The organism is Leisingera coralii, assembly GCF_049056525.1.
In the GTDB taxonomy this organism is placed as follows: Bacteria; Pseudomonadota; Alphaproteobacteria; order Rhodobacterales; family Rhodobacteraceae; genus Leisingera; species Leisingera coralii.
The window spans coordinates 1-56,183 of record NZ_JBHUPT010000011.1 but is presented as its reverse complement, the minus strand read 5'-3'; the positions used below and the strand labels follow the sequence as shown (position 1 = coordinate 56,183).

Annotated in this window: 52 protein-coding genes and 2 pseudogenes (1 of these 54 running past the window's edge); 14 read left to right on the top strand and 40 right to left on the bottom strand. The window is 64.2% G+C overall.

The window, feature by feature from the left end:
• Both ACFMBG_RS04320 and ACFMBG_RS04315 read left to right on the top strand, forming a co-directional pair.
• Window positions 1-679 carry the 3' end of a DEAD/DEAH box helicase gene (locus ACFMBG_RS04320; RefSeq protein ID WP_421053496.1) on the top strand. Its footprint begins 710 nt before the window's first position, so only the last 679 of its 1,389 coding nucleotides appear in the window; its start codon lies off the left edge, out of view; it ends in the stop codon at window positions 677-679.
• 217 nt (window positions 680-896) lie between these two features.
• Entirely contained in the window at window positions 897-1,076 is a 180-nt protein-coding gene (locus tag ACFMBG_RS04315) for an RSP_7527 family protein (RefSeq protein ID WP_421053495.1), read from the top strand.
• A 214-nt stretch (window positions 1,077-1,290) separates the two neighbouring features.
• Here ACFMBG_RS04315 and ACFMBG_RS04310 read toward each other — a convergent pair whose 3' ends face one another.
• The 29 genes from ACFMBG_RS04310 to ACFMBG_RS04170 all read right to left on the bottom strand — a co-directional run bounded on the left by ACFMBG_RS04310 (window position 1,291) and on the right by ACFMBG_RS04170 (window position 29,705).
• Window positions 1,291-2,958 carry a ribonuclease J gene (locus ACFMBG_RS04310; RefSeq protein ID WP_421053494.1) on the bottom strand — a complete coding sequence of 556 codons (1,668 nt, stop codon included), beginning with the start codon at window positions 2,956-2,958 and terminating at the stop codon, window positions 1,291-1,293.
• A complete protein-coding gene (locus ACFMBG_RS04305) occupies window positions 2,955-3,737 on the bottom strand; it encodes a type III pantothenate kinase (protein ID WP_421053493.1) in 783 nt (260 codons plus the stop codon). The genes ACFMBG_RS04310 and ACFMBG_RS04305 overlap by 4 nt, the downstream gene beginning before the upstream one ends.
• 12 nt (window positions 3,738-3,749) lie before the next feature.
• On the bottom strand, window positions 3,750-4,496 hold the full coding sequence (locus ACFMBG_RS04300) for a biotin--[acetyl-CoA-carboxylase] ligase (protein WP_421053492.1): 747 nt from the start codon (window positions 4,494-4,496) through the stop codon (window positions 3,750-3,752).
• 70 nt (window positions 4,497-4,566) lie between these two features.
• Window positions 4,567-6,006: an NADH-quinone oxidoreductase subunit NuoN gene (gene nuoN, locus ACFMBG_RS04295; RefSeq protein ID WP_421053491.1), complete on the bottom strand. Its 1,440-nt coding sequence runs from the start codon at window positions 6,004-6,006 to the stop codon at window positions 4,567-4,569.
• A 15-nt stretch (window positions 6,007-6,021) separates the two neighbouring features.
• Entirely contained in the window at window positions 6,022-7,569 is a 1,548-nt protein-coding gene (locus ACFMBG_RS04290) for an NADH-quinone oxidoreductase subunit M (protein ID WP_421053490.1), read from the bottom strand.
• Window positions 7,569-9,689 carry an NADH-quinone oxidoreductase subunit L gene (gene nuoL / locus ACFMBG_RS04285; protein WP_421053489.1) on the bottom strand — a complete coding sequence of 707 codons (2,121 nt, stop codon included), beginning with the start codon at window positions 9,687-9,689 and terminating at the stop codon, window positions 7,569-7,571. Before nuoL ends, ACFMBG_RS04290 begins: the two co-directional genes overlap by 1 nt.
• 6 nt (window positions 9,690-9,695) lie before the next feature.
• Window positions 9,696-10,001 (bottom strand): NADH-quinone oxidoreductase subunit NuoK, encoded by a 306-nt coding sequence (gene nuoK / locus ACFMBG_RS04280; RefSeq protein ID WP_222502136.1) that lies wholly within the window; start codon window positions 9,999-10,001, stop codon window positions 9,696-9,698.
• Window positions 10,002-10,005: 4 nt separating this feature from the next.
• Window positions 10,006-10,608: an NADH-quinone oxidoreductase subunit J gene (locus tag ACFMBG_RS04275; protein WP_421053488.1), complete on the bottom strand. Its 603-nt coding sequence runs from the start codon at window positions 10,606-10,608 to the stop codon at window positions 10,006-10,008.
• Window positions 10,605-11,006, bottom strand: coding sequence for a carboxymuconolactone decarboxylase family protein (locus ACFMBG_RS04270; RefSeq protein ID WP_421053545.1), 402 nt, complete (start codon window positions 11,004-11,006; stop codon window positions 10,605-10,607). The genes ACFMBG_RS04275 and ACFMBG_RS04270 overlap by 4 nt, the downstream gene beginning before the upstream one ends.
• Window positions 11,007-11,112: 106 nt before the next feature.
• Window positions 11,113-11,607: an NADH-quinone oxidoreductase subunit NuoI gene (gene nuoI / locus ACFMBG_RS04265; RefSeq protein ID WP_421053487.1), complete on the bottom strand. Its 495-nt coding sequence runs from the start codon at window positions 11,605-11,607 to the stop codon at window positions 11,113-11,115.
• Window positions 11,608-11,609: 2 nt separating this feature from the next.
• A complete protein-coding gene (locus tag ACFMBG_RS04260; RefSeq protein ID WP_421053486.1) occupies window positions 11,610-12,257 on the bottom strand; it encodes a hypothetical protein in 648 nt (215 codons plus the stop codon).
• 3 nt (window positions 12,258-12,260) lie between these two features.
• Window positions 12,261-13,298 (bottom strand): NADH-quinone oxidoreductase subunit NuoH, encoded by a 1,038-nt coding sequence (gene nuoH / locus ACFMBG_RS04255; RefSeq protein WP_027237100.1) that lies wholly within the window; start codon window positions 13,296-13,298, stop codon window positions 12,261-12,263.
• A 6-nt stretch (window positions 13,299-13,304) separates the two neighbouring features.
• Window positions 13,305-13,691: a hypothetical protein gene (locus ACFMBG_RS04250; protein ID WP_421053485.1), complete on the bottom strand. Its 387-nt coding sequence runs from the start codon at window positions 13,689-13,691 to the stop codon at window positions 13,305-13,307.
• Window positions 13,688-15,706: an NADH-quinone oxidoreductase subunit NuoG gene (gene nuoG / locus ACFMBG_RS04245; RefSeq protein WP_421053484.1), complete on the bottom strand. Its 2,019-nt coding sequence runs from the start codon at window positions 15,704-15,706 to the stop codon at window positions 13,688-13,690. The genes ACFMBG_RS04250 and nuoG overlap by 4 nt, the downstream gene beginning before the upstream one ends.
• A gap of 3 nt (window positions 15,707-15,709) precedes the next feature.
• Window positions 15,710-16,114 carry a DUF5333 domain-containing protein gene (locus ACFMBG_RS04240; RefSeq protein ID WP_421053483.1) on the bottom strand — a complete coding sequence of 135 codons (405 nt, stop codon included), beginning with the start codon at window positions 16,112-16,114 and terminating at the stop codon, window positions 15,710-15,712.
• A gap of 101 nt (window positions 16,115-16,215) precedes the next feature.
• A complete protein-coding gene (locus ACFMBG_RS04235) occupies window positions 16,216-16,545 on the bottom strand; it encodes a hypothetical protein (protein ID WP_421053482.1) in 330 nt (109 codons plus the stop codon).
• Window positions 16,546-16,577: 32 nt separating this feature from the next.
• Entirely contained in the window at window positions 16,578-16,994 is a 417-nt protein-coding gene (locus ACFMBG_RS04230) for an MAPEG family protein (RefSeq protein ID WP_421053481.1), read from the bottom strand.
• A 6-nt stretch (window positions 16,995-17,000) separates the two neighbouring features.
• Entirely contained in the window at window positions 17,001-18,299 is a 1,299-nt protein-coding gene (gene nuoF / locus ACFMBG_RS04225) for an NADH-quinone oxidoreductase subunit NuoF (RefSeq protein WP_259970396.1), read from the bottom strand.
• A 6-nt stretch (window positions 18,300-18,305) separates the two neighbouring features.
• Window positions 18,306-18,533, bottom strand: coding sequence for a DUF5337 domain-containing protein (locus ACFMBG_RS04220; RefSeq protein WP_421053480.1), 228 nt, complete (start codon window positions 18,531-18,533; stop codon window positions 18,306-18,308).
• A gap of 45 nt (window positions 18,534-18,578) precedes the next feature.
• Window positions 18,579-19,748, bottom strand: coding sequence for an NADH-quinone oxidoreductase subunit E (locus ACFMBG_RS04215; protein WP_421053479.1), 1,170 nt, complete (start codon window positions 19,746-19,748; stop codon window positions 18,579-18,581).
• The gene (locus ACFMBG_RS04210; RefSeq protein WP_421053478.1) at window positions 19,748-20,983 is read right to left on the bottom strand and encodes an NADH-quinone oxidoreductase subunit D; all 1,236 of its coding nucleotides are present in this window, start codon (window positions 20,981-20,983) and stop codon (window positions 19,748-19,750) included. The genes ACFMBG_RS04215 and ACFMBG_RS04210 overlap by 1 nt, the downstream gene beginning before the upstream one ends.
• A complete protein-coding gene (locus ACFMBG_RS04205) occupies window positions 20,983-21,588 on the bottom strand; it encodes an NADH-quinone oxidoreductase subunit C (protein ID WP_421053477.1) in 606 nt (201 codons plus the stop codon). The genes ACFMBG_RS04210 and ACFMBG_RS04205 overlap by 1 nt, the downstream gene beginning before the upstream one ends.
• A gap of 17 nt (window positions 21,589-21,605) precedes the next feature.
• The gene (locus ACFMBG_RS04200; protein WP_421053476.1) at window positions 21,606-22,139 is read right to left on the bottom strand and encodes a NuoB/complex I 20 kDa subunit family protein; all 534 of its coding nucleotides are present in this window, start codon (window positions 22,137-22,139) and stop codon (window positions 21,606-21,608) included.
• Entirely contained in the window at window positions 22,130-22,495 is a 366-nt protein-coding gene (locus ACFMBG_RS04195; protein WP_024090668.1) for an NADH-quinone oxidoreductase subunit A, read from the bottom strand. The genes ACFMBG_RS04200 and ACFMBG_RS04195 overlap by 10 nt, the downstream gene beginning before the upstream one ends.
• Before the next feature lie 234 nt (window positions 22,496-22,729).
• The gene (locus ACFMBG_RS04190; protein WP_421053475.1) at window positions 22,730-23,512 is read right to left on the bottom strand and encodes a crotonase/enoyl-CoA hydratase family protein; all 783 of its coding nucleotides are present in this window, start codon (window positions 23,510-23,512) and stop codon (window positions 22,730-22,732) included.
• Between the two features lie 20 nt (window positions 23,513-23,532).
• Window positions 23,533-24,390 (bottom strand): hydroxymethylglutaryl-CoA lyase, encoded by an 858-nt coding sequence (locus ACFMBG_RS04185; protein ID WP_421053474.1) that lies wholly within the window; start codon window positions 24,388-24,390, stop codon window positions 23,533-23,535.
• An 81-nt stretch (window positions 24,391-24,471) separates the two neighbouring features.
• A complete protein-coding gene (locus ACFMBG_RS04180) occupies window positions 24,472-26,409 on the bottom strand; it encodes an ATP-binding protein (RefSeq protein ID WP_421053473.1) in 1,938 nt (645 codons plus the stop codon).
• Window positions 26,410-26,497: 88 nt separating this feature from the next.
• Complete coding sequence (locus ACFMBG_RS04175; RefSeq protein ID WP_421053472.1) at window positions 26,498-28,102, bottom strand: carboxyl transferase domain-containing protein; 1,605 nt, start codon at window positions 28,100-28,102, stop codon at window positions 26,498-26,500.
• Window positions 28,103-28,178: 76 nt separating this feature from the next.
• Window positions 28,179-29,705: an AMP-binding protein gene (locus ACFMBG_RS04170; RefSeq protein ID WP_421053471.1), complete on the bottom strand. Its 1,527-nt coding sequence runs from the start codon at window positions 29,703-29,705 to the stop codon at window positions 28,179-28,181.
• A gap of 149 nt (window positions 29,706-29,854) precedes the next feature.
• Here ACFMBG_RS04170 and ACFMBG_RS04165 point away from each other — a divergent pair.
• Window positions 29,855-30,457, top strand: a pseudogene (locus tag ACFMBG_RS04165) (OmpW/AlkL family protein).
• Between the two features lie 96 nt (window positions 30,458-30,553).
• On the opposite strand, the gene ACFMBG_RS04160 reads toward ACFMBG_RS04165, so the two are convergent.
• Together ACFMBG_RS04160 and ACFMBG_RS04155 are read right to left on the bottom strand one after the other, a co-directional pair.
• Entirely contained in the window at window positions 30,554-31,714 is a 1,161-nt protein-coding gene (locus ACFMBG_RS04160; protein WP_421053470.1) for an isovaleryl-CoA dehydrogenase, read from the bottom strand.
• Window positions 31,715-31,874: 160 nt separating this feature from the next.
• Complete coding sequence (locus ACFMBG_RS04155; RefSeq protein WP_421053469.1) at window positions 31,875-32,534, bottom strand: DUF1236 domain-containing protein; 660 nt, start codon at window positions 32,532-32,534, stop codon at window positions 31,875-31,877.
• A gap of 168 nt (window positions 32,535-32,702) precedes the next feature.
• Here ACFMBG_RS04155 and ACFMBG_RS04150 point away from each other — a divergent pair, with 168 nt between their 5' ends.
• Window positions 32,703-33,161: a CreA family protein gene (locus ACFMBG_RS04150; RefSeq protein ID WP_421053468.1), complete on the top strand. Its 459-nt coding sequence runs from the start codon at window positions 32,703-32,705 to the stop codon at window positions 33,159-33,161.
• Here the strand turns inward: ACFMBG_RS04150 and ACFMBG_RS04145 are convergent.
• Together ACFMBG_RS04145 and ACFMBG_RS04140 are read right to left on the bottom strand one after the other, a co-directional pair.
• Window positions 33,149-34,342, bottom strand: a complete 1,194-nt coding sequence (locus ACFMBG_RS04145; RefSeq protein ID WP_421053467.1) for a DegT/DnrJ/EryC1/StrS family aminotransferase — start codon at window positions 34,340-34,342, stop codon at window positions 33,149-33,151. The two genes, ACFMBG_RS04150 and ACFMBG_RS04145, sit on opposite strands and share 13 nt — an antisense overlap.
• A gap of 79 nt (window positions 34,343-34,421) precedes the next feature.
• Window positions 34,422-35,084, bottom strand: a complete 663-nt coding sequence (locus ACFMBG_RS04140; protein ID WP_421053466.1) for an HAD-IA family hydrolase — start codon at window positions 35,082-35,084, stop codon at window positions 34,422-34,424.
• Between the two features lie 131 nt (window positions 35,085-35,215).
• Here ACFMBG_RS04140 and glmU point away from each other — a divergent pair, with 131 nt between their 5' ends.
• From glmU to ACFMBG_RS04125, 3 genes are read left to right on the top strand one after another with little or no spacing between them, the layout of a single operon-like run.
• Window positions 35,216-36,571, top strand: coding sequence for a bifunctional UDP-N-acetylglucosamine diphosphorylase/glucosamine-1-phosphate N-acetyltransferase GlmU (gene glmU / locus ACFMBG_RS04135; protein WP_421053465.1), 1,356 nt, complete (start codon window positions 35,216-35,218; stop codon window positions 36,569-36,571).
• Window positions 36,571-38,394, top strand: coding sequence for a glutamine--fructose-6-phosphate transaminase (isomerizing) (glmS, locus tag ACFMBG_RS04130; protein ID WP_421053464.1), 1,824 nt, complete (start codon window positions 36,571-36,573; stop codon window positions 38,392-38,394). Before glmU ends, glmS begins: the two co-directional genes overlap by 1 nt.
• Window positions 38,395-38,399: 5 nt before the next feature.
• A complete protein-coding gene (locus tag ACFMBG_RS04125; protein WP_421053544.1) occupies window positions 38,400-39,083 on the top strand; it encodes a DNA alkylation repair protein in 684 nt (227 codons plus the stop codon).
• A gap of 90 nt (window positions 39,084-39,173) precedes the next feature.
• On the opposite strand, the gene ACFMBG_RS04120 is transcribed toward ACFMBG_RS04125, so the two are convergent.
• Window positions 39,174-39,614, bottom strand: coding sequence for a hypothetical protein (locus ACFMBG_RS04120; RefSeq protein ID WP_421053463.1), 441 nt, complete (start codon window positions 39,612-39,614; stop codon window positions 39,174-39,176).
• 90 nt (window positions 39,615-39,704) lie between these two features.
• Here ACFMBG_RS04120 and moaA point away from each other — a divergent pair, with 90 nt between their 5' ends.
• The 3 genes from moaA to ACFMBG_RS04105 are packed head-to-tail and all read left to right on the top strand — an operon-like array spanning window position 39,705 to window position 43,086.
• Window positions 39,705-40,715, top strand: coding sequence for a GTP 3',8-cyclase MoaA (moaA, locus tag ACFMBG_RS04115; RefSeq protein WP_421053462.1), 1,011 nt, complete (start codon window positions 39,705-39,707; stop codon window positions 40,713-40,715).
• A gap of 2 nt (window positions 40,716-40,717) precedes the next feature.
• Window positions 40,718-42,028 (top strand): 3-deoxy-D-manno-octulosonic acid transferase, encoded by a 1,311-nt coding sequence (locus ACFMBG_RS04110; protein WP_421053461.1) that lies wholly within the window; start codon window positions 40,718-40,720, stop codon window positions 42,026-42,028.
• On the top strand, window positions 42,028-43,086 hold the full coding sequence (locus tag ACFMBG_RS04105; RefSeq protein ID WP_421053460.1) for a glycosyltransferase family 4 protein: 1,059 nt from the start codon (window positions 42,028-42,030) through the stop codon (window positions 43,084-43,086). Before ACFMBG_RS04110 ends, ACFMBG_RS04105 begins: the two co-directional genes overlap by 1 nt.
• A gap of 114 nt (window positions 43,087-43,200) precedes the next feature.
• Here the strand turns inward: ACFMBG_RS04105 and ACFMBG_RS04100 are convergent, their stop codons facing one another.
• From ACFMBG_RS04100 to ACFMBG_RS04085, 4 genes are all read right to left on the bottom strand, one after another.
• Window positions 43,201-44,364, bottom strand: coding sequence for a M20 aminoacylase family protein (locus ACFMBG_RS04100; protein WP_421053459.1), 1,164 nt, complete (start codon window positions 44,362-44,364; stop codon window positions 43,201-43,203).
• A 34-nt stretch (window positions 44,365-44,398) separates the two neighbouring features.
• Window positions 44,399-45,565, bottom strand: coding sequence for a M20 aminoacylase family protein (locus ACFMBG_RS04095; protein WP_421053458.1), 1,167 nt, complete (start codon window positions 45,563-45,565; stop codon window positions 44,399-44,401).
• A gap of 221 nt (window positions 45,566-45,786) precedes the next feature.
• A complete protein-coding gene (gene argE, locus ACFMBG_RS04090; RefSeq protein ID WP_421053457.1) occupies window positions 45,787-46,953 on the bottom strand; it encodes an acetylornithine deacetylase in 1,167 nt (388 codons plus the stop codon).
• Between the two features lie 2 nt (window positions 46,954-46,955).
• Complete coding sequence (locus ACFMBG_RS04085; protein WP_421053456.1) at window positions 46,956-48,776, bottom strand: ABC transporter ATP-binding protein; 1,821 nt, start codon at window positions 48,774-48,776, stop codon at window positions 46,956-46,958.
• A 342-nt stretch (window positions 48,777-49,118) separates the two neighbouring features.
• Here ACFMBG_RS04085 and ACFMBG_RS04080 point away from each other — a divergent pair, with 342 nt between their 5' ends.
• From ACFMBG_RS04080 to ACFMBG_RS04065, 4 genes are all read left to right on the top strand, one after another.
• Window positions 49,119-50,822 (top strand): peptide ABC transporter substrate-binding protein, encoded by a 1,704-nt coding sequence (locus tag ACFMBG_RS04080; RefSeq protein WP_421053455.1) that lies wholly within the window; start codon window positions 49,119-49,121, stop codon window positions 50,820-50,822.
• A gap of 149 nt (window positions 50,823-50,971) precedes the next feature.
• Complete coding sequence (locus tag ACFMBG_RS04075; RefSeq protein WP_008556597.1) at window positions 50,972-51,979, top strand: ABC transporter permease; 1,008 nt, start codon at window positions 50,972-50,974, stop codon at window positions 51,977-51,979.
• Complete coding sequence (locus ACFMBG_RS04070; RefSeq protein ID WP_421053454.1) at window positions 51,972-52,943, top strand: ABC transporter permease; 972 nt, start codon at window positions 51,972-51,974, stop codon at window positions 52,941-52,943. Before ACFMBG_RS04075 ends, ACFMBG_RS04070 begins: the two co-directional genes overlap by 8 nt.
• A 232-nt stretch (window positions 52,944-53,175) precedes the next feature.
• Entirely contained in the window at window positions 53,176-54,249 is a 1,074-nt protein-coding gene (locus ACFMBG_RS04065; protein ID WP_421053453.1) for a YeeE/YedE family protein, read from the top strand.
• Here the strand turns inward: ACFMBG_RS04065 and ACFMBG_RS04060 are convergent.
• Window positions 54,185-55,464: pseudogene (locus tag ACFMBG_RS04060) on the bottom strand (DUF3422 family protein). The gene ACFMBG_RS04065 and the pseudogene ACFMBG_RS04060 overlap by 65 nt on opposite strands.
• Window positions 55,465-55,690: 226 nt before the next feature.
• The coding region (locus tag ACFMBG_RS04055) for an NAD(P)(+) transhydrogenase (Re/Si-specific) subunit beta (RefSeq protein WP_421053452.1) at window positions 55,691-56,183 on the bottom strand (493 nt) is incomplete at its 5' end.

Genomic DNA, 56,183 nt, shown 5'->3' with positions numbered 1-56,183 from the left:
GCGCACGGTGCTGCGGGCGCTGATCGACGCCGAGGGCGACAAGCTCACCAACGGCATCATCTTCTGCAACCGCAAGACGGATGTGGATATCGTTGCCAAATCGCTCAAGAAATACGGCTATGACGCGGCACCGATCCATGGCGACCTGGACCAGTCGCAGAGGACCAGGACGCTGGACGGCTTCCGCGAGGGGTCCTTGCGCATCCTGGTGGCCTCGGATGTGGCTGCGCGCGGCCTGGACGTGCCCAGCGTCAGCCATGTGTTCAATTTCGACGTGCCGGGCCATGCCGAAGACTATGTTCACCGGATCGGCCGCACCGGACGCGCCGGCCGCCAGGGCAAGGCGATCACCATCTGCACGCAGCGCGACGAAAAGGCGCTGGATGCGGTGGAGAAGCTGATCCAGAAGGAAATCACCCGCCTGGAGAACCCGGTCAAGCCGGAGCCCAAACGGGAGAAGCCTTCCCGCTCCGCCAAGCCGGAGGCTGAGAAGCCGGAGACCGCCAAGGCAGACACCGAGGCCCGCGCGCCCCGCAAGGAGGACAAGGCTGCACAAAAGCCCGAGCGCTCCTCCTCGCGCGGGAAGTACGGCAAGCGCGACGAGAAAGTGGTCGTCGGCATGGGCGACCACCTGCCGAGCTTCATCGCGCTCAGCTTTGCCGAACGCCGCGCCAGCTAAGCAGCGCAGCAGAAACGTTTCAGGGGCCGCTCTTCGGAGCGGCCTTTTTCTATGCGGCTTTCCCTGCGGCAGCGCGGGAGGCCGGCCATGCAGGTGCAGCATGGCGACCTTTGCAATTGCAGCATAACGGGTTTTCGAACTTGGCCGGTGTCAGCCCGCGGCAACGGGCGTATAGCTTTCGCAACACAGAAACGCGCCATTGATGATGGGCCAAGCCATGAATACCAACGACACGAAAACCCTGAGCATCTCCCAGTTCCAAGCCATCGAAGCCCGTGCCCACGAGCTGCGCGCCGAGGCCTTTGCCAGCATGATGCGCAGCCTGTTCCGCGCCCTGTTCCGCGCCCCGCGCAAGATGGTCTCCTGCCCCAGCTGCGCCCGCCCGCTGCACGGCTGAGGCTTCTGCCGGGTTCCGGCAGCAGCATGGTTTCGAAAACGCCGCGTGCCCCCAGGGGCCGCGGCGTTTCCTTTTGCACAGCTGCCGCCAGACGCAACAGCGCCGCGGCCCGTCAGTGCACGCGGCGCCTGGCCCAACGGGGCCTGCTGCATCTTTGATGCGGCTCGGGCCGGGCGGGAGCACCGCCCTGCCCTGCGAAGCCGGGTCCGGCGGGTCAGCGCATGCGGCTGACCACCACCGTCACCTCGGGCTTCTTGCCGATCTCGCTAAAGGCGCTCTGGCGGGCGATGCGGCGCAGTTCCTGCTCCAGCTTGTCGTCATCGCGCAGGGTCTTGGCGCCGGCCCGCATCAGGAACTGGTTCAGGTCTTCCTCCATCACCTCCACCAGCGCGGCCTTGGAGGTGCCGGTCTCCGGCAGGCCCTTGACGTCGCACCAGGGTTCGCCCAGCGGCTCGTCGTCCTCATCGAGGATCACCGTCACCACCACATGGCCGTTCAGCGCCATCCGGATACGATCACGGACGATGCCGTCCAGCGCGCCGTATTTGACCGTACCGTCCAGATAGGTGCGGCCGGTTTCGATCCATTCGGTCACCTTCGGCGCATCACCGGTCAGGTCCATCATCATACCGTTCACGACGACCGCGCTGGCGATGCCCTTTTCCTCGCCCAGGCGGGCGTGCTGGCGCAGGTGGCGGTGCTCGCCGTGCATCGGGATCAGCATCTTGGGCTTCAGCAGCTTGTGCACCTGTTCCAGGTCCGGGCGGTTGGCGTGGCCCGACACGTGGTAGAGGCCGGAGCTGTCATCAACCACATCCACCCCCATTTCGGAGAACTGGTTGATGATGCGGATCACGCCCTTCTCATTGCCCGGGATGGTCTTGGAGGAGAACAGGAACAGATCGCCCTCCTTCAGCTCCAGCCCGCGGTACTTGCCGCGCGCCAGCTGCGCGGTGGCGGCGCGGCGTTCGCCCTGGCTGCCGGTGGTGATCAGCATCAGGTTATCGCGCGGCACGTTGGCGGCGTCCTCGGGGCTGATCGTCTTGGGGAAATCTGTCAGCACGCCGGTTTCCACCGCCGCCTCGATCATCCGGCGCATGGCACGGCCTAGCAGGACGACCGAGCGCCCGGACCGCACCCCGGCCTCGGCCAGGGTTTTCACCCGTGCCACGTTGGAGGCAAATGTGGTGGCGGCAACCAGGCCCTTGGCCTCGGAAAACAGCTTGGTGATCTCCTCCGGCAGCTCCGCTTCCGAGCGGCCCGGGTGGGTGGAGAACACATTGGTGGAATCGCAGACCAGCGCCTGGATGCCGTCACCCGCAATTTCCGCCCACATCTCCGGGTCAAAGGGTTCGCCCACCAGCGGGTTGGGGTCGAGCTTGAAGTCGCCGGTATGCACCACCCGCCCTGCCGGGCTGTCGATCACCAGACCGCCGCTCTCGGGGATCGAGTGGCTCATCGGGGCGACGCCGATGGTGAAGGGGCCGAGCTTGGTGGTTTCCGGCCAGGCCTGCACGGTGTGCACATTGGCCGGGTCGAGACCGGCCTCCTCCATCTTGCGGCGCGCCAGATTGGCGGTGAAGGCGCGGGCGTAGATCGGCACGTTCAGATGGGCGTACATATGCGCGATGGCGCCAATGTGGTCTTCATGCCCGTGGGTGATGAAGATCCCCTCCAGCCGGTCGGCGCGGTCCTTGAGCCAGGTCATGTCCGGCATAATCAGGTCGACACCCGGTGTGGTGTCCATGTCGGGGAAGGTCACGCCCAGGTCGACCAGGACCAGGCGTTCCTTGTCCTGCGGCCCGTAGCCGTAGACATAGGCGTTCATGCCAATTTCACCCGCCCCTCCGAGGGGCAGGTAGATCAGTCTTTCACTGCTCATGCGTCAGTACCGTTTTCCTTGTTGTATTTATGGATGATCTGCAGACCGTGCATGGTGAGGTCGTCCTCAAATGCGTCGAACAGATCCGCGGATTGCTGGAACAAAGGCGCCAGCCCGCCTGTTGAGATGACCTTCATCGGCACGGCCCGCTCTGCCTTGATGCGGGTGCAGATCTCGCGCACGAGGCCGACATAGCCCCAGAACACGCCGGATTGCATACAGGCGACCGTGTTGGTGCCGATGACGTTTTCAGGTTTGGAGATATCCACGTGGGGCAGCGCGGCGGCGGCCTGGTGCAGCGCCTCAAGGCTGAGGTTCACGCCGGGCGCGATGACGCCGCCGACATAGGCGCCGTCCTCGGCCACCACGTCAAAAGTGGTGGCGGTGCCGAAATCGACCACGATCAGATTGCCGCCGTGGGTGTCAAAGCCGGAAACCGTGTTGACCAGGCGGTCGGGGCCGACCTGGGTGCCCTCGTCCACCCGTACCGCGACCGGCAGCAGGCAATCGGGCTTGCCCACCACCAGGGGACGGGTGTTGAAATAGCGGTCCGCCAGTACCCGCAGGTTAAACACCACCCGCGGCACGGTGGAGGAGATGATCATGTCGGTGATATCCGCCTCGATCCCCTGCAGCCGCATCAGCGTGTTGAGCCAGACATAATACTGGTCGGCAGTACGCTGCCAATCGGTGGCAGTGCGCCACATGCCGATGAATTTCTCGCCGTCATAGATCGAGAAGACGGTATTGGTGTTGCCGCAATCAACTGCCAGAAGCATTGCTGCCCCTTCCTAGAAATAGATGTCGGCCGCGGGAATGCTGACGCGGCCCTTGGCGGTGTTTAGGACAAGGTTGCCGCTGGCGTCCACCGTTTCAAAGGTGCCCTCGGTCTCTGACGACGCGGTGCGGGCAGTGATCACCTCGCCCAGCTTGGCGGCACGCGCCAGCCATTCGGTGCGGATCGGCTCGAACCCGTAGGTCGAGAACTGCGCCTCGTAGCGGGCAAAGGCACTGGCGACGGCTTCCAGGAATTCCTCGGGCGAGACCTGCACCCCGGTCTCTGACAGCAGCGACACCGGGTAAACGGCGCCGGGCTCCAGCCATTCCTTCATCGGGGTTTCCACCAGATTGACACCGATGCCGACAAACAGGTGATTGACCCCCGGGCCGTTGCCGGCGCTTTCCAGCAGGATGCCCGCCAGCTTGCCGCCCTTCAGCAGCACGTCGTTCGGCCATTTCAGCGACAGGCCCTCGCTGCGGCCCGTCACCGCGACGCAGGCATCATAGACCGCCAGCGCGGCGACAAAGCTGCGCAGCGCGGCCTGATCCGGGGCGCCCTCGGGGCGCATCACCAGGGTGGCCGCAAAGTTGCCCTTGGGGTCTTTCCAGTCGCGCCCGCGGCGGCCGCGCCCCTGGGTCTGGCGCAGCGCCAGGATCCACTCCGGGCCCGCCAGTTCCCCGGCGATGCGGGCGGCCTCGTTCAGGGTGCTGTCGACCTCGGCAAGTACCCGTTTCCCATATCCTGCTGGCCAGCTCATATGCGCTCCTCGAAAGTGCGAAAAGGCCCGGTCGCGTGACCGGGCCTTCTCAGCCTGCCTGAAAAGCAGATCAATTTACAAGGGTTGCTGCGGCGGCTGCCGCCGCAGTGTCGATACCGAACTGGTACACCAGACCGACCAGCATCATCGCGGCAGAGGCCATCAGCGCGACGGTCAGGACCGGCGAACCCTTCGCCTCCACATCGTCTTCGCCGGTGCCGAAGTACATGTAGAAGACGATCCGGATGTAATAGAATGCACCGATGACCGAGGCGATGGCGGAGGCCACGACCAGGCCCATCAGGCCCGCGTCGACGCCCGCCTGCCACACGCCCAGCTTGGCAAAGAAGCCCAGCATCGGCGGCACGCCTGCCAGCGAGAACATCAGGATCAGCACCGCCAGCGCCTTGCCCGGCTCGCGCGCGGCGAACTGGTTCAGGGCCAGGATGTCGGTGACCGGCTTGCCGTCCTTTTCCAGCATCAGGATGAAGGAGAAGGTGCCGATGTTCATGGTGACGTAGATCGCCAGGTAGACCAGCATCGCGGTGATGCCCGCCTCGGTGCCCGCGGCCAGGCCGATCATCGCATAGCCCATGTGGGCGATCGAGGAGAAGGCCATCAGGCGTTTGATGTCGCGCTGGCCGATCGCCGCGATAGCGCCCAGGAACATCGACAGCACCGACAGCACCACGATGATCTGCTGCCAGTCGGCAATGGCGCCGCCGAAGGCGTCATGCAGCACGCGGGCGAACAGGCCCATCGCCGCAACCTTGGGCGCGGTGGCAAAGAAGGCGGTGACCGGGGTCGGCGAGCCTTCGTAGACATCCGGGGTCCACATGTGGAAAGGCACTGCCGAAACCTTGAACGCCATGCCGGAGATCATGAACACCAGGCCGAACAGCATGCCGATGGACATATGCCCCTGCTCTGCCACCTGGATGATGCCCGCGAACTGGGTGGTGCCGGCAAAGCCGTAGACCAGCGAGGCGCCATAGAGCAGCAGGCCGGAGGACAGCGCGCCCAGCACGAAGTACTTGAGGCCTGCCTCGGTCGACTTGACGCTGTCGCGGCGCATCGCGGCAACGACGTAGAGCGACAGCGACTGCAGCTCCAGCCCCATGTAAAGCGCCATCAGGTCGCCTGCGGAGACCATCATCATCATGCCGACGGCGGCCAGCGCCACCAGGATCGGGTATTCGAACTTCAGCATGCCGCGGCGCGCCATGTAGTCCTGGCCGACCAGCAGCACCGCCGAGGCGCCCAGAAGCAGCGCCACCTTGGCGAAACGCGAGAAACCGTCGTCGATGAACATGCCGCCGAAGGCGGTCCGGGTGACCGCCGGGCTGCTGGCAATCCAGAACGCCAGCACGGCCAGCAGCGCCGCAGTGCTCCAGACCAGCGGGGTCGTCAGCCTGTCCTTGCCGGTGTAGACCGCGCCGATCAGCGCAGCCATGGCATACAGTGCCAGAACGATCTCTGGCAGGATTACAGTAAGATCAGCTTGGATCATCTGCCTGATGCTCCCTTAGTGCGAAGCAATCTGGGTGGCTGCCGAGGTGTCGGCCGCCGCCAGAGACTGGTTGAAGTTTGCAATCAGCGCCTCGGTCGAAGGCGCGATCACGTCGGTGACCAGGGACGGGTAGACACCCAGCAGCAGGGTCATGGCGACCAGCGGCGCGAAGACGAAACGCTCGCGCGCGGACATGTCGCGGATGCCCATCAGGCTGCCCTTGATCAGGTCGCCAAAGACCACGCGGCGGTAGAGCCACAGCGCATAAGCCGCCGAGAAGATCACACCGGTTGCTGCCACAGCAGTTACCCAGGTGTTCTTCTGGAAGGCGCCCATCAGGGTCAGGAATTCGCCGACAAAGCCGGAGGTGCCCGGCAGGCCGACGTTGCCCATGGTGAAGAACATGAAGACCAGCGCGTATGCAGGCATCCGGATCACCAGGCCGCCATAGGCGTCGATGTCGCGGGTGTGCATCCGGTCATAGATCACGCCGACGCAAAGGAAGAGCGCGGCGGAGATGAAGCCGTGCGACAGCATCTGGAAGATGGCACCGTCGATACCCTGCTGGTTGGCGGCAAAAATGCCCATGGTGACAAAGCCCATGTGCGCAACAGAGGAGTACGCAATCAGCTTTTTCATGTCCTCCTGCACCATCGCCACCAGCGAGGTATAGACCACGGCGATCGCGGACATCCACAGGACCACATCGGTCATCACATCCGCGCCCACCGGGAACATTGGCAGGGAGAAGCGCAGGAAGCCGTAGCCGCCCATTTTCAGAAGGATCGCCGCCAGCACCACGGACCCCGCGGTCGGCGCCTGCACGTGCGCGTCCGGCAGCCAGGTGTGCACCGGCCACATCGGCATCTTCACCGCGAAGGAGGCGAAGAAGGCCAGGAACATCAGCGTCTGCGCGCCGCCCACGATGTGAACGCCCAGCACGTCAAAGGACGCCGCCGAGAAGCTGTGGGTCAAGAGGGTCTCGATATCGGTGGTGCCGGCATCCACATACATGAACACCATCGCCACCAGCATCAGAACCGAGCCGAAGAAGGTGTAGAGGAAGAACTTGAAGGAGGCGTAGATGCGCTCCTTGCCGCCCCAGATGCCGATGATCAGGAACATCGGAATGAGGCCTGCCTCGAAGAACAGGTAGAACAGCACCAGGTCCAGCGCCATGAAGACACCCAGCATCAGGGTCTCCAGCAGCAGGAAGGCCACCATGTATTCCTTGACCCGCGTCGTCACGTTCCAGCTGGCCAGGATGGTCAGCGGCATGATGAAGGTGGTCAGCATCACGAACAGCACCGAGATGCCGTCGACGCCCATCTTGTACTTGAACCCGAAGATCCACTCGGCTTCCTCCAGGAACTGGAAGCCGGTGTTGGCCGGGTCGAACTGGGCGTAGATGCCCAGGCTCACCAGGAAAGTGATCGTGGTGGCAAAGAGCGCAACAAACTTGGCGTTGCGCTGCGCCGCCTTATCCTCGCCGCGCAGGAACAGGGCCAGGATGGCCGCCGCGAGCGCCGGGATGAAGGTGACAATAGAAAGGAGATTGTCCATCAGTGCGCTCCTCCGCCGATCGACATCCAGGTGACCAGGGCTGCAATGCCCAGCACCATCCAGAAGGCATAAGTGAAGATGTACCCGGACTGTGCGCGCCCGGCGAGACGGGTGAAGAAGGGAACAACGCCCATGGCCAGGCCATTCAGGAAGCCGTCGATGGTGTTGCCATCGCCGCGTTTCCAGAAGAAGCGGCCCAGGGCCACGGCCGGTTTGACAAAGATCACGTCGTAGATTTCGTCAAAATACCATTTGTTGAGCAGGAACAGGTACAGCGGGCGCTGCTGCCGTGCCAGGCGCGCGGGCAGCGACGGGTTCCAGATGTAGAACCACAGCGCCAGAACCAGGCCGCCCGCCATCGCCATGAACGGGGACAGTTTCACCCATTTCGGCGCCGCGTGGGCATCCTCCAGGATGTGGTTGTCCGGCGCGATGTAGAGCGCGCCCTCGCCCGGCTGGCCGGCAAACACATAGTGATGCTCGCCTTCACCGCCGTGGGCGGCTTCTTCGCCGTGCGCGGCTTCCTCGCCGTGGGTGGCGGTTTCACCATGCGCGGCCTCTTCGCCATGATCCGCAGCGGAGGCTTCCGCCATCGGGATGCCATAGAACTTCCCGACCTGGTCGGCGTGGCCAAAGAAGCTGCCGTACCAGATCATGCCCGCAGTGATTGAGCCCACTGCCAGCACGCCCAGCGGCACCAGCATGGTCCAGGGGCTTTCATGGGCGTGGTCGTGGGTGTGCTTGTTCCCGCGTGCCTCGCCGTAGAAGGTCATGAACATCAGGCGCCAGGAGTAGAAGGAGGTCATGAAGGCCGCGAGCACCAGCGCCCAGAAGCCGAACATCGACCCGCCCGCCCAGGCGCTTTCGATGATGGCGTCCTTGGAGACGAAGCCGGCAAAGCCAACCCAGCCGCTGAGCGGGATGCCGACGCCGGTGATGGCCAGGGTGCCGATCATCATCGCCCAGAAGGTATAGGGGATCTTCTTGCGCAGCGCGCCGTAGTTCCGCATGTCCTGCTCGTGATGCATCGCGTGGATCACCGAACCGGCGCCAAGGAACAGCATCGCCTTGAAGAAGGCGTGGGTGAACAGGTGGAACATCGCCGCGGAATACATGCCGACGCCTGCCGCCACGAACATGTAGCCGAGCTGCGAGCAGGTGGAATAGGCGATCACGCGCTTGATGTCGTTCTGCACAAGGCCCACGGTCGCGGCAAAGAAGGCGGTCGCAGCACCCAGCACGGTGATGAAGGCCGCGGCCTCAGGCGCGAACTCGATCAGCGGCGACATGCGGCAGACCAGGAATACGCCCGCGGTCACCATGGTTGCCGCGTGGATCAGCGCCGACACCGGGGTCGGGCCTTCCATCGCGTCCGGCAGCCAGGTGTGCAGGATCAGCTGCGCCGATTTGCCCATCGCGCCGACGAACAGCAGGAAGGCCAGCAGGTTCGCCGCGTTCCATTCGGACCACAGGAAGGAAACCTGGGTTTCCGCCAGCGTCGGTGCCGCGGCAAAGATGTCTGCCAGGTTGATGCTGTCGGTCAGGAAGAACAGCCCGAAGATCCCCAGCGCAAAGCCGAAGTCGCCGACGCGGTTGACGATAAAGGCCTTGATCGCTGCCGCGTTTGCCGAAGGCTTGCGGTAGTAGAAGCCGATCAGCAGGTAGGAGGCAACGCCCACGCCCTCCCAGCCGAAGAACATTTGCACGAGGTTGTCGGAGGTCACCAGCATCAGCATCGCGAAGGTGAAGAACGACAGGTAGGCAAAAAAGCGCGGCTTGTAGCTCTCGCCCTCTTTCCACTGCGGATCATGGTCCATGTAGCCGAAGGAATAGAGGTGCACGAGCGAGGACACGGTGGTGATCACGATCAGCATGATTGCGGTCAGCCGGTCCAGCCGGATCGCCCAGGAAGTCGACAGCGAGCCGCTTTCGATCCAGCGGAAGATCTCGATGTTCTGGGTCACCCCGTCAAACGACAGGAAGATGATCCAGCTAAGCAGCGCCGCCAGGAACAGCAGTGCCGTGGCGGTCACGGTGGCGGCTTTCTCGCCGATCATCTTGTGGCCGAAGCCGCAGATCACGGCCCCCACCAGCGGGGCAAAGAGAAGGATGGTTTCCATGTTTCCTTACCCCTTCATCACGTTGACGTCTTCCACGGCAATGGTGCCGCGGTTGCGGAAGAAGCAGACCAGGATCGCAAGGCCGATGGCGGCCTCAGCGGCGGCCACGGTCAGCACGAACAGGGTGAATACCTGCCCCACCAGATCGCCCAGGAAGGAAGAGAAGGCGACCAGGTTGATGTTCACCGCCAAGAGCATCAGTTCGATGCTCATCAGGAGGATGATCACGTTCTTGCGGTTCAGGAAGAGCCCGAAGATGCCGATGACGAACATGGTCGCCGCGACGGTCAGATAATGTTCAAGTCCAATCATTGGATCACAGCCCCTGCCCCGGTTTCACGTCCTTGAGCTCCATCGCTTTGGCCGGGTCGCGCATCATCTGGGCAACCACGTCCTGGCGCTTGACATCGGTGCGGTGGCGCAGGGTCAGCACGATCGCGCCGATCATCGCCACCAGCAGGATCAGGCCCGCCAGCTGGAACAGAAGGAAATATTGATCATAGATGATGAGGCCGAGCGCCTCGGTGTTGTGGCGGTCTGCAGGCACCGGATTGGCCAGCAGTTCAGGCGCCTTGTGGGCGGTTTCCCAGACGCCGAAGGCCATCACGAACTGCATCAGGATCACCAGGCCGATGAGCAGCGCCAGCGGCATGTAGCGCGCCATCTCCGCCTTCAGCTCGGCAAAGTCCACGTCCAGCATCATCACCACAAACAGGAACAGCACCGCGACCGCGCCCACGTAGACGATGACCAGCAGCATGGCGACGAACTCCGCCCCCAGCAGCACAAACAGCCCGGCCGAGGAAAGAAAGGCCAGGATCAGCCACAGCACCGAATGGACCGGCTGGCGGCTGATCACGGTGAACAGCCCGCCGGTGATGGCGCTGATGGCGAAGAGGTAGAAGGCAAAAACGCTCATGTCTCATCGTCCCTTTTGTCGTCCATGACCGCTTGCGCCAGATCCAGCGCCCGGTTCATGGCCGGAATGCCGGCAAAAACCGACATCTGTGCGATCGTTTCCACGATCTCTTGTTTCTTGGCGCCGGCCTCCAAGGCATGGCGCACGGTCTGGCGCACGGCTGAGTCAGCCTGCGCGCCTTGGCACGTCAGCCCGGCCAGCGTCAGCAGCAGCCGGGTCTTGGCATCCAGACCGTCCTTGTTGACGGTGTTGCCGAACATCATTTCCATGACCTCTTTGGGCATGGTGGGCCACAGCGCCTCGAACTCCTTGAAGGCTTCGGAGGGCGAGAAGTTCTCCAGCGCCGGGTTGAACGCCTTGGCCATCTGCTGGGCCTGGGCCTGCATCTGTTCCATCATGGCCTCAAACGGATTGGGCGGCGGCTTGGTCACGTCATTTCCTCCGGTCCAAGACTTTTCTGAAAAGTCTTGGCAAAAGTTTTCAGAAAACTTTTGCCTGGCGTTTTCATCGGTACGGTGCGTCGATTTCCAGGTTGCGGGCAATCTCGGCTTCCCAGCGCTCACCGTTGGCCAGGAGTTTCTCCTTGTCGTAGAACAGCTCCTCGCGGGTCTCGGTGGCGAACTCGAAATTCGGGCCTTCGACAATCGCGTCCACCGGGCAGGCTTCCTGGCAGAAACCGCAGTAAATGCATTTGGTCATGTCGATGTCATAACGCGTGGTGCGGCGGCTGCCGTCCTCGCGCGGTTCCGCGTCAATGGTGATCGCCTGGGCCGGGCAGATCGCCTCGCACAGCTTGCAGGCAATGCAGCGCTCCTCGCCATTCGGGTAGCGGCGCAGCGCGTGCTCGCCGCGGAAGCGGGGCGACAGCGGGCCCTTCTCGTGCGGGTAGTTCAGGGTCGCCTTGGGGGCGAAGAAGTACTTCAGCCCCAGTTTGAAGCCGACCCAGAAATCCTGCAGCAGGAAGTATTTGGCGGCGCGTGTGTAGTCGATTTGTGTCATGATTAGCTCTCCCAAACGCAGCCAAACTCATCTGCCAACTCCTGCTTGGCGTTGGCCATTTCTGCTTCGAGTAAAGTGATTTTCTCTTCCAGCGTCTTAGAAGACTTCGATAGTTCTTGGTAGGTCCCGATGAACTCACTTACCATGCGAGAAACACATGCTGTTTTTTCAACTTCTTTTTTAGCGTGCGATTTCATTTCGCCGTCCATTTGACCCATCGCGCAGTCAGCAAGCTTCTTCATCGAGGTATGAACGGCGACGAATTCAGAACTCGGCCACACTCCAGACGAAACTTGTTCGGCAGCCGCCCCCGGCACCACAAATTCCATGCTCCGGCCAATCACATGTATCGCTCCTAATAGTTGAGAGTGCTGATAAGTTGGGTTGGTCTTTACAATGTCATTTGTAACAACCTCTACCCCTACTTCCCATACAGCTTCCCAAGGTGAGATACCGGTTGCAGTCCCTTCAATGGGGAGAAAACTTGCGACACCTGGCTGGATCATCGAATTTTTCGCTGCCAAGAACTCCTCCGGACAGACGCTCTCTGCCAGCCCTTCAAACTCTTCCATTTTGGTGAGTCCGGCTTCTGCAAAAGTAGCTATATGCACAGCAACCATCGCAGACAGGCATCCCAGAAAGCGATTCATGGATCACCCTCCCACGGTCCAGCGGGCGAAGATGCCCCAGAACCAGTCAAATTTTGCAGCAAAGGACACGAAGACCACCCAGGCCAGCGAGAACGGCAGGAACACTTTCCAGCCCAGGCGCATCAGCTGGTCGTAGCGGTAGCGCGGGGTGATCGCCTTCACCATTGCGAAGAGGAAGAAGAAGAACGCCATCTTGCCGACCATCCACAGGACGCCGTCCGGCAGGCCCGGGATCGGGGACAGCCAGCCGCCGAAGAACAGCAGGGTCGTCAGCGCGCACATCAGGAAGATGGCGATGTATTCACCGGCCATGAACAGCAGGAACGGGGTCGCCGAGTATTCCACCTGGTAGCCCGCCACCAGTTCCGACTCCGCTTCCGGCAGGTCGAACGGCGGGCGGTTGGTCTCTGCCAGCGCCGAGATGAAGAACAGGAAGACCATCGGGAAATGCGGGATCCAGTACCAGTTCAAGAGGCCCAGATCGCCGTCCTGCGCACGCACGATGTCGCCGAAGTTCATGCTTCCTGTGGAGATGATCACGCCGATAATGATCAAACCGATGGAGACCTCGTAGGAGATCATCTGTGCCGCGGAGCGCAGCGAGCCCAGGAACGGGTATTTCGAGTTCGACGCCCAGCCGCCCATGATGACGCCGTAGACCTCGAGGCTGGAGACCGCGAAGACATAGAGGATGGCGACGTTAATGTCCGAGAGCACCCAGCCGTCGTTGAACGGGATCACCGCCCAGGCAATCATCGCCAGCACAAAGGAGGTCATCGGCGCCAGGATAAAGACGGTGCGGTCGGCGCCGGCCGGGATCACCACCTCTTTCACAACATATTTCAGCGCGTCGGCCACCGATTGCAGCAGGCCGTAGACGCCGACCACGTTCGGGCCCCGGCGCATCTGGACCGCGGCCCAGATCTTGCGGTCCCCGTAGACGAGGAACAGGAGCGAGATCATCACAAAGGCAACAACTGCAAGCACTTGCGCCAGGATCAGAACAGCGATGCCGCCTGGAGTGTTAAAGAAATCAGCCATAGGTCCTCACACCGTGGGTATTCCGTTTGCCGCGCAATCCGCGACCGCGACTTCAGCGTCGATGGTGCGCAGCCCGCGCGGCAGAGAGGGCGAAATCAGATAGACCGCATCAGCGGTCCGGCTGCCCCCTGCCTGTTTCGTTGTCGTGCGCACATGGCGCGCAAATCCGTAGCCCCGGATCAGCGCGTATTGCGCGGCGGCGCATTCCGCATAGGTATCGAGATCGCCTTCCACGCGCGGACCGCGCATGGAGACGTGAAATTGCACCAGATCGCCCTCCAGCAGGCTGGTTTCCACCCCTTGGTAAACCGGGGCGGGCTGCTCTCCTTCGCTGCCGGGCGCCATGGCACAGGCGGCCAGCAGGACAGGCGTTATGAGGGCGAAACGGATCATTCGGCGGCCATTTTCCCGTTTGTGCGGGCTTTCACCCCTGCCGACAGTTCCGCCATCAGCTGGGACGCGCGGGCGATCGGGTTGGTCAGGTAGAAATCCTTGATCGCGGGCAGGAAGTCGGCGTTGCCAAGCTTGTCCTGTGCCAGCGGTTCGCCGTCCTTCTCAGCCACTTCGTCGATCCGGGCCAGATGCGGCACCTCAGCAACCAGGCTTGTGCGCAGCTGCGCCAGCGAGTCGTAGGCCAGCTTGGCGTCCGCTTCGGCGCTAAGCGCGCGCAGGATCGCCCAGTTTTCCTTGGCCTCACCCGGCGCAAAGCTCGCGCGCATGGCCAGCTGCGGGCGGCCTTCGGTGTTCACGAACAGGCCGTTTTCCTCTGTGTAGGACGCACCCGGCAGGATCACGTCGGCGCGGTGCGCGCCGCGGTCGCCGTGGCTGCCCTGGTAGATCACAAAGGCGCCTGCGTCGATTTCGACCTCATCGGCGCCGAGGTTATAGATCACCTCTGCCCCGTCGATGGCCGCTGCCATGCCGCCTTCGGTCACGGCGCCGATGTCCATCGCGCCGACGCGGGAGGCGGCGGTGTGCAGCACCAGCAGCTTGGAATTGGTATCTGCAGCCAGCTTTTGCGCAGCGGCCAGAACCGCCAGGCCATCGGCTTCGCGCAGGGCGCCCTGCCCCACGATCACGACCGAGGGAGCGTCCTTGACGGCGCCGTAGTCCTTGTCCAGCAGGCTTTCCAGTGCGGCACGGTCAGTGCCCACGTGGGAATAGTCATAGGTCAGGTCAGCTGGCTGGCCAACCAGGCCCACTTGCGCACCGTTCAGCCAGGCCTTGCGGATGCGGGCGTTCAGCACCGGCGCCTCGTCACGCGGGTTGGTGCCGATCAGCTGGATGAACTTGGCGCTGTCGATGTCTTCGATGGTGGCGGTGCCGGCATAGCCCGCCCGGTTGCCGATCGGCAGACGGGCGTTGTCGGTACGGCATTCCACCTTGCCGCCCAGGCCCTCGACCAGCTGTTTCAGGGCAAAGGCCGCCTCAACCGGGACCAGGTCGCCGATCAGGCCGGCAACCTTCTTGCCTTTCATGGCATTGGCCGCCGCGGACAGGGCTTCCGGCCAGGTCGCGGGCTTCAGCGTGCCATCGACGCGCACATAAGGACGGTCGAGACGCTGGCGGCGCAGGCCGTCCCAGACAAAGCGGGTTTTGTCGCTGATCCACTCCTCGTTCACGCCGTCGTGGTTGCGCGGCAGGATGCGCATCACTTCACGGCCCTTGGTGTCGACGCGGATGTTCGAACCCAGCGCGTCCATCACGTCGATGGTTTCGGTCTTGGTCAGTTCCCAGGACCGTGCGGTGAAGGCATATGGCTTGGACGTCAGCGCGCCCACCGGGCACAGGTCGATGATATTGCCCTGCAGGTTCGATTGCAGGGTTTCGTTCAGGTAGGAGGTGATCTCCGCATCCTCGCCGCGCCCGGTCTGGCCCATCTGAGTGATGCCCGCGACCTCAGTGGTGAAGCGCACGCAGCGGGTGCAGGAGATGCAGCGGGTCATCGCGGTGCCGACCAGCGGGCCAAGGTCCAAATCGTCCACCGCGCGCTTGGGCTCGCGGAAGCGGGAGAAGTCGACGCCATAGGCCATCGCCTGGTCCTGCAGGTCGCATTCGCCGCCCTGGTCGCAGATCGGGCAGTCCAGCGGGTGGTTGATCAGCATGAATTCCATCACGCCTTCGCGGGCCTTCTTGACCATCGGCGAGTTGGTTTTCACCTGCGGCGCCTGGCCTTCGGGGCCCGGGCGCAGGTCGCGCACCTGCATCGCGCAGGACGCCGCCGGCTTCGGCGGGCCGCCTACAACTTCAACCAGGCACATGCGGCAATTGCCCGCGATGGACAGCCGCTCATGATAGCAGAAGCGCGGGATCTCGACACCGGCCTCCTCACAGGCCTGGATCAGGGTCATCGCCCCATCCACCTCGATCTCGGTTCCGTCAATGTTGATCTTGCGGAGGTCAGACATGGTCTATTTCGCCCTCAGTAACACGCCGATCGCGCTGTTCTTTTCGATTTCCGCGCGGCCATAGGCGCAGAAGGTTTCCGGTTTGCCGTAATCCACGCCGTTCTGCGCCAGGAGCTGTTCTCCCTTGGCACGCATCCGAGCCTTTTCGGCATCAGATTCGATGTAGTCGCGGATTTCCGCGTCCGAGTAGCCCAACGCGTTTGCCCGCGCTTTGAGCCGGCGCAACTCGCCCAGCCCTTTCAGGTAGCGGGGGGAGATTTCGTCGCAGTAGTCCGAGACTTCCTTGGCCACGGCGACGGCAAACAGCGGGTCTTCGATTTCCTGCACTTCGCGCAGCGACGGCTTGGCCAGCGCCGCGGCAGGCAGGGCAACAACAGTGGACAGGACAACGGCAATCAGGGCACGCATGGCAAGGGACTCCTTCAGTTTCGAAGCCCCCATGCACAGGCGCGCGGCGCTGCTATTCAATAGCAGACCGGCCTTTCGGCCCTGATATGCCGGAAATCCGCTCACGGGGTGCAGGTTCCCTGGAAGGTTGCGCGGCCGTCGGTCAGGGTCAGCGGTGCTGCCTCATCCCCGGGGTCGGTTGCCCAGGCGATCTTGGACGAGCCATAGTTGACCACGCAGTATTTGGTGCCGGCATGGGCCGCCGCCTCGCGGGCGCCTTTGACGGAGCGGTCCGCCCCCTTGATTTCGACGTAGAACACGGCCGGGTCCGTCTTTTTGTCGACAGGCTTGGCCTTTGCCTTGTAAGGCACGCCGTCATACAGCTCGCGGTCCCTGTTGGTGGTGGACGTCCCGCAGGCGGCAACCAGTGCCGCCGTTGCGAGCCAGGCCATCGGCCGGGCCATCCGGTATGTCTTCAAATTGCTCAAAATACTGCCGCCAAAGTCAAAAGTGCCAGGCCGCCCATGCAGGCCCAGCCAATCACGTAGAAAACCGACCGCAGACCGCCATGCGGTTTGCCGGTTCCGCGCAGGTGGATGACGATCATCACCATCCGCGACACCAGCGCCAGCGAGGCCAGCAGGTTCACCCAGAACGGCGCCGCACCGGCCAGAATGGCCGCCAGCGTTACGGTCAGGAAGGCCGGCAGCGTCTCGCAGCCGTTCAGATAGGCGCGGTTCAGACGGTAGGCCTTGGCCGCATAATCCTCATCCGGCGTGGCCCCGGGAGCGAGGCCCGCTTTCTGCTTGGCCAGCGCCGAAAACGGCGACAGCGCCAGGATGATCAGGGTAAAGATCACCAGCGCGGCCAGAGCGTGGGAATATGCGGCGAAGGCTTCCATCCAGGGTTATTCCGCCGCCATCGCGCCCATACGGCCCGCTTTCTGGGCCTTGATGCGGTCTTCGATCTCTTCGCGGAAGTTCTTGATCAGGCCCTGGATCGGCCAGGCCGCCGCGTCGCCAAGGGCGCAGATGGTGTGGCCCTCGACCTGTTTGGTCACGTCCCACAGCATGTCGATCTCTTCCAGCTCCGCCTCGCCTTTCACCAGGCGGTCCATGACGCGCATCATCCAGCCGGTGCCTTCGCGGCAGGGTGTGCACTGGCCGCAGCTTTCGTGCTTGTAGAACTTGGACAGGCGCCAGATCGCCTTGATGATGTCGGTCTGCTTGTCCATCACGATCACCGCCGCGGTGCCGAGGCCGGAGCCCAGCTCGCCGCGCAGGTAGTCGAAGTCCATGATCGCGTCGCGCATGTTCTCGCCGCGCACGCAAGGCACGGAGGAGCCGCCGGGGATCACTGCCAGCAGATTGTCCCAGCCGCCGCGGATGCCGCCGCAATGCTTCTCGATCAGCTCTTCAAAGGAGATCGACATCGCCTCTTCAACCACGCAGGGGTTGTTGACGTGGCCGGAGATCGCAAAAAGCTTGGTGCCTGCGTTGTTCTGGCGGCCGAAGCCTGCGAACCAGTCAGCGCCGCGGCGCAGGATGGTGGGCACAACAGCGATGGATTCCACGTTGTTCACGGTGGTCGGGCAGCCGTAGAGGCCCGCGCCTGCCGGGAACGGCGGCTTCATCCGGGGCATGCCCTTCTTGCCTTCAAGGCTCTCGATCAGGGCGGTTTCCTCGCCGCAGATATAGGCCCCTGCCCCATGATGCAGGAAGATGTCGAAGTCCCAGCCGGACCCGGCCGCGTTCTTGCCCAGGAGGCCCTGGTCGTAGGCTTCGTCGATCGCGGCCTGCAGCGCCTCGCGCTCGCGGATGTATTCGCCGCGCAGGTAGATGTAGCAGGTGTGCGCGTTCATTGCGAAGGAGGCGATCAGGCAGCCTTCGATCAGCGTGTGCGGATCGTGGCGCATGATTTCGCGGTCCTTGCAGGTGCCGGGCTCGGATTCATCGGCATTCACAACAAGATACGCCGGGCGGCCGTCGCTTTCCTTGGGCATGAAGGACCATTTCAGGCCGGTCGGGAAGCCCGCGCCGCCGCGGCCGCGAAGGCCAGAGTCCTTCATCGTCTGAATGATCCAGTCGCGGCCCTTTTCGATCAGCCCCGCGGTGCCATCCCAATGGCCGCGCGCCTTGGCGCCCGCCAGCGTGCGCTCGTGCATCCCGTAAAGGTTGGTAAAGATCCGGTCCTGATCCTTCAGCATGTGTGCCTACCTTTGGCTGTCCCGGCGCATGCGCCAGAGTTGAAATATGTTGACCAGGGCATAGATCATGCCCGCCAGCGCGGCGAAGTCGAACAGCAGCGCATAGCGCCCCGGCAGCCCCATCATCGGGCCGATGAACAGCGACAGCACGATCCACAGCGAAATGGTCCCGGCAATCACAAGCGCGATGTGCCGGCCCTTTGCTGCAATGGCCTGGTCCTGTTCCTTGGTCATCTGTTCCCTATCACCCAAACCCGGCCCCGAGGGGCCGCGGCGTGATTATTCGTCGTCGTCGTAGATGTGCTCTTCCTTGGCACGCCGGGCGAATTCGGTCTCGTCGCCCACCTGCAGCCGCTTGGCCTGTTCGATCCAGCCGTCGCGGGTGATGCGGCCCTTGAACTTGAGGCGGGCGTCGACCCAGGCGACCTCCTCCTCGGTCCAGTCGGCGATCTGGTCGAAGTGGTAGAAGCCAAGCTCGTTCAGCTTTGCTTCCAGCTTGGGGCCAACCCCCTTGAGCAGCTTGAGGTCATCGGCCAGGCCGCCGCGGGCTTCCTTCAGGAGTTCCGGCTGGCTTTCCTCAGTTGCTTTTGCCGCAGCGCCCTCCGGCGAGGCAGGCTCAGCCGCGTCGGATTTCTTCACCGGCGCCGTCTTGACCGCTTCCGCTTGCTTGGCTGCAGGAACCGGAGCTTCCGGAGCTTTCGGCGGCTGGCCTTCGGCCGCGCGGCCCGCAACGGTGCCGTCCTTGCCGATCCACGGGGTCAGCAGCGGCACCTCGTCGCCCTGAATGCGCTTGATGCCGTCCTTGACGTCCATCGCCAGCTGCACCGAGGCATTATACTGGGTCTTGCCGCTGTCGAAGTCGGTCAGCGAGGTGAGGCCCGATTTCGGCTCAGCCGCGTAACGGCCGTTCTGCGGACCCGGGGCCACCAGCTTGCCAGCGGCCAGATCGTCCAGCAGCTTGGCAAAGCTTTCTGCCGTCAGATCCTCGTAATAGTCCTTGCCGATCTGCGCCATCGGAGCATTGGTGCAGGCGCCGAGGCACTCGACCTCTTCCCAGGTGAACTTTCCGTCCGCCGACAGGGTGAACGGCTTGGCTGCGATCTTTTCCTGGCAGACTGCAATCAGGTCTTCCGCGCCGCAGATCATGCAGGAGGTGGTGCCGCAGATCTGCACATGGGCAACGGAACCAGTCGGTTGCAGCTGGAACATGAAGTAGAAAGAGGCAACCTCCAGTACCCGGATATAAGCCATGCCGAGCATGTCGGCGATGGCCTCGATCGCGGGCTTGGAAACCCAGCCTTCCTGCTCCTGCGCGCGCCACAAGAGCGGAATGACCGCCGAGGCCTGGCGGCCCTCAGGATATTTGGTGATTTGCGCCTCCGCCCAGGCCTGGTTGGCCGGGGTGAAGGCAAAGCTGTCGGGTTGTTCGGAATGCAGACGGCGAAGCATTAGCGGTCAATCTCTCCAAATACGACGTCCATGGTGCCGATGATAGCGGCGACGTCGGCCAGCTGGTGGCCCTTGGCAACGTGGTCCATCGCCTGCAGGTGCAGGAAGCCCGGCGCGCGGATCTTGGAGCGGTAGGGTTTGTTGGACCCGTCCGCCACCAGATAGACGCCGAATTCGCCCTTGGGCGCCTCGACGGCAGCGTACACCTCGCCTGCCGGGACGTGGAAGCCTTCGGTGTACAGCTTGAAGTGGTGGATCAGGCTTTCCATCGAGGTCTTCATGTCGCCGCGCTTGGGCGGGGTCAGCTTGCCGCGGGCCAGCACGTCGCCGGTGGCTTCGCGCAGCTTGGCAATCGCCTGGCGGATGATCGAGGTCGACTGGCGCATCTCTTCCATCCGGCAGAGGTAGCGGTCGTAGCAGTCGCCGTTCTTGCCGACGGGCACCTGGAACTCGAACTCGTCATAGCATTCATAGGGCTGCGCACGGCGCAGGTCCCAGGCGAGGCCGGAGCCGCGCACCATGACGCCGGAGAAGCCGTATTCCTGGATGTCCTTCTCGGTCACCACACCGATGTCGCAGTTGCGCTGCTTGAAAATGCGGTTTTCGGTCAGCAGCCCGTCGATGTCGTCCAGAACCTTGGGGAATTCCATCGCCCAGAGGTCGATATCATCGAGCAGCTCGTCCGGCAGGTCCTGATGCACGCCGCCGGGGCGGAAGTAGGCCGCGTGCAGGCGCGCGCCGCAGGCCCGCTCGTAGAAGATCATCAGCTTTTCGCGCTCTTCAAAGCCCCACAGCGGCGGGGTCAGCGCGCCGACGTCCATCGCCTGCGTGGTAACGTTCAAGAGGTGGTTTAGCACCCGGCCGATTTCCGAGTAGAGTACCCGGATCAGCTGGCCGCGGCGCGGCACCTCGGTGCCGGTCAGCTTTTCGATGGCCAGGCACCAGGCGTGTTCCTGGTTCATCGGCGCCACGTAATCGAGGCGGTCGAAATACGGCAGGTTCTGCAGGTAGGTGCGGCTTTCCATCAGCTTTTCGGTACCGCGATGCAGCAGGCCGATATGCGGGTCGCAGCGCTCGACGATCTCGCCGTCCAGCTCCAGCACCAGGCGCAAAACGCCATGTGCCGCAGGGTGCTGCGGGCCGAAGTTGATGTTGAAGTTGCGGATCTTCTGCTCGCCGCTCAGCGCGTCGACGCTGCCGTCGTCATACTTGGCGTCAAATTTGGAGCCGTCCATCATTGCGCCCCCTCCTTCTCGTCGCCGGGCAGGATGTATTCGGCACCTTCCCACGGGGACATGAAATCAAATTGACGGTATTCCTGCACCAGCTTCACCGGCTCGTAGACCACGCGCTTCTGCGCCTCGTCATAGCGGACCTCGGTGTAACCGGTGGTCGGGAAATCCTTGCGCAGCGGATAGCCGCGGAAGCCGTAGTCGGTCAGGATCCGGCGCAGGTCCGGATGTCCCGAGAACAGGATGCCGAACATGTCGTAGACTTCCCGCTCGAACCAGTTGGCCGAGGGGTGCACGTTCACGATCGAGGGCACCATCTCATCCTCGCGCACGGCGGCGCGCAGACGGATGCGCTGGTTCCGGTACATCGACAGGAAGTGGTAGACCACGTCAAAGCGCTTGGCGCGCTCCGGGTAGTCGACCGCAGTGATGTCCACCAGGGTTGAAAACTTGCAGTTCGGGTCCGATTTCAGGAACTCCACCAGACCGGCGATGTTCGAGGGCGTCACGTCGATGTTCAGCTCGCCAAAGGACACGTCCCAGGCCACCACGCAATCGGGGCGTTTGGCTTCGATCTGGGCGCCAAGCTCTTTCAGTGCTTCAGTCATATCTGTTCCGCCCTTCCTTAGCGCACCAGGGTGCCGGTGCGGCGGATCTTGCGCTGCAGCTGCATCAGGCCATAGAGCAGCGCCTCGGCGGTCGGCGGGCAGCCCGGCACGTAGACGTCAACCGGCACAACCCGGTCGCAGCCGCGCACCACGGAATAGCTGTAGTGGTAATAGCCGCCGCCATTGGCGCAGGAGCCCATCGAGATCACATAGCGCGGCTCAGGCATCTGGTCGTAGACCTTGCGCAGCGCCGGCGCCATCTTGTTGGTAAGAGTGCCCGCCACGATCATTACGTCCGACTGGCGCGGGGAGGCGCGCGGCGCGATGCCGAAACGTTCGGCGTCATAGCGCGGCATCGAGGTGTGCATCATCTCCACCGCGCAGCAGGCCAGACCGAAGGTCATCCAGTGCAGCGAACCCGTGCGCGCCCAGTTGATGATGTCCTCGGCCGAGGTGAGCAGGAAACCCTTGTCCTGAAGCTCGGCATTGAGGGCCCGGGTGACAACTTCCTTGTCCACACCGGCGGTGTTGGGTCCGGTCATCACTGCCATTCCAGGGCCCCTTTCTTCCACTCATAGGCGAAACCGATGGTCAGCACGCCCAGGAACACCATCATTGACCAGAAGCCGGTGTCGCTGATGTCCTTGAAACCGACGGCCCAGGGAAACAGGAAAGCGATTTCCAAATCGAAAATAATGAAGAGAATCGACACCAGGTAAAACCGGACATCGAATTTCATTCGGGCGTCGTCGAAAGCGTTGAAACCGCATTCATAGGCGCTGACCTTCTCCGGGTCCGGGTTGCGGACCGCCAGCACAACGGCTGCCAGGATGAGGACAATCCCCAAACCTGCCGCGACGGCCAGGAAGACCAGGATCGGCAGGTATTCCCTCAACATCTCTTCCAAGAGCAGCTCCTTTCCCCGGCGGTTTCCCGCGCGACGTCAATTGGCGTGTTGATTTGGACCGTGTCTACCCCTCCGCCCCTACAGCGTCAACTAAGGCAAGGTTAATCATCAGGGGTTTGTGACAGGAAAAAGCACTGCCGCAACGCGGATGTAATTTCTTAGAGATTTCATAAGAAAAGCAGCCGCTGCCGAAGCTGCGGCCGCCCCTCAAATGTGAGTCAAAGATGCCGGTTTTCAGGCCTGCCAGCCGGGCTTGCGCTTCTCGAAGAAGGCACTGATCCCCTCGCGGGCCTCCTCCCCTTCCCAACGCTCCACAAGCGCCTTGATTGTATGGTCGATCACCGCATCGTCGAGCCTCGGCCCCAGGTCGCGGGCCAGCTTCTTGGCCGCGGCAACAGCCCCCGGCGCGCAGTTGAGATAGGGCGCAACCTCCGCCTCGACCGCCTCGGCCAGCTGGTCCGCCGGCACCGCCTTGGCCAGCAGCCCGAGCTCCACCGCCTCGTCTGCGCCGAACAGCCGCGCCGACATGAACACCCGGCGCGCCTTGGCCTCGCCCATGCGGGCAATCACATAAGGCCCGATAGTGGCGGGAATCAGTCCCAGCTTGGTCTCGGTCAGGCCCATCTTCAGATGGTCCGCACCAATCGCCACGTCGCAGACCGAGGCCATGCCGACGCCGCCGCCGAAGGCATTGCCCTGCAGCGCGCCGATTACCGGCTTGGGCAGGGTGTTGAGCGCCATCAGCATCTCCGCCAGCACCCGCGCCTCGCGGCCGCGGGTTTCGGCATCCGCGTCCATCTGCTGACGCATCCAGCCGAGGTCGCCGCCCGCGCAAAAGCTCTTGCCCGCGCCGGTCAGCACCACCACGCGGACGGTTTCGTCCGACGCCAGCCGTTTCGCCGCCAGGGTCAGTTCCTGCAGCATCTGGCCCGACATCGCGTTGTGCTTGTCCGGGCGGTTCAGGGTCAGGGTACAGACGCCGCGGTCGTCGGTGTCCAGGGTGATCGTTTCAAACATCTTGTTTCTCCGCTGAGATCTTATTGCAGGCCGCGCATAGCGCGCGCCATCGCGGCGGCCTCGGCCAGAACGTCCGCGTCCAGCCCGGTGTCATAGCCCAGCTCCGTCAGGCGCTTGTGCACCGCTTCGGTGGCCACGTTGCCCGCAGCGCCCGGCGCATAAGGGCAGCCGCCAAGGCCGCCCACGGCGGCATCGAACACCCGCACGCCAAGATCCAGCGAGGCCTCGATATTGGCCAGCGCCCGGCCCGCGGTGTCGTGATAATGACCGGCAAGCCGCCCGGCCGGCACCTTCTGGACCACCGCTTGCAGCATTGCCGAGATCGTTTCCGGTGTACCTTGCCCGATGGTGTCGCCCAGCGAAATCTCGTAACAGCCCAGCTCGAACAGCCGCCCGGCAACTTCCGCCACCTTCTGCGGCGGGGTCGGCCCGTCAAACGGGCAGTCCGTCACGCAGGAGACATAGCCGCGCACCGGCAGGCCGATGTCCTTTGCGGCCTCCAGAATGGGCAGGAAGCGGGTGATGCTCTCCTCGATGGTGGCGTTGATATTGGCCTTGGAAAACCCCTCGGACGCCGAAGCAAAGACCGCTATCTCGTCCGCCTTGGCTGCCACCGCATCCTCGAACCCGCGCATGTTGGGGGTCAAGGCCGCATAGCGGACCCCCTCGGCACGGGTGATGCCTGCCAGCACCTCGCCGGAGCCTGCCATCTGCGGCACCCATTTGGGCGACACAAAGCTCGCCACCTCGATGCGCCGGAAGCCCGCGCGTGACAGGCAATCGGTCAGCGCCACCTTCTCGGCCACCGGGATCTCCCGCTTCTCATTCTGCAGCCCGTCGCGCGGGCCGACCTCGAAGATCTCGACAAACTCGCTCATGGAACGCCCTTTCGTCTTCATCTTTCCCAAAATACTCAAAAGCGCACCGCGGGCGGCACACAAACCGCCCGCGGATCTGGATCAGCTGTCTTCCTCTTCCAGCCGCACCAGCGCCGCCCCGGCCTCGACCTGGTCGCCGGCAGAGGCCAGCACTTCGGCCACAACACCATCGCGGGCGGCCAGCAGCGAATGCTCCATCTTCATCGCTTCCAGAATGGCAAGCCGGTCTCCCTCTTTCACCGCCTGGCCCGCTTCGGCAAACACCGCCTTGACCAGGCCCGGCATCGGCGCCTCGACCACGTTCATGTCGCCGCCCGCGGCGGCAGCGCGGTCCAGCGGGTCCACCACGGTGAATTCCAGCCCATAGGCATCATGCACGGTGATCAGCGGACCCGATTGCGAAACCGTTGGCATCCGGCGCTCGCCGATACGCCACTGGCCCTGGCTGCGCTCAGCCACGACGGTTTCGCCCTCAATGGTCCACAGCTGCCGGTCCGGCCCGTCCACCTGAACATCAGCTGTGAATTCCTCGCCCGCATGGGTCAGGGTCACGGCGCGGTGCAGCGGCGCCCACAGGCTGAAGCCGGTGTGCGGCGCAGCCTGCACCAGATCCAGCGCCACCATCGCGGCAGCAGCCTTGTGGCGGGTTTCCACCTTGGGCGGCGCCACCAGCGTTTCCAGATCGCGGCCGATCAGGCCGGTGTCCACGTCGCCGTTGGAAAAACCTTCATGCGCCGCCAGCGCCCCGAGAAAGGCCAGGTTGGTCACGGTGCCGCCCACCTCGGTATCCTCCAGCGCGCGGGCCAGCCGCGACAGCGCCACCTTGCGGGTGGAGCCGTGCACGATCACCTTGGCGATCATCGGGTCGTACCAGGGGCTGATGGTGTCCCCTGCCCGCACACCGCTGTCGGCGCGGGCCTCTGCCGGGAAGGACAGATGCGTCAGCGTGCCGGTTGCGGGCAGGAAGCCCTTCGGCACGTCCTCCGCATAAAGCCGTGCCTCAAACGCATGGCCGGTGATGGTGAGGTCATCCTGCTGGGCAGGCAGGCTTTCGCCCGAGGCCACCCGCAGCTGCCATTCCACCAGATCGACGCCGGTGATCAGCTCGGTCACCGGGTGCTCCACCTGCAGGCGGGTGTTCATTTCCATGAACCAGAAGCCATCAGGGCGCAGCCCGTCGGAGCCATCGACGATGAATTCAACCGTGCCCGCGCCCTTGTAGCCGATCGCCTCGGCCGCGCGCACGCCGGCCTGGCCCATCGCCTCGCGCATCTCCGGGGTCATGCCCGGTGCCGGCGCCTCTTCAATGACTTTCTGGTGGCGCCGCTGCAGCGAGCAATCGCGCTCGAACAGATGCACCGCCTTTTCACCGTCGCCAAAGACCTGCACCTCGATATGGCGGGGCTGCTGGATGTATTTCTCGATCAGGACGTCGGGATTGCCAAAGGCGGTGGTCGCCTCGCCCTGCGCGCTTTTCAGGGCGTCGGAAAACTCCTCCGGCTTCTCAACCAGCCGCATCCCCTTGCCGCCGCCGCCCGCAACCGCCTTGATCAGAACCGGGTAGCCGATCTTCTCCGCCTTACCGGCCAGGAACTCCGGGTCCTGATTGCTGCCGTGGTAGCCGGGCACCACCGGTACGCCGGCCTCTTCCATCAGCGCCTTGGCGGCATCCTTGAGGCCCATCTTGCGGATCGCATCCGCCGACGGCCCGATAAAGACAAGGCCCGCGGCCTCCACCGCCTCGACGAACTTGGGGTTTTCCGACAGGAAGCCATAGCCCGGGTGGATCGCCTGAGCGCCGGTTTCCTGGGCCACCCGGATGATCTCATCCCCCTTCAGGTAGCTGTCGGCCGGGGCCGGGCCGCCGATATGCACCGCCTCATCCGCCATTTGCACATGTTTAGCGGCGGCATCGGCATCGGAATAGACCGCCACCGTGCGCACGCCCATGGCGCGGGCGGTTTCCATCACGCGGCAGGCGATTTCGCCGCGGTTGGCAATCAGTATCTTGTCAAACATGGGGTTGGTCCTTTGTCTGGATCTCTGGACCGGGGGCTGCCTGCCCCCGGACCCCCGGGGATATTTCTGGCCAGATGAAGACCGGATCTTACATCCGGAAGACGCCGAAGCGCGTGTCTTCGATCGGGGCATTCAGCGCGGCGCTCAGCGACAGGGCCAGCACATCGCGGGATTTGCGCGGGTCGATGATGCCATCATCCCAGAGCCGCGCGGAGGCATATAGCGGGTGGCTCTGCTCCTCGAACATCTCGATGGTGGGGCGCTTGAACTCCGCTTCTTCCTCGGTGCTCCAGCTGCCGCCCTGGCGTTCGATGGCGTCGCGTTTCACCGTCGCCAGCACACCCGCGGCCTGCTCGCCGCCCATTACTGAGATGCGGGAATTCGGCCAGGTCCACAGGAAGCGCGGGGAATAGGCGCGGCCCGACATGCCGTAGTTGCCGGCACCGAAGGAGCCGCCGACCAGCATGGTGATCTTGGGGACATTGGTGGTCGCCACCGCTGTCACCATCTTGGCGCCGTGGCGCGCGATGCCTTCGTTTTCGTATTTCCGGCCGACCATAAAGCCGGTGATGTTTTGCAGGAACACCAGCGGGATTTTACGCTGGCTGCACAGCTCGACGAAATGCGCGCCTTTCTGGGCGGCCTCCGAGAACAGCACGCCGTTGTTGGCGATGATGCCGATGGGGCAGCCCTTGAGGTGGGCAAAGCCGGTGACCAGCGTTTCGCCGAAGCGCGGCTTGAACTCGTCAAAGCGGGAGCCGTCGACCAGCCGCGCGATCACCTCGCGGATGTCATAGGGCGTGCGCAGATCGCCCGGCACCACGCCAAGGATTTCCTCGGGGTCGTAAGCCGGTTCTTCCGGGCTGGCCCAGTTCACCGTCAGCGGCTTGGTGATATTCAGCGACTGCACCGCACGGCGGGCCAGCGCCAGCGCATGGGCGTCATCCTCGGCCAGGTAGTCGGCCACACCGGAGAGGCGCGTGTGCACATCGCCGCCGCCCAGGTCCTCGGCGCTGACGACCTCGCCCGTGGCGGCCTTCACCAGCGGCGGCCCGGCCAGGAAGATGGTGCCCTGCTCCTTCACGATGATGGTCACATCCGACATCGCAGGCACATAGGCGCCGCCTGCGGTGCAGGAGCCCATGACGACCGCGATCTGCGGGATGCCCTTGGACGACATCCGGGCCTGGTTGTAGAAGATGCGCCCGAAGTGGTCGCGGTCGGGGAAGACCTCGTCCTGGTTGGGCAGGTTGGCCCCGCCCGAGTCCACCAGATAGATACAGGGGAGGCGGTTCTCCTCCGCAATTTCCTGCGCGCGCAGGTGTTTCTTCACGGTCATCGGGTAGTAGGTGCCGCCCTTCACAGTGGCGTCGTTGCAGACCACCATGACCTCCTGCCCGTGCACCCGGCCGATGCCAGCAATCACACCCGCGCTGGGGGCGGCGCCATCATACATGGCATGCGCCGCGGTGGCGCCGATTTCCAGGAACGGGGAGCCGGGGTCCAGCAGGTTCGCCACCCGGCGGCGCGGCAGCAACTTGCCGCGGCTTTCGTGGCGGGCGCGGGACTTCTCGCCGCCGCCCATGCGCGCGGCCTCGGCCGCTTCGCTGATCTGCGCGAGCGCTTCGAGATGCGCCTCGCGGTTCTGCTTGAAGCCTTCCGAGGAAGGCATCGCCTTGGATGTGAGTTTCATGTCCACTCTCCCGTTGTAGGGTTGAGATCTTCAATTCCGGTTGGCGCGGCGTGCGCCGGGTATGCAACACCTTGGGTCATTCAGTTTCCCCGGACGCGCGCGCCTTCAGCTCCTTGCGGATCACCTTGCCGGTCACGGTCATTGGCAGCGCGTCCAGAAAGGCCACCTCACGCGGGTAGGAATAATGCGCAAGGCGGTCCTTGACGTAATCCTGCAGTTCCTTCTCGGAGGCTTCGGCGCCGGGTTTTAGCACAACGTAGGCCTTGACGATCTCGGTGCGCAGAGGATCGGGCTTTCCGACCACGCCCACTGTCGCCACCGCCGGATGAGTCAGCAAGCAATCCTCGATCTCCGCCGGGCCGATGCGGTAGCCGCCGGAGGTGATCACGTCATCCTCGCGGCCGACAAAGCGCAGGTAGCCGCCTTCCCAGATGCCGCGGTCGCCGGTCACCAGCCAGGGCCCACGGAACTTCGCCGCCGTCTCCTCGGGCCGGTTCCAGTATTCCAGCAGCATCGAGGCCGAGCCGCGGCGGATGGCGACGTCGCCTTCGCCTTGGGTGGGGGTGCCGTCCTCGTCGATCACCGCCAGCTCATGCCCCGGCACAGCCTTGCCGATGCAGCCCGGGCGCGGCTCGAAATCGGCGGCGCAGGAGGAAGCCACCATGTTGCATTCGGTCTGGCCGTAGAATTCGTTGATGGTCACGCCCAGCTGCCGCCGGCCCCAGGCGAGCATTTCCGCGCCCAGGGGCTCTCCGCCGCTGGCAACCGAGCGCAGACCGTGGAGCCCCTGCCCGGCTGCCTTCAGCATCCGGAGCGCCGTGGGCGGGAAGAAGATGTTGCGCACCCCGGCCTTGGCGATCAGTTCGGCGCAGGCTTCGGGCGAGAACTTGTCCAGCCGCGCGGCAACCACCGGCACGCCCAGCGCCAGCCCCGGCATCAGCACGTCGAACAGCCCGCCAATCCAGGCCCAGTCGGCCGGAGTCCACAGGCAGTCACCCTCCTGCCCCAGGTGGTCATGGCTGATGGCAACGCCCGGCAGGTGGCCGGTCAGCACCCGGTGGCCATGCAGCGCGCCCTTGGGGCTGCCGGTGGTGCCGGAGGTGTAGATCAGCACGGCGGGCGTGCCGGGCGTAGTGTCCGCAAAGGGCACAGGCGCGCCGTCAATCCCGGCCTCCTCCACCATCACAGCCTCGGCCAGATCGCCGAGCAGCTCAGCACCTTCGCCGTCGGTAAAGACGAAACGCACACCGGCGTCTCCGGCGCGGGAGGCCAGCGCGTCGCGCTTGAACAGTTTGAACAAGGGCACCGAGATGCCGCCTGCCTTCCAGATGGCCAGATGCGCCGCCGCGCACCAGGGCGACTGGCTAAGCAGCACCCCGACCCGGTCGCCCGGCTGGATACGCTCCAGCAGATAGCGCGCCAGCCCGTCCGCCATCGCGGCCAGCTCACCGTAGGAAATGTCGCGCCGCGCCGCGCCGGTCATGTCGATAAGGGCGGTCTTTTCAGCCGGTTGCGCCAGGCATTGCGCGGCCATATTCAGCCGCTCCGGCAGGTCCCAGCTGCCATCAGCGCGAAGCCCTGGAATGTTACAACCCTCATGCATATTTAGACATTCCCGATACGCATGACAGGCATGCAGTTTTCCACTGGCTTTTCAAAGGGAAAGCGATCCGGCCCTTGATCCAGATCAGAGTTTCTTGCCGCCCTCTGGTGCACCACTGCCGGGTAAACACAAGAAAAGGGACGCACCCGATGAAACGCATGGTTTCCGCTCTGGCACTGACTTCTGCCCTCGCCGCCCTGGCCGCCCCCGCGCTGGCCCAGCAGCAGGGCGACTAGACCGTTGGTGTTGGTATCGCCAACGTGAACCCCAAATCCGGCAACGGCACCCTGGCCGGCATGGCTGCCGATATCGACGACGGCACCGCGCTGTCGCTGACCGTCGAATACTTCTTCCGCGACAACTGGGGCGTGGAACTGCTGGCCGCCTCGCCGTTTGAGCATGACGTCGCGCTGAACGGTGCCTATGCGGCTTCGGCGAAACAGCTGCCGCCGACCCTGTCGGTCAACTACCACTTCCCGACCGCCGGCAAGGTCAAGCCGTACCTGGGCCTGGGCCTGAACTACACCACCTTCTTCGAGGAAAGCTCGCCCCTGGGCACCATTGAAATGGACGACAGCTTTGGCGTCGCGGTCAACGCCGGTGCAGACTTCCAGGTCTCGGACAACGGCGCGCTGCGGCTCAACGTGCGCTGGATGGACATCGACAGCGACGTCTCCCTGAACGGCACCGAAATCGGCACCGCGGAGATCGATCCGGTTGTCGTGAACCTCGCTTACGTGCACCGCTTCTGATCCTTAGTGACCTTGTTCCGGTCTGGCGGCTGGCCTCGTGCCGCCAGGCTTGTTTCAAACCACGCGTCTCCCTTGGAGGCGCGGGGTTTTCTTTTGTTACATAGTGCCCATCAGTTCGCGGCCGATCAGCATCCGGCGGATTTCGCTGGTGCCCGCGCCGATCTCCATCAGCTTGGCATCGCGGAAGATGCGGCCGACCGGGTTGTCGGACAGGTAGCCTGCACCGCCAAAGGCCTGCACCGCCTGATGCGCTTGGGTCATCGCCACTTCCGACGCATAGAGACAGCAGGCCGCCGCATCCTGGCGGGTCACGGTGCCCTTGTCGCAGGACTTGGCGACTTCATAGACATAGGCCCGCGCCGAGTTCATCGCGGTGTACATGTCGGCAATCTTGGCCTGCATCAGCTGGAAGTTCCCGATCGGCTGGCCGAACTGCTTGCGCTCCGCCATATAGGGCATCATCTCGTCCATGCAGGACGCCATGATGCCGAGGCCGATGCCCGCCAGCACCACGCGCTCATAGTCCAGGCCGGACATCAGGACGCGCACGCCCTTGCCCTCTTCACCCAGCACGTTCTCGAACGGCACTTCCACATCCTCAAACACCAGTTCGGCGGTGTTGGAGCCGCGCATCCCCAGCTTGTCGAAATGCTTGGAGGTGGAGAAGCCCTTCATCTCCTTTTCGATCAGGAAGGCGGTGATGCCCTTGGAGCCTGCCTCCGGATCGGTCTTGGCATAAACCACCAGCGTGTCGGCGTCGGGGCCATTGGTGATCCAGTACTTGTTACCGTTCAGGCGGTAGTGATCGTTGCGCTTTTCCGCGCGCAGCGACATCGACACCACGTCGGAGCCCGCGCCCGCCTCGGACATTGCCAGTGCGCCGACATGCTCGCCCGAGATCAGACGGGGCAGGTATTTCTGCTTCTGCTCGGCGTTGCCGTTCAGCTTGATCTGATTGACGCAGAGGTTGGAATGCGCGCCATAGGACAGCGAAACAGAGGCCGACGCGCGGGCGATTTCCTCCACCGCAACCGTGTGGGCCAGATAGGACATACCCGCGCCGCCGAACTCTTCCGGCACGGTGATGCCGAGCAGACCAAGCTCACCCATCTCCTGCCACAGCTCGGCAGGGAACTCGTTTTTCTGGTCGATCTCCTGCGCCATCGGCTTGACGCGGTCCTGCGCCCAGCGGTGAACCACATCGCGCAGGGCGTTAACATCCTCACCAAGATCAAAACTCATGCTTGCGTTGAACATCCCGCAGATCCTCCAGGGCACAGCCGATTATATGAACAGTTGTTCAATTCAATAGACGACCACACGATTCGCGTCAATTGCATTGACGTGCCCTGCCGGCCCGCGCATGCAAACGGGCGGCCCCGGCAGGGCCGCCCGCAATAAGAAGAACTCATTGATTTCAGCGGATCACGTGGATCACAGTGCGGCTGTCCGCCTCCACCACGACCGGCAAACCCTTGAGATAGACGTAGCGGAAGTTCGAGTCCGGGACCTCAGCCAGCTGGACTTCCTCCGGAATGACGACGCCGGTCACCACTTCGCCCTGCACATACACCGGTTCGGTTGCATTGCTGCGGACATAGGTCACGACCCGCTCATCCGGAACGGCGGCTTCGCCTGCGAGGCTGCCCGCCACGGCACCCGCCACAACGCCGGCCGGGCCGGCAATCAGACCGCCGGTGATGGCACCGCCGAGCGCCCCCGCAGCGGCATCGTTCCCGCCGGTTTCGGTAGAGGTGTAGGTCACGGTTTCAAACTTGACCGGGCTCTCCTTGGCGACCACCGGCACATATTTTTCGGCGACGGTGCCGGTCAAGTATTCGCCATAAGCCCAGCCTTCGGCACCGTCATAGCCGACCTTGCACCAGTTGCTTTTCTCCAGGCAGCCGTCGAGGTCGACTGCGCCGTCCTTGGAGATGACACCGATGATCTCATGCTGCGGCCCGGGGCCTGCGCGCAGGTTCAGATCGGTCACGGCCTGCACTTGGGCGCCGGCCCAAACAGGTGCAGCCACCAGGGCCAGGGCAGATGCCGTCAGGGCGCGTTTCGGAGTAAGCATGATAGTCTCCTCTCATCCATTTCCTGTCTTCGGCGCCTCAACGCGCCGTTGAGCTGGAGTAACGCCACCCCCGGAAAAAGGTTCCCCGGATCCTTTTCCCGCACCTGCGCGTAGGTATTGCATAAGGGGGACAGAACCCGCCCCGCCAATTAGAATCAGGAGATTTGCATGAAACGTTCGAACCGCGCCCTGGCTGCCGTATTCTGCCTGCTGAGCCTGCCCGCCGCCGCCGAGGAGATCGGACAGATCGGGGTGGACTGGGTCGGCAATGATATCGTGATCGAGGCGATCTCCGACCCCAAGGTCGAAGGCGTCACCTGCCACATTGCCTATTTCGAACGCGGGCTGATCGACCGGCTGTCCAAGGGCAACTGGTTCGAGGATCCTTCCAATGCCTCGCTGGCCTGCCGCCAGACCGGGCCCGTCACGCTGGGCGCCATCGACCGCAGCGATGACGGCGAGGACGTGTTCCGGGAGTCCCGGTCTATCATCCTCAAATCGCTGCGGGTCAAACGCCTGTTCGACGAAGCCAACCAGACGCTGATCTATGTCGCTCACGCCGCCGAACTGACGGACGGCTCCGCCAAGGTGTCAATCTCGACCGTGCCGCTCTATCAGCCCGACTGATAGACCGAGGAAACCTCCGCCCGGATGATCCGGGCGATCTGGGCGCAGTCCTCAAGACTGAAGGTCAGCGGCACCCGCATGTCGATGATCCCCGCCAGGATGCGGTCGCTTTGCGGCAGCCGCGGCGTGTCCGCATAGCGCCAGCTGTCATAGCGGGAGGTGAAGGCCACCGGCTCCGGCGTGCCGAACCATTTCAGCTCCACCCCGCGGGCGGCACAGCGGCGCACCGCCTCCTGCACCGCTTCCTCGGACCAATCCAGCAGCAGGAACTGGATCGAGGAGCCGACATAGACCTCCTGCGCGGGGCGTTCCACCACCGTCAGGCCCGGCGTGCCGCGCAGACCTTCCTCGAGCTTGCGGTAGCGGTCGTTCCAGCGCTCCACCTGGGTGTCCAGGTCGCGCAGCTGCGGCCGCAGGATGGCGGCGCGCAGGTTGTCCATGCGGCCCGAGATGTTGGGGGTCTCGTATTTCACCCGCTCGAACACCTCCGGCCCAGGTGCGGCCAGGTGGCGGCCATAGAGCATGTAGGAGCCCGACAGCATGATGGCCCGGGCGGCGATTTCTCCGTCGTCGGTGATAAGCAGACCGCCCTCGCCCGAGTTCACATGCTTGTAGGTCTGGCAGGAATAGCAGCCCACCGCCCCGTGACGGCCTGACAGCACTCCGTTCCAGGACGCCCCCATGGTGTGGGCGCAATCCTCAATCACGGTGATGCCGGCCGCATCGCAGATCTCCATCAGCCGGTCCATGTCGCACAGATGCCCGCGCATGTGCGACAGCATCAGCACTTTCGCCTGATCCGCCTTGGCAGCCAGGTCGTCGAGGTCGATGGTCAGGTCTTCGGTCACCTCGACAAACACCGGCTTCGCCCCGATAGAGGCAATCGAGCCCGGCACCGGCGCCAGCGTGAAGGCGTTGGTCAGAACCTTGTCGCCGGGCTTTACCCCGACTGCGCGCAGGGAAGTGGCCAGCGCATAGCCGCCCGAGGCCACGGCCAGGCAGTATTTCGCGCCCATCTGGGCCGCAAACTCCTGCTCCAGCAGCGCGGTCTCCCCCGCCTCGCCTTCGGCCACATTGTAGCGGTGCAGCCGCCCGTGGCGGAGCACCGCCAGCGCGGCCTCGATGGCGTCTTCAGGAATGGCTTCTTGCTGGGTGAAGGACCCGGTAAATTTTTCGCTCATGCAGCGTTTGTGAGCCGCGGCCCGGCACGGGTCAAGAGGGAAGCGCAGCGGCCGAAAATCCCGAAACTAAGTTGCGGGATCACGCAATCAGCCGGTCCGCGACCTCCAGCAGGTCCTCGAACCGGTCCAGCAGCGCCTCAGGGTTCAAGGCGGCCATATCGTCACCCGACGGGCCAAAAGTTACCAGTACCGAAGGTACTCCGGCATTGGCAGAAGTATTGCGGTCGGTGTCGCTGTCGCCGACCAGCAGGGTACGGGCCGGGTCGCCGCCGGCGCGCCGGGCGGCCTCGAACAACGGTTCCGGATCCGGCTTTCGCACTGGCAGAGTGTCCGCCCCCACCAGAGAGGCAAAGGCATCCCGCACGCCAAGGCTGCGCATCAGCTGATCCGCGAGCGCCTCCGGCTTGTTGGTGCAGATGCCGACGCCGAAACCGGCGCTCTTCAGCGCCTCGACCGCCTCCATCGCACCTGGGTACAGGGTGGTGTGGTGGTCAATGGCGTCACGGTAGACATCCAGGAACACAGGATAAAACTCTTCCACCACCGCGGGATCATACCGACCAGCACGCTTCAGCCCGTGCGTCAGCATCATCCGGGCGCCGCGCAGAGACACTGCTGCATCCTGCGGATGGCTCAGCACATCGCCCAGCCCCATCTGGCGGAAGCAGAAATTGGCCGCCGCCAGCAGATCGCCCGACGTGTCCGCCAGCGTGCCGTCCAGATCGAATATAACCGTTCGCATGTCCTGCCCTTTCGGCACATTTCCGCCGCCGCATGTTGCAGCCCGCAACCTTGTTTGATGGCGCTATCCCTTGCGCCCCGCCCCTCAGCGGATAAAACGGGAGCGCTAAAAAGACAAAGAGAAAAGCGATTATGAGCATTGCCCTTGTCATCCTGGCGGCCGGAAAAGGCACACGGATGAACTCTGACCTCCCCAAAGTCCTGCACCCGATCGCACAGGCGCCGATGCTGGAGCACGCCATGGCCGCGGGCCGCGCGCTGGCGCCGGAGCGCACCATCGTCGTGGCAGGCCACGGGGCGGATGAGGTCCGCAAGGCAGTGGCAGACATTGACGAAGAGGCCGAAGTTGTCCTGCAGGAAGAACAGCTTGGCACTGCCCACGCCGTGGACCAGGCCCGCGCCGCGCTGGACGGTTTTTCGGGCGATGTGGTCGTGCTTTATGGCGACACCCCCTTTGTCAGCGCCGAAACGCTGGAGCGGATGGTCGAGGCCCGCCAGCGTGCCGATCTGGTGATCCTGGGATTCGAGGCCGCCGATCCGGGCCGCTATGGCCGTCTGGTGATGGAGGGCGACAGCCTGGAGCGGATTGTCGAGTTCAAGGACGCCACTGCGGCGGAGCGCGCCATCAGCTTCTGCAACTCCGGCCTGATGGCCTGCGACGCGCAGCTGATGTTCGACCTGATCGCCAGGGTCGGCAATGAGAACGCCTCTGGCGAATATTACCTGACCGACCTGGTGGAGCTGGCCCGGGCTGAAGGCAGGAATGTTACCGCGGTATCTTGTGACGAGGCCGAAACGCTGGGCGTCAACTCCCGCGCCGAACTGGCGCAGGCGGACGCGCTGTTCCAAGCCCGTGCAAGGGCTGAAATGCTGGATCTGGGCGTCACCCTGATGGCACCGGAAACCGTCTACCTCGCCTTTGACACGCATATCGGCCGCGACACCGTGATCGAGCCCAACGTGGTCTTTGGCCCCGGTGTGACGGTGGAAAGCGGCGCGCTGATCCGCGCCTTCTCGCATCTGGAGGGCTGCCATGTCAGCCGCGGCGCCAAAGTGGGGCCTTATGCCCGCCTGCGCCCCGGTGCGGAACTGGCCGAGAACACCCACATCGGCAACTTTGTCGAGATCAAGAACGCGGAGATCGCCGAGGGCGCCAAGGTCAATCACCTTAGCTATATCGGCGATGCCTCGGTCGGTGAGGCAACGAACATTGGCGCAGGCACGATTACCTGCAACTATGACGGGGTGATGAAGCACCGCACCGAGATCGGCGCCCGTGCTTTTATCGGGTCGAACACCATGCTGGTCGCCCCGGTCCGGGTCGGCAACGAGGCGATGACGGCGACCGGTGCCGTTGTCACGAAGAACGTCGAAGACGGCGATTTGGCCATCGGCCGCGCCGAGCAAACCAACAAACCGGGCCGCGCGCGCAAGCTGATGGACATGCTGCGCGCCAAGAAGGCCCGCCTGCAGAAGGGAGCCAAGTGATGTGCGGAATTGTCGGCGTTCTGGGTAATCACGAAGCCGCCCCGATCCTGGTCGAGGCGCTGAAGCGGCTGGAATACCGCGGCTATGACAGCGCAGGCATCGCCACCGTGAACAACGGCGCCCTGCGGCGCCGCCGCGCGGTCGGCAAGCTGGTGAACCTTTCCGACCTCCTGGTGCATGAGCCGCTGGCCGGCAAGGCAGGCATCGGCCACACCCGCTGGGCCACCCATGGCGCGCCTTCCGTCAGCAACGCGCATCCCCACCGCGCGGGCGCGGTGGCCGTGGTCCACAACGGCATCATCGAGAACTACAAGGAGCTGCGCGCCGAGCTGCTGAACTGCGGCATGGAGTTCCGCACCGAGACCGACACCGAGACCGTCGCCCTGATGACGGAGCGCTATCTGAAGGAGGGCCACGCTCCCGTTGATGCGGCCTTCAAAACGCTCGACCAACTGGAGGGGGCCTTTGCCTTGGCCTTCCTGTTCGACGGCGAGGAGGACCTTATCATCGCTGCCCGCAAGGGTTCGCCGCTGGCGATCGGCCACGGCGATGGCGAGATGTTCGTGGGCTCCGATGCGATTGCGCTGGCACCGCTGACCGACCGGATCACCTATCTGGAGGAAGGCGACCGCGCCGTCGTCACCCGCGCAGGCGCCGAAATACGCAACGCGCATGGCGAGCTGGTAAACCGGGAAACCAAGACCATCCAGATCGACGCGACCCAGGTCGACAAGGCCGGCCACAAGCACTTCATGGCCAAGGAAATCGCCGAGCAGCCGCATGTGATCGCCGAGGCGATCCGCCACTACCTGCCGGTGGAGGAAGACACCGTGCGCCTTCCCGGCGAGGGCGTGGACTTTTCTGATGTCGAGCGGCTGACCATGGTCGCCTGCGGCACCGCCTATTACGCCTGCGTTACTGCCAAATACTGGTTCGAACAGATCGCCCGGCTGCCGGTCGAGGTCGATATCGCCTCGGAGTTCCGCTACCGCGAGCCGCCGATCCCGGGCAAGACCCTGGCGCTGTTTGTCTCCCAATCGGGCGAGACCGCCGACACCCTGGCGGCGCTGCGCTATTGCCAGGAAAAGGCGGACAAGATCCTGTCGGTCGTCAACGTCCCCGAAAGCTCCATCGCGCGGGAAAGCGACCTGGCGCTGCCGATCTTTGCCGGCCCGGAAATCGGCGTCGCCTCCACCAAGGCCTTCACCTGCCAGCTGACAGTGCTGCTGGCGCTGGCGCTCAAGGCCGCCTGCGACCGCGGCCACCTGAGCGCGGAGGAAATGACCGAATACGCCACCGCCATCCGCGGCCTGCCCAACGTCCTGTCCTCTGCGCTGGAGCAAAACGAAGCGATCCGCCAGGCCGCGCAGAAAGTCAGCGAAGCCCGCGATGTTTTGTTCCTGGGCCGCGGCCTGATGTTCCCGCTGGCGCTGGAAGGCGCGCTGAAGCTCAAGGAAATCAGCTATATCCATGCCGAAGCCTATGCCTCCGGCGAGTTGAAGCACGGCCCCATTGCGCTGATTGACAAGAACATGCCGGTGGTGGTGCTGACGCCCAGGGACTCGCTGTTCGACAAGTCCGTCTCCAACATGCAGGAGGTGCTGGCGCGCAAGGGCAAGGTGCTGATGATCTCCGACCAGGACGGCATTGACGAGGCCGGCGACGACGTCTGGTGCGCGATCCGGATGCCCCGCATCAAGGAGGCTCTGTCCCCGATCCTCTATGCGATCCCGGCGCAGCTTCTGGCCTATCACACCGCGGTGGCCAAAGGCACCGATGTGGACCAGCCGCGCAACCTGGCGAAATCGGTTACAGTCGAGTGACCGGCGTGACACTGCAGGAAGCGCTGGCGCAGCTGAAAGGCCAGGCCGAACCCGGCCGGGCGGAGCAGATGGCCGCCTACCACAAGCAGACGCGTGAGGTGCTGGGGGTGCCCAACCCGGCCACCAATGACCTGGCCAAATCCTGGCGGCAGACCCTGAACACTGAGGAACGCGTCTCCCTGGCGCGGGCGCTTTGGGAAACCGACATCTTCGAGGCCCGCATCGCCGCCGCCAAGCTGCTGACCCAGGCCCGGATCAAGGACGACGCACCGGTTTGGGAGCTGCTGCAATCCTGGGTGCCGGAGTTCGACAGCTGGGCGATCGCCGACCACGCGTGCTCAGCGATTGCCAAACGGCTGCAGGCGGAGCCTGCGCGGCTCGATACTGTGGATGCGTGGTCGCGGTCGGACCACATGTGGACCCGCCGCGCCGCCCTGGTCGCCACCCTTCCCTGGGCCAAGATGAACAACCTGAAACCGGCGGATCAGGAGCGGCGTGAGCGCATCCTCGGATGGGCAGCTGCTTACGTGCCGGACCGGGACTGGTTCATCCAAAAGGCCATCGGCTGGTGGCTGCGCGATCTCAGCAAACATGACGCCGCGCGCACCCGCGCCTTTCTGGACGCGCATGGCGCGCAGATGAAAGCCTTCGCCCGCGAGGAAGCGGCGAAGTACTTGAAAGACGCCTAGGCCCGCCAAGGCCCCGCCCGGCACCCGCCGGGCAGCGCACGCCCCCCGCTCCAAGAGGGCGGGCGCTTCCCCCCCTCAACGGAACAGAACTCAGCCCGCGGGCAGCACCTGCACTTCGGCCAGCTCGGTCAGCGGCAGGCCCAACGCCCGCATGGCGCTGATCGACAGGCGGCTGCCGCCCGATTCCGCGCCTGGGATCGGTTTCAACGTCACCACCGCCTGGGTGTTGCGGCTGGTCCGGATCAGCGCCTGCTGCTCCGCCGCCACCAACGGCGTCTCCATCCACATTCCCGGAAGTGAAGGATCGCCCAGCGACGCCACCGTTGTCGCGGATCCGCGGAAGGTCGGCGCTGCAGGCGCTGCGGGATCCGCCTCTGCCACATCAATACCTGGCGCCGGCTGCAGCACCGGGTCCTGCGGCTCAGCCGCTGCCGGGCTGCCCGAACCGTTCAAAATGGAAGAATTCAGCTGGATGCCGTTGCAGGCCGCCAGCAGGGAAATCGAAGCAAGGGAAAGGATTGTCATACGCATGGGCAAACCCTAGCTATCCGCGAAACTCTTTGCCAGAGACAAAAGCCGTCCCCCCTTGCCGCGGGCGGTGCCCCGCTTTACCTAGGAGGCATGACGGCTCCTCTTATCGATCCCTTCGCCCGCGCAATCACTTACCTGCGTGTCTCGGTCACCGACCGCTGCGACTTCCGCTGCGTCTATTGCATGTCCGAGAACATGACCTTCCTGCCCAAGAAGGACCTCCTGACGCTGGAGGAGCTGGACCGGCTCTGTTCCACCTTCATCCGCCTGGGCGTCGAGAAGCTCAGGATCACCGGCGGCGAGCCGCTGGTGCGCCGTGGAATCATGACATTTTTCCAGGCGATGAGCCGCCATCTGGAAACCGGCGCCCTGAAGGAGCTGACGCTGACCACCAACGGCTCGCAGCTGGTGAAATACGCCGACGACCTCTATGCCGCCGGGGTGCGCCGGGTGAATATCTCGCTCGACACGCTGGACGAGCAGAAGTTTTCGGATGTGACCCGCTGGGGCCGCCTGCCGCAGGTGCTGAGGGGCATCGACGCGGCGCAGAAGGCTGGCCTGCGCGTCAAGATCAACGCGGTGGCGCTCAAAGGCTTCAACGAGGAAGAGCTGCCCGCCATCACCCGCTGGTGCGCCGAACGGGACATGGACCTCACCTGGATCGAGGTGATGCCGATGGGCGAAGACATCGGCAACATGGAACGGATCGGCCAGTACTGGTCGCTGAAGGACGTGCGCGCGGAATACGAAAACCACTACACCGTCACCGACCTGGCCGAGCGCACCGGCGGCCCGGCCCGCTATGTGCGGCTGGAGGAAACCGGGCAAAAGATCGGGTTCATCACCCCGCTGTCGCATAATTTCTGCGAAAGCTGCAACCGGGTGCGCGTCACCTGCACCGGCGAGATCTACACCTGCCTCGGCCAGGAAGGCAAAGCCGACCTGCGCGCGCCGCTGCGCGCCAACGAGGAAGGCACCGGCGTGCTGGAGGCCGCCATCCGCGCCGCCATCGGCGACAAGCCGCGCGGCCATGACTTCGACTACTCGCGGCAGGAAGTCGGCGGCAAGATGACCCGCCACATGAGCCACACCGGCGGCTGACCATGCCCGGGGACACGCCTGCGCGGCCGACGCTGCTGTATTCCCTTTATTGCGGCGCCAGCGCGCTGATCGCCCCATTTGCCTGGCGCAAGGTCGCGGCCAAGCTGCGCGATTACGGCCTGCCGGAGGAGCGCGTGCGAGAGCGACTCGGCCATGCCTCCCTGCCCCGCCCGGCCGGACGGCTGGTGTGGTTCCACGCCGCCTCGGTCGGCGAAAGCCTGTCGGTGCTGACCCTGATTGCGCGCATGGGCGAGCAGGCACCGGATGCGGAATTCCTGATCACCTCCGGCACCCCCACCTCCGCCGAGCTGATCGCCAAACGGATGCCGCCGCGCTGCCGCCATCAGTTCCCGCCGCTGGACACCGCCGCCGCCGTGGACCGTTTCCTGACCCACTGGCGCCCGGATCTGGGTGTCTTTGTCGAAAGCGAGCTGTGGCCGCAGATGCTGGTGCGGGCCCGCCAGCAAGGCTGCCCGCTGGTGCTGCTGAACGCCCGTCTGTCGGACCGGTCGGTGGAGGGCTGGAAGAAGCGCCCCGGCACAGCGCAGTTTGTCCTCGATCAGTTCGACCTGCTGGTCACCCAGAACCAGAAGACGGCTGCGAACCTGAAGGCGATGGGCGCCGTCCCGGACCGCATTCGCCCCGGAAGCAACCTCAAGGCCGTCTCGGCGCCTTTGCCGGTCGACGCAGAGGTTCTCGCCAAAGTGCGCGGCAGCATCGGCAGACGCCCGGTCTGGATCGCCTCCTCCACCCACGAGGGCGAAGAGGAGGTGGTGCTGGAGGCCCATCAGACCCTTCTGAAAACCCGCCCGGATCTGTGCCTGCTGCTCGCCCCCCGCCACCCGGAGCGCGGCGACAAGGTGGAAGCTTTGGTGAAAGCCGCCGGTCTCAGCTGTGCGCGTCGCAGCAAGGGCGTTCTGCCGGGGACCCAAACCCAGGTCTATCTGGCCGACACGCTGGGCGAGGTCGGCACCTGGTACGCGCTGTGCCCGCTGGTGTTCCTGGGCGGCTCCTTGCGCGAAATCGGCGGCCACAACCCGTTTGAACCGATGCAGGCGGGCGCCGCGGTGATCAGCGGCACCGGGCATTACAATTTTGCCGAAACCTACGCCGAGCTGACCGGACTTGGCGCAGCGGCCGAAGTACACTCCGCTCCGGATCTGGCAGACCAGGTTGCCGAATGGCTTGAAAAGCCGGACGTGTTCCAGACCGCACGCAATGCCGCCAGGGAGTTCATCTCCCGGCAGTCGGATCAATTGGACAAGACGGTGGACGCTTTGCTGGCGCTTCTGCCCGCAGGAAGGGGGCCATGATGGCACAGGTTGATGCCAATACGGTGGAAGTCATCGCGCCGAACTTCAAACGCCGCCTGTCCGGGGTGACCTCGACCATCGTGCGGCTGGTGCCGCTGCAGCGCCAGCATATCGCCATTGCCACCGCGGGCAGCGGCCTGCCCGGGGAGATGCCGCATCTGTCGGCAGCGCAGCTTGTGTTCATGAACCGCAACGGCCCCGCAGGCGCCCGCGTCTGGCACGCCCGGCGCAATGTGGAAATGCTGGGCGGACTGGCGCTCAAGTACCTTCTGGGCAAGCGGCTGAAGCTGCTGTTCACCTCCGCCTCGCAGCGGCACCACTCGGACTATACCAAGTGGCTGATCTCGCAGATGGACCGGGTGATTGCCACCTCGGCCAAGGGCGCGGCCTATCTGGAGAAACCCGTGCAGGTGGTTCATCACGGCATCAACACCGAAGAGTTCTCCCCGGCCGCCAACAAGCCGGCGCTGCGGCGCGAGCTGGGCCTGCCGGAGGAGGCCATCCTGATCGGCTGCTATGGCCGGATCCGGGCGCAGAAAGGCACCGATGTCTTTGTCGACGCGATGCTGGAGGTGCTGAAGGCACACCCCAGGGCGGTGGGCCTGGTGATGGGCCGCGCCACCGAAAAACACGTGACGTTCGAGAAAGAGCTGCGCGCCCGGGTCGCGGCTGCTGGCCTGTCGGAACGGCTGCTGTTCCCGCCCGAGGTGCCGGTCTGGGAGGTTTCCCGCTGGTATCAGGCGCTGGATCTATATGTCGCCCCGCAGCGCTGGGAGGGCTTCGGCCTCACCCCGCTGGAAGCCATGTCCTGCGGCGTGCCGGCGGTGGCCACCCGCGTCGGCGCCTTCGAGGAATTGATCGCACCGGGCGAAACCGGGCTGCTGATCGACCCGGGCGAGACCGGGCAGATGGTCGACGCGATCAACGAAGTTCTGTCCGCAGAAGGCCGGCTGGCGAAATGGTCAGAGGCCGCGCGCAAACACGCGATGACCAATTTCGCGCTGGAGAAAGAGGCGGAAACACTCGTCACCATCTACCGCGAGCTGCTGGAGCACTAACTCCTGCGCCAAAGCGCAACCCGCTCCCCCTTCATCTGGCTGCAAATATCCTCGGGGGTGAATTGAGCCAGAGGCTCAAGAGGGGGCAGACAGCCCCCTCTCTACTCAATGAATTCAGGCCGCAGGCATCCGCTGCTCAACGATCTCCGCCCACCAGCTGCAGCCAGCCGGAATGGCGTCGTCGTTGAAGTTATACTCCGGGTGATGCACCATCGCGGTGTCGCCGTTGCCCATCAGGATATAGGCGCCCGGACGCTCCTCCAGCATAAACGCAAAGTCCTCTCCACCCATCACCAGCGGCGCATCCGCGCAGGAGCCGGAGACGCTGGCCGCCACCTTGGCAGCAAATTCGGTCTGCTCCTCATGGTTCACCATCACCGGATAGCCGCGGTGATAGGTGACATCGGCTGTGCCGCCAAAGGTCGCGGCGATGCCGGTGCAGACCTCGTTGATCCGCTTCTCGGCCAAGTCGCGCATCTCCTTGGACATGGTGCGCACGGTACCCTTGATCTGCACTTTCTGCGGGATCACGTTGAACGCCTTGGACGATGTCTCGAAGGACGTCACCGAGACCACGATCTGATGCACCGGGTCGGCATTGCGCGAGGCGATGGTCTGCAGTGCCAGCACGGCCTGGGCCGCCAGAACGGTGGTGTCGATGGTTTCATGCGGCTTGGCAGCATGGCCGCCGCGGCCCTCGAAGGTGATGTCGAACTGGTCGGTTGCGGCAAAGAACGAGCCGGGGCGGATCGCAAAGGTGCCCAGCGGCTGGCCCGGCCAGTTGTGCAGACCATAGACCTCCTGCACGCCCCAGCGGTCCATCAGCCCGTCATCGCACATCACCTTGGCGCCGCCGCCGCCTTCCTCGGCGGGCTGGAAGATCACCACCACGGTGCCGTCGAAATTGCGGGTCTCCGACAGGTACTTGGCCGCACCCAGCAGCATCGCGGTGTGGCCGTCATGGCCGCAGGCATGCATCGCGCCGGGGGTCTTGGAGGCATAGTCCAGCCCGGTCTGCTCATGGATTGGCAGCGCGTCCATGTCGGCGCGCAGGCCAATGACTTTGCCCGATGTGTCCGCCTTGCCCTTGATCACGCCAACCACACCGGTGCGGCCGATGCCGGTCACCACCTCGTCGCAGCCGAACTCCTGCAGCTTCTCTGCCACCAGCGCGCTGGTGCGGTGGGTTTCGAACAGGATTTCCGGGTTTTCGTGGATGTCACGGCGCCAGGCGGTGATCTCATCCTGCAGTTCGGCAAAGCGGTTCTTGACCGGCATTTCTCACTCCTTTGGTTGTCTTTCCCCCGCAGCCTCAGGCCGCGGGCATTCTTCGTTCCACCAGCTCGGCAAACCAGCTGCATCCCAGGGGAATCGCTTCGTCGTCAAAGACATAGGCCGGGTGGTGGCACATTTCGGTGTCGCCGTTGCCGAGGAAGATATAGGCGCCGGGCCGTTCCTCGAGCATGTAAGAGAAGTCTTCGGACGGCATGATCGGCGGGGTGTCCGCGTTGACTCTGGCGGAGACCGCCTGCGCCGCCTCGACCGCATGGGCGGTGCCGTTTTCATCATTAATCGTAACGGGATAGCCTGGAAGCCATTCGACCTCAGCCGTTGCCCCAAACGCTGCGGCTGTGCTTTCGGCGACCCGGCGCACCCAGTCCTCGGCCTGGGCACGGTATTCGGGGTCCAGCGTGCGCACGGTGCCCTGCAGTTTGGCGGTATGGGCGATCACGTTCGACGCCGTGCTGTCGGTCTCAAAGGTGCCGACGGTCAGCACCACCCGTTTCACCGGGTCGACGTTGCGCGAGACGATCGAGTGCAGCGAGACGACGATCTGCGAGGCGACCAGGGTGGTGTCGATGGCATCATGGGGTGCAGCAGCGTGGCCGCCCTTGCCGGTGACAGTGATGTTGAACTCATCCGAGGAGGCCATCAGCGCGCCGGGGCGGATGGCGAATTCGCCCACCGGGAGGCCGGGCATGTTGTGCAGGCCATAGACCTCCTGGATGCCCCAGCGGTCCATCAGACCGTCGTCGCACATCGCCTTGCCGCCTGCCCCGCCTTCCTCGGCCGGCTGGAAGATCAGAACGACCTTGCCGTCGAAATTCCGTGTCTCTGCAAGGTACTTAGCGGCGCCCAGCAGGATCGAGGTGTGGCCGTCATGGCCGCAGGCGTGCATTACGCCGGGCGTCTTGGAGGCATAGTCCACACCCGAGGCTTCGGGGATCGGCAGGGCGTCCATGTCGGCGCGCAGGCCGATGGCGCGGCCCGAGGTGCTGGTCTTGCCCTCGATCACCGCCACCACACCGGTCTGGCCGACGCCGGTGGTGATATCGGTAATGCCGAACTCCTTGAGCCGCTCCACCACAAAAGCGGCGGTTTCGTGCACCTCGTACATCAGTTCGGGATTCTCGTGCAGGTGATGGCGCCAGGCTGTGATCTCCTGGTGCATCTCGGCAAAGCGGTTCTTGGCCGGCATTTTCCCCTCCCCTTTCTGTTTCAGGTCACGTCGCGGCAGACTGTCCGCGAACTGTCCGCGAAAAAACTTAGCTTCGCAAGTATCCGGGGCCGTCAGGACGCCGCGGAACCTGTCAGAGCGTGTGCACCGGGCGTGCACCCCCTGTGCACCATCTGTACACCCCCCGGTACACTCTCAGCACCAATCTGAGCACGAAGGCCCGGGTTTCAAGGTGCCGGATTTTATGCCCGCAGCTTTTCCACCAGCCCGCGCATGAAGGCATGGCCCGCGTTGAACTGCGCCACGGTGATATACTCGTTGGGCTGATGCGCCTGAGCGATGTCGCCGGGGCCGCAGATCACCGCGGAATAGCCCGCCTGCTGGAACTGGCCCGCCTCGGTGCCGTAGCTTACCACATGGGAGCCGTTGTCGCCGGTCAAAGCGCGGACCAGGCCCTCTGCCTCGCCGTCCTGTTCCGGCACCAGCCCGGGGACGTCGAAATGCCTGGACACGTCTATGCGAGCCTCCGGGTGGATGGCCTGCATCTCCGCCTCGACCTCGCGCACCTTTTGCAGGTACGCGGCTTCCCAATCGGCGGCGTTCTCTCCGGGGACCACCCGGAAATCCATCATGAAGCGGCAGTCCTTGGCGGTGATGTTATGGGCGGTGCCGCCCTCGATCATGCCGACGTGGCAGGTGGTCCAGGGCGGGGTGAACATCGCCTGCACCTCGCCGGGCTCCTTGGCCATGTTCTCCGCATTCTTCCGGTTGGCCCAGTCGATCAGCCGGGCGCCCTGCATGATGGCGCTGACGCCAGTGTGCATGAGCGAGGAATGCACTTCGAACCCGACCAGATGGGTGGCGTAGCCAGTGCCGCCCTTGTGACCGGTCACCGCCTTCATCATCGAAGGCTCGCCCACGATCACGGCGGAGCCCTTGGGCAGCACGGGCTGCATCGCCTCGATCATCGGTGGGGCGCCGGTGCAGCCGATCTCCTCGTCAAAACTTAGCGCCAGCTGCAATGGGCGTTTAACGCCTTGCTCATGCGCCTCGACCAGCGCCCAGATTGCGAGCGCGTCGTACCCTTTCATGTCGCAGGTGCCGCGGCCGAAGTATTTGCCGTCCTTCTCCACCACCGTGAAGGGGTCTGTGTCCCAGGGCTGGCCGTCCACCGGCACCACATCCGTGTGGCCCGACAGCACGACGGCCCCCTCTTCCACCGGTCCCACATGGGCAAAGACGGCGGCCTTGTGCGGCTGCTCCGGGTCCACCCAGCGGTGGCTTTCGATGCCATGCGAACCAAGGTATTCCTGCACCCAGTCCACCAGCGGCAGATTGGTGTCCCGGCTCACCGTCGGGAAGGAGACCAGGCGCTCCATGATCTCCAGCGGTGTCAGCTTGGCAGACATGATCAGTATCCGCTGTCGGTGGTCAGCACGAAATGGCCGGGCTCCAGCTCCAGGTATTCAGACGGTTCCGGCTCATAGCCCACTTCGTGGATCGGCGACGGGATCGGTTTGAAATTCAGTTCCTTCTCCGACTTGCGCTGGCGCGGGTCGGCGATCGGCACCGCCTTCATCAGCGCCTGGGTATAGGCGTGCAGCGGGTTTTCGAAGACGCGGTCGCGCGGGCCGATTTCGACGATGCGGCCCAGGTACATGACGCCGACCTGATGGCTGACACGCTCCACCACCGCCATGTCGTGGCTGATGAACAGGAACGAGAGGCCCAGTTCCGCCTGCAGCTCCATCATCAGGTTCAGGACCTGTGCCTGCACCGACACGTCGAGTGCCGAGACGGCCTCGTCCGCGACGATCAGCTTGGGGTTCAGGGCCAGGGCGCGGGCGATGGCGATGCGCTGGCGCTGGCCGCCGGACATCTCGTGCGGATAGCGGCGCATGAAGCTGCGCGGCAAGTGGACCCGGTCGAACAGGCTGGCGACGCGGTCGTGCAGTTCGGAGCCGGAGGCGAGGCCGTAGTTGCGCAGCGGTTCCGCCACCTGGTCGATCAGCTGCATTTGCGGGTTCAGGGAGGCAAAGGGATCCTGGAAGATCATCTGCATGTCCTGGCGCGCCTTGTGCATTTCGGACGAGCTGAACTTAAGAACGTCGCGGCCTTCGAAGTTCACCTTGCCCGACAGCGGCTCCACCAGCCGCAGGATCGAGCGGCCGGCCGAGGATTTGCCGCAGCCGGATTCGCCCACCAGCGACAGGGTCTGTCCCTTGAACACCTTGAAGGACACGTCTTCGACGGCATGAACATTGGAGATGGTGCGGCGCAGGATGCCGCCCTTGACCGGGAAGCGGGTGGTCAGGTTCTGCACGTCCAGCAGCACCTCATCGGTGCCCTTGATCGGCTCGATCTTCTGGTCCTCGACGCCCATCAGCTTCATCGGCTCGGGGTACTGCTTGCCGCGCATCTCGCCCAGTTTCGGCACCGCCGCCAGCAGCGCCTTGGTATAGTCGTGCTTGGGGTTCTCGAAGATCTCCTCGACGGGGCCTTCCTCGACCTTGTTGCCGCGGAACATGACGACGACGCGGTCGGCCATCTGGGCGACCACAGCCATGTCGTGGGTGATGAACATCACCGCCGTTCCCGTCTCGCGCTTCAGCCGGTCCATCAGCGCCAGGATTTCGGCCTGGATGGTCACGTCCAGCGCGGTGGTGGGCTCGTCGGCGATCAAGAGCCGCGGTTCGCAGGCCATCGCCATGGCGATCACCACCCGCTGGCGCATGCCGCCCGACAACTCGTGCGGGTATTGTTTCAGGCGGCGCTCCGGCTCGGGGATGCGGACCTGGCGCAGGAGTTCCAGCGCCCGTTCCTCGGCCTGGGCCTTGGACATGTTCTTGTGGATGCGCAGGCCCTCGGTCAGCTGGCGGCCGACGGTGAACACCGGGTTCAGCGCGGTCATCGGCTCCTGGAAGATCATGCCGATCTCGTTGCCGCGGATCTGCTTCATCATCTCCTGCTCGGAGGTGGCGAGGTTGGTCTCGCCGCCCTCGCGGCGGTTGAACAGCAGCTCACCGCCCGCGATTTCGCCGCCGCCGAACTCCACCAGGCGCATCAGCGACAGCGAGGAGACCGATTTGCCGGAGCCGGATTCCCCGACGATGCAAACGGTTTCGCCCGGGCTCACGTCGAAGGAGACATTCTCCACCCCGACTACCGGGCCATCCTTGGTCTGAAACTCAACACGCAGGTTTCGAATGGACGCAATTGCGTTGTCCAGCATGACGGCTTCCCTATCTTTCATTCCCCGGGCCAGCCGCAGATGGCGGCCTCAGCACCCGGAGTAAACTCTACTTTGCCCGAAAAAGCTCATGCAAATAATGCATAGGCTTTTCGAAATTGGAATTTGCAATTTCCCGGGAAGTGGTTTTCGATACCCCTGTGGTTGCCTGCCAGGCGATATGCCCCGGCCTGTCCGGGCGTATGTTAAGAGTGCTTAATGACTGCGCTTTTGGCCTGCCTGCAGGTGCGATTACGACCCTTTCCGCAGCGATGCGGCAAATCTCCGGGCCCATGCGGCCCGGCCGACAAAAAGACACAAAACGTGTCCGACAAGGAGAGTGTGATGAAACTCAAATCCCTATTGATGGGGGCCGTTGCCACGGCCGCCCTGGCGCCGGCGGCCTTTGCCGAGCGCGGGTCCGATGGCCAGGTCAACATCATCTACTGGCAGGCGCCGTCGATCCTGAACCCGTTCCTGTCCGGCGGCACCAAGGACATCCAGGCCGCCTCGCTGGTGATCGAGCCGCTGGCCCGCTATGACCCCGATGGCAACATGGTGCCCTATCTGGCGGCCGAGATCCCGACCGTTGAAAACGGCGGCGTCAGCGAAGACCTGACCTCGATCACCTGGAAGATCGCGCCCGGCATCAAGTGGTCCGACGGCACCGATTTCACCGCCCATGATGTGAAGTTCACCGCCGATTACTGCATGCATCCCGAAGGCGGCTGCGCGCAGCTGACCAAGTTTGAGGGCGTGAGCTCTGTCGAGCTGCTGGACGACATGACCGTCAAGGTCAACTTCGACAAACCCACCCCCTTCCCCTACGGCCCGTTCTCCGGCGGTGAAAGCCCGATCCTGCAGAAGGCGCAGTTCGAAAATTGCATGGGCGCCCGCGCACCGGAATGCACCGAGGCCAACTTTGGCCCGATCGGCACCGGCCCGTTTGTGGTGGATGAATTCAAGCCGAACGACGTGATCACCATGTCGGCCAACCCCAACTACCGCGACCCGGCGAAGCCCGCGTTTGCCAAGGTGCTGTTCAAGGGCGGCGGTGACGCAACCGCAGCCGGCCGCGCGGTGATGGAGACCGGCGAGTTCGACTATGCCTGGAACCTGCAGCTGGCGCCGGAAGTGATCGCCCAGATGGAAGCAGGCGGCAAGGGCAAGCCGGTTGCGGGCTTCGGCTCGCTGGTGGAACGCATCATGCTGAACCAGACCGACCCGTCGCCGGAGCTGCCGGAGGGCGAGCGCTCCACCGCCAAGCATCCGCATCCGTTCCTGACCGACCCGGCCGTCTACAAGGCGATGTCGATGGCCATCGACCGTCCGCTGCTGGTGGAAATCGGCTATGGCAAGGCCGGCAAGGTCGGCTGTAACTGGGTGCCTGCACCGGCAGCCTTTGCTTCCGACACCTTTGACTGCTCCACCCAGGACATCGAAGGCGCCAAGGCGATGCTGGAAGAAGCCGGCTACAAGGACACCAATGGCGACGGCGTGCGGGAGACCCCGGACGGCAAGCCGATGAAGATCCTGTACCAGACCTCGACCAACGCCGTGCGCCAGGACTTCCAGGCGCTGATCAAGGAGTGGTGGGGCCAGATCGGCATCGAATCCGAGCTGCGCAACATCAACGCCTCGGTGTTCTTCGGCGGTGACCCGGGTTCGCCCGACACCTTCCAGAAGTTCTATGCGGACGTGGAAATGTACGCCAACAACTTCGACGGCACCGACCCGCAGGCCTATCTGGCCAACGGCCTGTGCGACAAGGCGCCCAAGCCCGAGTCGCAGTGGCAGGGTGAGAACATCTCGCGCTTCTGCAACGAGGAGTTCGACCAGCTGCACGCCGAGCTGACCAAGACTGCCGGCCTTGAGGCCCGCGCCGAAATCGGCCGCCGCCTCAACGACATCATGGTCGAAAACGGCGGCATGATCCCGCTGGTGCACCGCGGCCGCCTGTCGGCGCACTCCAACACGCTGGGCGGCGTTCACCTGAACGTCTGGGACAGCGAGCTGTGGAACGCAGCTGACTGGTACCGCATCAAGTAAGCAGCGCTTGCCTCACTTGGGGCCCTGACGTTACATCGGGGCCCCTTGCCATTCAGCATTGGTTACGTTTAACCGCCTGCGCGTGACATGGATGTGAGGCCCTCCCCGCCTGCTCCGACCTTAATACAAGTTGCAAAGGCGCCTACCTGATGCTGACCTTTACAATCCGGCGGCTGATCCTGGCAGTTCCGACACTGCTGTTCATCAGCCTCGTGATCTTCCTGCTCTTGGAGCTCGCCCCCGGCGACCCGATGGCGCAGGTTCCCCTGACCGTCCCCCCTGAAGTCAAAGAGAAAATGCGCGAGGCGCTTGGCCTCGGCCAGCCGATGCATATCCGCTTCTGGAAGTGGCTGGTGCAGTTCTTCTGGATCGAGCCGCAGGTTCTGATCGACCATTACCTGGGCACCTCCTTCTCCGCAGGCGACCTGCGGGTGATCTCCTGGCAGACCCGTTCGCCGGTGATGGACATCGTGATCCAGCGCATTCCGCAGACCCTGTGGGTCGTCGGCACCGCCTATGTGGTCGCCATCCTGATCGCGCTGCCGATCGGTATCTATTCCGCCTACCGCCAGTACAGCTGGTTCGACCAGCTGGGCACCTTTGTGTCGATGGTGGGCTTCTCGGTGCCGCCGTTCTTCTCGGGCGTCTTGGTCATCGTGATCTTTTCGGTGCAGCTGGGCTGGTTCCCGTCGATCTATGACACCACCCATGTGGTCGACAGCTGGGACGCCTTTGTCTACCAGCTGAAGCAGATGATCATGCCGGTGATGGTGCTGGCGCTGCAGATCACCGCGCAGCTGAGCCGTTTCATGCGGGCCTCGATGCTGGACAACCTGAACCAGGACTACGTGCGCACTGCCCGGGCCAAGGGCCTGAGCGAATATGTCGTGGTGATGGTCCACGTCCTGCGCAACTCGATGATCCCTGTGGTGACCGTGATCGCGCTGGGGATCCCGTCGATCTTTGGCGGCGCCATCATCACCGAGCAGGTGTTCAAGGTGAACGGCATCGGCCAGCTGCTGATCGGCGCCATCCAGGCCAACGACCTGCCGATGGTGCAGACGCTGACCTTCATCTTTGCGGTGCTGATCGTGCTGTTCAACCTGATCGCCGACGTGCTGTACGGCATTCTTGACCCGAGGATCCGCTATGACTGACAAGGAACGCTTTGTGCCCGACGAAGGCATGGCGCCGGCCTCGACCGCGGTGCCCGGTGCCGGCGCGCTGGAGGAGCTGCACAACCCGCCGCGCAGCCAGTGGCTGGATGTGTGGGACCAGTTCAAGTCGCACCGCGGCGCGCTGATGGGCGGGGCGCTGTTCCTGTTCATCATCCTGGCGGTCTATGCCGGCCCCTACCTGTGGGACATCGACGCCACCAAGATCGACATCCGCGCCCGCAACCAGGGCCCCAGCTGGGCGCATCCCTTCGGCACCGACCAGCTGGGCCGCGACATGCTGGCGCGGATGATGGCGGGCGGCGCGACCTCGGTTTCCGTGGGTCTGACGGCGATGCTGCTGGCGCTGTTCCTGGGCTCCTTCATCGGGGTGCTGGCAGGTTTCTTCAAACGGCTGGACGGCCCGCTGATGCGGATGACCGACCTGTTCCTGGCGCTGCCGCTGTTGCCGCTGCTCTTGGTGATGATGCTGTTGTTCCGCGAGCCGCTGAACGCGGCGTTTGGGCCGGAACAGGGGATTTTCATCCTGATCGTGGCGTCGATCGGAGTGACCAGCTGGATGCCCACCGCGCGGATCGTGCGCGGCGACGTGCTGGCGCTGAAGGAGCGCGAGTTCGTGATGGCGGCGCGCTCCATCGGCACCACCAACCAGAAGCTGATCACCCGGCACATCCTGCCCAACGTGCTGTCGCCGATCATGGTCTCGGCCACCTTGGGGATTGCCACCGCGATCATCACCGAGTCGTCCTTGTCCTTCCTGGGCCTCGGCTTCCCGCCGGATTTCCCGACCTGGGGACGGCTGCTGTTTGATGCCACCGACTATCTGCAGCAGTACCCGGAGCGGGTGTTCTGGCCCGGCATGGCGATCTCGCTGACGGTGCTGAGCGTGAACTACCTGGGCGACGGGTTGCGCGATGCGCTGGACCCGCGGATCCGGGGCCGCTGAGGCGGAACGCACGCACACATTCAAATAAAAACATACCTACTGGCCGCTTTGCAGAAAGCGGCCAGTTTGTTTTCCCGGGGCCGTGCCCGGAAAAAGCGGCATTTCATCGAGGGCGCCCAAGCCGGAACTTTGTCCTGCCTTTGCCCGGTTCCGCAAGCCGCCCGGCGCTTGCCGGCGCACGGGAAACCCGTCATTGCGGGAAAACGTTCCGAATCCGCAGCTGGAGAGTGCAATGTTCGAAACATTCGGTTTTGAGGAGACCACGGCACGGGAGGTTTCCGTCCTCTTCGCCCTTGCCATCGGTGTCCTGTTCGGCGTGCTGGCGCAGCTGACCCGCTTCTGCTTCCGCCGTGCGCTGGCCGGCGAGGACCGGCGCCAGGCCGCCGGTGTCTGGGCGATGGCGCTGGCGGTGGCGGTCATTGGCACCCAGGCGGCCGTGGCGCAGGGCTGGATCGGTTTTGCGGATCACCGGCTGATGGCGCAGGAACTGCCGTTGCTGGCCATCGCCGCCGGCGGGCTGATGTTCGGTGCCGGCATGATCCTGATCCGCGGCTGCGCCTCGCGCTTGCTGGTGCTGGCGGGCAGCGGCAACTTGCGGGCGCTCTTGGTGATTGCGGTGTTTGCCATCGTGGCCCACGCGACGCTGAAGGGCGTGCTGGCGCCGGTGCGCACCGCGCTCGGTTCCGTCACGGTACCGCTTGGGGAGCAGGCCTCCCTGGCCGCCCTGCCCGGCGGAGCGCTGCTGTGGAGTGCCGTGATTGCGGCTGCAGCGCTGATTGCTGCCTTGCGCTCCGGCAACCGGATGCTGACGCTTGCAGGCGCGGCATTGCTCGGCTTGCTGGTGCCGGCGGGCTGGGTTGGCACCGGCTTTGTGCTGTTCGACGAATTCAACCCCATCGCGATGGAAAGCCTTTCCTTCACCGCCCCTGCCGCCGACACGCTGTTCTTCGTGATCGCCTCCAGCTCCATCCCTGCAGGGTTCGGCGCCGGGCTGATCGGCGGGGTACTGGCCGGTGCGCTGGCCGCCGCGGTGCTCAGCGGCAGCTTCCAGTGGCAAAGCTTCGAGAGCCCGCGCCAGACCGGCCGCTATCTGGCCGGTGCGGTGCTGATGGGCGCGGGCGGCGTGCTGGCGGGCGGCTGCACCGTGGGCGCCGGGCTGGCGGGCATTCCAACCCTCAGTCTCGCGGCCCTGCTGGCGCTCGCGTTCATCGCACTTGGCGGCCTCGGCATGAACGCTGCGCTCAGTGCAGCTTCTTCCGGATCCGCCGCACGCCGAGCCACACCAGCCCGACAACCGGCAGAGTGATCAGCGCCGTCAGGCTGCCCTTGCTGATGTCCAGCGCCGTTGTCAGCGGGTAAAGCGCGTAAGCCGCCAGCGACACCGCGTAATAGCTGATCGCCACCACCGACAGCCCCTCTACCGTGTGCTGCAGCCGCAGCGCCATATCGGCGCGGCGGTCCATGCTGGCCAGCAGCGCCTGGTTCTGCGCAGAGCGCTCCACATCGACCCGGGTCCGGAGCAGCTCCCCTGCCTGCGCGCCCGGTTGGCCAGGGTTTCCAGCCGCTTTTCGGTGGATTTCACAGTGCGCATGGCCGGCTCGAACCGGCGCAGCATGAATTCCTCAAGCGTCTGGAAGCCCTCGTGCCGGTCCTCGCGCAGCAGGCTGACCCGCTGATTGACCAAGGCGTCATACGCCCCTGTGGCGCTGAACCGGAAGGCAGAGCGTGCGGCCATCGCCTCCAGCTCAGCCGAGACGGTCAGCAGCTGCGACAGGGTCTGCTCGGCCGGGGTGGACCCGCCGGTCATCTCCACCATCATCTCGCTCAGATGGGTGTCCATCGCGCTGATCGACGGGGTCAGGCCGCGGGCGCGGGAGAACCCCAGCATCGCCATCGCCCGGTACGTCTCGATCTCGCACAGGCGCTGGACGATCCGCCCGATGCGCTGGCTGCCGGTTTCCGCATTCGGCAGCACCGCGAACCGCATATGGCCGGCCGGATCGATGCGGAAATCCCCGGCCACCACGGCGCTGTCGTCCAGCACCTGCGAGACCGCAAGGCTCTCCGGCACAAACCAGTCATGAAGGGTTTCCTTCATCTCCGCTGCCTTGGTGCGCGGCACAACCCGGATCAGCGCCGAGGTGATCCGCTGGCCGGGGGCCTCTGCCAGCCAGTCCGCGGGAAAGACGTCAAAATCCGCCGGGTCGAAGGCCCGCGCGCTGACGCCGTCGCGGTAGACGGTGTAGCTGACGAACTCGGTATGCTGCTCCCATTTGATCATGTGCCGGCCGATCTGCGCCGCGTGATGCGTCGCCCCCGGCTTGGGGTGCGGCGCCCCGTGGCGGTCCAGCAGATCGGTCAGATGCTTCAGATCCTGCATCCGGTCGCGGTGTTCCGCCTCATTCGGCTGCTTGACCGCCAGATAAACCACCGTGCTGGGGCAGGTCATGGCGGGAAACGGGCGGGCGTGCAGCTCATTGGTGAGCGTATAGCGCAGGGGGTGATCCTGGATCGGGGGCATTCTGGTCTCCGGGGCAATGCCGCCGACCATAGAGACCCCTTCCAAACATGTACAGAAATGTTTTATTTCAATGCGTTAGCAGGATGCAATGGTATACAGAACGGGTGTTGCGGGGGGCTCTGCCCCCGGCCTGCGGCCTCCCCCGGGGTATTTGGGACCAGAAAGAAGCCTGAAAGAAAAAGGCGCCCCGTTTTGGAGCGCCTTTCTGTGGTTTTTGACTGTTGGCTTACTGGATCATACCCAGCAGCGTATCGAGGCTTTGCTTTGCGTCGCCGTAGAACATTCGGGTGTTTTCCTTAAAGAACAGGGGGTTCTCGATGCCCGAATACCCCGTGCCCTGGCCGCGTTTGGAGACAAACACCTGTTTCGCCTTCCAGCACTCCAGAACCGGCATGCCGGCGATCGGCGAGTTGGGGTCCTCCTGGGCGGCCGGGTTCACGATGTCGTTGGAGCCGATCACGATCGCCACGTCGGTGGACGGGAAGTCCTCGTTGATCTCGTCCATCTCCAAGACGATGTCGTAGGGCACCTTGGCTTCCGCCAGCAGCACGTTCATGTGGCCCGGCAGGCGGCCTGCGACCGGGTGGATGGCGAAGCGCACGTCCTTGCCTTTCGCCCGCAGGCGGCGGGTCAGTTCGGCGACGTTCTGCTGCGCCTGCGCCACCGCCATGCCGTAGCCGGGGATGATCACCACGCTGTCGGCCTCCTCCAGCGCCGCC

Coding starts and splice junctions, on each gene's coding strand:
- ACFMBG_RS04240 (WP_421053483.1), bottom strand. CDS start 16,114: ATGCGTGCCCTGATTGCCGTTGTCCTGTCCACTGTTGTTGCCCTGCCT.
- nuoH (WP_027237100.1), bottom strand. CDS start 13,298: ATGGCTGATTTCTTTAACACTCCAGGCGGCATCGCTGTTCTGATCCTG.
- ACFMBG_RS04190 (WP_421053475.1), bottom strand. CDS start 23,512: ATGTTTGAAACGATCACCCTGGACACCGACGACCGCGGCGTCTGTACC.
- glmS (WP_421053464.1), top strand. CDS start 36,571: ATGTGCGGAATTGTCGGCGTTCTGGGTAATCACGAAGCCGCCCCGATC.
- ACFMBG_RS04170 (WP_421053471.1), bottom strand. CDS start 29,705: ATGCATGAGGGTTGTAACATTCCAGGGCTTCGCGCTGATGGCAGCTGG.
- ACFMBG_RS04315 (WP_421053495.1), top strand. CDS start 897: ATGAATACCAACGACACGAAAACCCTGAGCATCTCCCAGTTCCAAGCC.
- ACFMBG_RS04080 (WP_421053455.1), top strand. CDS start 49,119: ATGAAACTCAAATCCCTATTGATGGGGGCCGTTGCCACGGCCGCCCTG.
- argE (WP_421053457.1), bottom strand. CDS start 46,953: ATGTCTGCCAAGCTGACACCGCTGGAGATCATGGAGCGCCTGGTCTCC.
- ACFMBG_RS04290 (WP_421053490.1), bottom strand. CDS start 7,569: ATGGACAATCTCCTTTCTATTGTCACCTTCATCCCGGCGCTCGCGGCG.
- ACFMBG_RS04100 (WP_421053459.1), bottom strand. CDS start 44,364: ATGCCGGTCAAGAACCGCTTTGCCGAACTGCAGGATGAGATCACCGCC.
- ACFMBG_RS04180 (WP_421053473.1), bottom strand. CDS start 26,409: ATGTTTGACAAGATACTGATTGCCAACCGCGGCGAAATCGCCTGCCGC.
- glmU (WP_421053465.1), top strand. CDS start 35,216: ATGAGCATTGCCCTTGTCATCCTGGCGGCCGGAAAAGGCACACGGATG.
- ACFMBG_RS04310 (WP_421053494.1), bottom strand. CDS start 2,958: ATGAGCAGTGAAAGACTGATCTACCTGCCCCTCGGAGGGGCGGGTGAA.
- ACFMBG_RS04150 (WP_421053468.1), top strand. CDS start 32,703: ATGAAACGTTCGAACCGCGCCCTGGCTGCCGTATTCTGCCTGCTGAGC.
- nuoN (WP_421053491.1), bottom strand. CDS start 6,006: ATGATCCAAGCTGATCTTACTGTAATCCTGCCAGAGATCGTTCTGGCA.
- ACFMBG_RS04200 (WP_421053476.1), bottom strand. CDS start 22,139: ATGGCAGTGATGACCGGACCCAACACCGCCGGTGTGGACAAGGAAGTT.
- ACFMBG_RS04300 (WP_421053492.1), bottom strand. CDS start 4,496: ATGAGCTGGCCAGCAGGATATGGGAAACGGGTACTTGCCGAGGTCGAC.
- ACFMBG_RS04270 (WP_421053545.1), bottom strand. CDS start 11,006: ATGATGGAACAGATGCAGGCCCAGGCCCAGCAGATGGCCAAGGCGTTC.
- ACFMBG_RS04205 (WP_421053477.1), bottom strand. CDS start 21,588: ATGACTGAAGCACTGAAAGAGCTTGGCGCCCAGATCGAAGCCAAACGC.
- ACFMBG_RS04110 (WP_421053461.1), top strand. CDS start 40,718: ATGCCCGGGGACACGCCTGCGCGGCCGACGCTGCTGTATTCCCTTTAT.
- ACFMBG_RS04275 (WP_421053488.1), bottom strand. CDS start 10,608: ATGAGCGTTTTTGCCTTCTACCTCTTCGCCATCAGCGCCATCACCGGC.
- ACFMBG_RS04160 (WP_421053470.1), bottom strand. CDS start 31,714: ATGTTCAACGCAAGCATGAGTTTTGATCTTGGTGAGGATGTTAACGCC.
- ACFMBG_RS04155 (WP_421053469.1), bottom strand. CDS start 32,534: ATGCTTACTCCGAAACGCGCCCTGACGGCATCTGCCCTGGCCCTGGTG.
- ACFMBG_RS04070 (WP_421053454.1), top strand. CDS start 51,972: ATGACTGACAAGGAACGCTTTGTGCCCGACGAAGGCATGGCGCCGGCC.
- ACFMBG_RS04210 (WP_421053478.1), bottom strand. CDS start 20,983: ATGGACGGCTCCAAATTTGACGCCAAGTATGACGACGGCAGCGTCGAC.
- ACFMBG_RS04215 (WP_421053479.1), bottom strand. CDS start 19,748: ATGCTTCGCCGTCTGCATTCCGAACAACCCGACAGCTTTGCCTTCACC.
- ACFMBG_RS04185 (WP_421053474.1), bottom strand. CDS start 24,390: ATGAGCGAGTTTGTCGAGATCTTCGAGGTCGGCCCGCGCGACGGGCTG.
- ACFMBG_RS04095 (WP_421053458.1), bottom strand. CDS start 45,565: ATGCCGGCCAAGAACCGCTTTGCCGAGATGCACCAGGAGATCACAGCC.
- ACFMBG_RS04230 (WP_421053481.1), bottom strand. CDS start 16,994: ATGGAAGCCTTCGCCGCATATTCCCACGCTCTGGCCGCGCTGGTGATC.
- ACFMBG_RS04075 (WP_008556597.1), top strand. CDS start 50,972: ATGCTGACCTTTACAATCCGGCGGCTGATCCTGGCAGTTCCGACACTG.
- ACFMBG_RS04220 (WP_421053480.1), bottom strand. CDS start 18,533: ATGACCAAGGAACAGGACCAGGCCATTGCAGCAAAGGGCCGGCACATC.
- ACFMBG_RS04145 (WP_421053467.1), bottom strand. CDS start 34,342: ATGAGCGAAAAATTTACCGGGTCCTTCACCCAGCAAGAAGCCATTCCT.
- ACFMBG_RS04065 (WP_421053453.1), top strand. CDS start 53,176: ATGTTCGAAACATTCGGTTTTGAGGAGACCACGGCACGGGAGGTTTCC.
- ACFMBG_RS04175 (WP_421053472.1), bottom strand. CDS start 28,102: ATGAAACTCACATCCAAGGCGATGCCTTCCTCGGAAGGCTTCAAGCAG.
- ACFMBG_RS04250 (WP_421053485.1), bottom strand. CDS start 13,691: ATGATCCGTTTCGCCCTCATAACGCCTGTCCTGCTGGCCGCCTGTGCC.
- ACFMBG_RS04120 (WP_421053463.1), bottom strand. CDS start 39,614: ATGCGTATGACAATCCTTTCCCTTGCTTCGATTTCCCTGCTGGCGGCC.
- moaA (WP_421053462.1), top strand. CDS start 39,705: ATGACGGCTCCTCTTATCGATCCCTTCGCCCGCGCAATCACTTACCTG.
- nuoI (WP_421053487.1), bottom strand. CDS start 11,607: ATGACACAAATCGACTACACACGCGCCGCCAAATACTTCCTGCTGCAG.
- nuoK (WP_222502136.1), bottom strand. CDS start 10,001: ATGATTGGACTTGAACATTATCTGACCGTCGCGGCGACCATGTTCGTC.
- nuoF (WP_259970396.1), bottom strand. CDS start 18,299: ATGCTGAAGGATCAGGACCGGATCTTTACCAACCTTTACGGGATGCAC.
- ACFMBG_RS04305 (WP_421053493.1), bottom strand. CDS start 3,737: ATGCTTCTGGCAGTTGATTGCGGCAACACCAATACCGTCTTCTCGATC.
- ACFMBG_RS04235 (WP_421053482.1), bottom strand. CDS start 16,545: ATGGCCTGGCTCGCAACGGCGGCACTGGTTGCCGCCTGCGGGACGTCC.
- ACFMBG_RS04085 (WP_421053456.1), bottom strand. CDS start 48,776: ATGCTGGACAACGCAATTGCGTCCATTCGAAACCTGCGTGTTGAGTTT.
- nuoG (WP_421053484.1), bottom strand. CDS start 15,706: ATGTCTGACCTCCGCAAGATCAACATTGACGGAACCGAGATCGAGGTG.
- nuoL (WP_421053489.1), bottom strand. CDS start 9,689: ATGGAAACCATCCTTCTCTTTGCCCCGCTGGTGGGGGCCGTGATCTGC.
- ACFMBG_RS04260 (WP_421053486.1), bottom strand. CDS start 12,257: ATGAATCGCTTTCTGGGATGCCTGTCTGCGATGGTTGCTGTGCATATA.
- ACFMBG_RS04105 (WP_421053460.1), top strand. CDS start 42,028: ATGGCACAGGTTGATGCCAATACGGTGGAAGTCATCGCGCCGAACTTC.
- ACFMBG_RS04140 (WP_421053466.1), bottom strand. CDS start 35,084: ATGCGAACGGTTATATTCGATCTGGACGGCACGCTGGCGGACACGTCG.